This window comes from Paenibacillus cellulosilyticus, assembly GCF_003182255.1.
GTDB lineage: Bacteria > Bacillota > Bacilli > Paenibacillales > Paenibacillaceae > Paenibacillus_T > Paenibacillus_T cellulosilyticus.
The window spans coordinates 1-44,706 of the sequence record NZ_QGTQ01000041.1 but is presented as its reverse complement, the minus strand read 5'-3'; the positions used below and the strand labels follow the sequence as shown (position 1 = coordinate 44,706).

The following is a 44,706-nucleotide window of genomic DNA, read 5'->3' as shown; positions in this document are numbered from 1 at the left end:
GTATTCTTGTCCATGCGACTAATCCTTTCATTGGATTATGGACAGGGCTACCTACCATATCTATTGTAAAGGATTTTTTTATGCGCTGATTTAGATAAGACTGAAAGTTATGAAGATTCAGAGAACATTAATGCAACGCTAGTGGAAGAAAATACAATTGCTCATGTTGAGAATCATATTAGAAACAGACTTAAAAGGGAAGTTAAAAGAGCTGATGTAAAAGATAGACTAATGTCTATGTTGAATATGAACCTAATTTCCATCCATGACAAACCTATAGATAATTCAATTGATTTTTTCACAGCTAATGAAGAGTTTGTTGAAGATTTTTAGTTTGTTTTAACACTAACCGGCAAGAAATATCTAGAACAAGATGGGCAATAAGAAGGGGTTTAGGTAGCTGTTCGATGAAGTCCTGTAGCGTATAACACCATATTCACGCATCGGGCCATCCGTCCCTCGGTCCGGCAGAGGGATTTCGGGGAAGCAGGGGGAGCCGGACAACCCTTCACTGGCTGTGTCCATCGGACCCGCTGGCACCCTTAAGCGAGTGAGGGTTGGTGAATACCAAAACGTTATATGAAAGTACCGAAAACGAGAAGGGAGAAAACACTTTTCCGTCGCAAATCATTGATTGGATCAAAAATAATTCAAATTCATCGTTTAATTGGCTCATTACAATATTGGCAATATCGGCTATTGTAACTGTCATTACTAACTACAAAAAAATATATGACCTTGGAATGAAGGTTTTCTTTAAAAAAGAAAAGTTTAATAAATTATTTACTTCAACTGAACGTGAAAGTAATCCTCGCTTTGGATTTTCGTTCTTGTATCCTGATCTCTGGGATCGATTTGTTTCAGATAACGGTGATGGAAATACATTTGTTCATCCAAATGATGATAAAACAAGAATTTTTGCATGGGGTAGTTATTCATTAGAGTCTGATCTAAATAGTACGCTGAAGAAAACTTTAGAATATGTATCAAGGAATAAAAAGTATAAATTAATAAAGAATGTTGAGTCAGGTAAATACATTCGAGGAGAAAATAGCCGAAGCCAAATTGAAGGTGTAAGAATTGAATATAGCTATAAAGATGATAATCGTGTTCGTATATTTGTTATGCAATCAATAACTTATTATGAAGGTAAAGAGTTTTCAATTATGTGTCAGACAAAGTTTAAAGGTAAAAACGAATTAACTGAGGATTTTTTGAAGATTACAGGAAGCCTATTGGTTATTGAAGAGACATACATAAGTTAATCGAAGAAGCTGTACCTTCATATAACATTATATTCACGCACCGGGCCATTCGGCCCTCAGTGCGGCAGAGGGATTTCGGGGGAGCGTGAGCAGCCGGACAACCCTGCACTGGCTAAGCCCGTCGGACCCGGGGTATAGCACCTTAAGCCAGTGAGGGTTCGTGAATACAAAGACGTCATCTGAAAGACTACAAGGAGAGAGAAAATGGCGCATAAACTTTTAAGACTCTACAAAACGGATCTAAGCCTGTCACATATTATTATTAAGAAGTTAAAATGGAGAAACTTTAACAGATCCATGGTGGCATTAGTAATAAGTATTCTCCTGATTGTGATTTTGAAATATGCATTGCACTCGGTATGGGAGAATGTTGGGTTTTCATCACTTATTATTTGGTATCTTGTATTTCTGAGAGATTCAATCTTGGAAAGGGACCGAGTTATTGAGTTTGATAATGGAGGGAAAAGTTATTATCAAGTGCGAATTGATGGATTGAAAAAGTTCTTGAGAAATGAAGGCATTGATACAGAACCTAAAAAGATAGATCTATTAATAAAGATTGTCGAGAAGCAATCCGAAGATATAAAGATACCTTTCTTTGTAGGACGAGGGATATTTCTGTCTGTTCTTATTCCAATAATTTCTGCAACATATACAAATATATTAAATAAATATACGGATAATTTAGAAACAGTAGTTATGATTTTTCTAATTATTGCTCTAATAATTTTACTTATATTTATTTATATCTCAGCCATTAAACTTATATATGACGAATTTATTAATGGCGATTATCAAAGATACAAAACAATTGCTAATGACCTACGTGAATTGTATTTCAAGGAAGTGTAGCCCTTCAGATGACAACCTATTCACGCATCGGGCCATTCCGGCCCTCGGTCCGGGCAGGTAATTTTCGAGGACGGGCAACCCTGCACTTGCTAAGTCCGTCGTACCCGGCCAGTGAGGGTTCGTGAAAACAAAGACCTTAGGTGAAATAAACGAATATCTAAGATAAGACAACATGTTCTATCAACATGATTTTGTGGTAGAATTCTCATGTATATATTACCTTTATCAAAGGGGATGTCATATATTAATATTTTAGGTTTTTCAATTAGCTCAAATGAAATATACGTATCTACTTTCAATAAGAATGAACGGTCCTTGGTAATTGAAAAATTTGTTTTGTCTAACGACTCTGGAGAGGCTCTTAGAGAGCTTTACAATTATATTCAAATGATAATTAAGAGATTTACTGAGATTGATAGATTAATTTTGGAAATCGCTTCAAATGGACAAAGAAGTCCTTCAATTGAGAGAGTAAAGGCGGAAGGAATAATTGATTTGGCGATATCTGACTTTGGTTATGCAGTAAAATTAACTAAGATAAAAACACAAAAAACTAAAAAGAAATTTAAGGAGCTTCCTAAACACCCATTATGGGCGAGCTTTAACGAAGTAAGATATTCATCCAAAAGCCAGCAAGTGATTGCTTACTTGTTATTAGAGGAGATAATATGAGTAGTGATGCTTCAAATCTACCTATGTATCAAGAGTTCTTCCTAAAGGAAAGAAATATCAAGTTGGAGACAGAGATTTTTGAAGGCTCAAGTGTAGCTTTTCAAGGCTATCATGAAACTTTTAAAAAAAAGGTATTCGTTAAATTTATTCCGATTCCTTGGGATAATGACCAAAACATTGAACATGAAGTAGAAACATTAATTAAACTCAGAGATAAACAAAATATCGTGAATGTATTTGATTCATTTATTGACGCTCAGACTGGGTCTCAATTGGTCATTGTAACGGAATATCTTGAGGGGAATACTCTTGATAAATTTTGTGGACTATCACAAATATCTTTAAAACAGGCAATCGATATTGTTATGGAATTAATAGTAGGTGTTAGTGATGTACATAATCTTGGGTTAGTTCATCGTGATTTGAAACTCGAGAACATTATATATGATGGTAATAAGCCAATAATTGTTGATTTAGGCTCTGTAAAGTCAATTGGTGCAAAAGTATTGATGGAAGATCCAATACCTTATATGTATAGATCATCTGAAGTTTTTTTAAAAGGAATTTATTCAATTCAATCGGATATATATCAAATAGGATTAATTCTTTTTCAATTAGTTAATGGATCACTACCAACAGACATAGAATATTATGCTGAGTTAAGTAAGGTGAAATTGGATCTTGAAAATACCTACCAAGAGGGAATAAAACAACTAAAAAAGCTTGTTGCAAAAGATCAGTTAATAAATGTGATTCCTCCATTGCCGATATATTGTTCAAAAATAAACAGAGTAATAATTAATGCGATAAAACTACGATATAAAACTTTGGATTCTTTTTATAAAGACTTATCTAAAATAAAGAGTGAAGTTCCTGATTGGGTAATCCAATCTGAAAGTGAATATTTATGTAAAGAATGGCGAAGGAAAAAATATAGAGTAGTAAAGAATGAAGAAGGGTATAGGATTTTCAATCAGACATTAATTAGAACAAGAGAACTTATCCAAGTTAGTTCCTCCTCAGAGTTAAATAAATATTTTCAGAACATATAAATTACGAAAGCCCATTTTACATAACGTGAAATGGGCTTCAAGTTTTAATCATGTTTTAATGAAGCTGATTTCTAAACCTAACACCATATTCACGTTTTAGGTCTTTTCTCTTAAGATGTTGTGGGGTTGTAGACAAATCCAAAAAATTTCAATTTATTATTTTATTGAGAAATGATTGACCGATATTTCAAGGAAACGAGAGCGGTTGGTCAACACTGCTAAGTCTGACGAACCGGGCGGGTGCCTTTAAGCCAAGGAGGATTAATAAATATAAAGAGGTTATTCAAATTATTATCAAGTCGAAGATGATGGTATGTATAAAGCGTAGCGATTATTACTGATTTAGATAACACGTTTTTGAATTACTCTTTAACTAAGTTGTTCTCGATGAAGATGACATTTCAAAATCACCGTTTTCTATTAGCTGCAGATCTTAAATGGGATGAGTTTTGGAAATTTTATTCCGAAAATAATAGGCACTGGATGGGCTTTGTGAACAATAGAGATTCCATAAATCAATAGAATTGATGTTGTTTCGAGATTTCATAAACATGAATGAGTTGTACAATGAAATGCTATCGAATTCATATGGGGATTATTTTGTAATACTTGCATATTTGAAGAAGGAGCCGAAGAGATTCTCTCTCCATTTAGTGAAGCCAAAATACAAACTAGGCATTATCTCGAATGGAGTTGGCAAGGCTTAAATGAAGAGAATAGCTGTAAGGAATATACATAATATTGGTTTAACAATTCTAGATGGATATCAACTTAAGTACATCGTAAGACAAATACAAGAGCTATTGACTCGTCTAATGAATAAGCCCTTCCGACTTCCAATATGGAAACGAAAGGGCCATTTGTCTTTCTCTTTAATTCACATCATATTTAACTCTTCAGAACCACCATATGTGGATCCGCAAGTACATCTGTAAAAGGACAGTGCTAGTCACTCGCTCTTACTCGATTAACTCACGCGGTTTTGCTCCAGCTTTACCCCAGCCTTATTACCCTCAAAGTAATACCAGGTTCGATAGTTGTCGACGATGCTAGGATCGGTGCTTGAACCGTAATAACTAGAAGTGTATTTGTAGTCGGCCGTATCCTTGTCGTGCAGCATGAAGACAATCTCAACATCGGGATAGGGAAAATTTCGTGTGGCATGCTTATCGGCATAGCGCTCTTTCACGATCTTTGTCTGCACAGACTCGCTGAGAAAGAATTGGCGTGTTTCCTCGAATATGGCTTTCAACTCGTTATCGCTGCCATCCATGACAAAGTGGAATGACAAGCCTGTATCACCAGAGTCGATGGTTAGCTGCTTGATGGTAGCGTACTGCGACAGGATGTCGTTCTGGAACGCCTTTGTTTCATCCGTTTGGATGGCCGAAGGTCGGGAGCAACCTGCAATAAGAAGCAAGGAGCAGGCTATCAGGATGATTATAACTTTACGCATGGCAGTGCCTCCTTAATTGCTTAGTTGATGCAGGGACAAACAGTGGGTTATGAGAAGTAGATCAGACCCGGCGAACCGATAATGCCTTCCAATGCTTTCATAGCATCGAAGTGCGTCCGGTAATTGATGCTTTCTTTGCGGCCCCAAGTTGAAACAGCAATCCAACATATTGCATGAACCTTCCTATAACATTCATTGATTAGACGAAAAGTTAATAACAAATGAAATGGTTCTATTAACATTTAAAGAAAATAATTTTACTGGCGACAAATATCAGCATACTTTTACAAAACAATTCGTTTACAATATGACTACATAGAACTCATAATGAAACCCATTTCACAAATGGAAGAATGATGCTAGATTACATCCCAACCAATAGAAAGGATGCTGTTGATGAGTTTAAAACTGCCTATTACAATGCCAAAAGTTTATGGGTATAAGCATCATGCGCTGCCTCTCTCCGTTATTACGCAAGAAGAGCAAGGGGTAAACTGGATGCTGAACAACTATCTACAACTGTATACTCGCTATGGATGGATGCAGGATTCGCATTGGTTAGAGTTCTATCTTACGCATAACATACTGGATCTTCCTCATAACCCCTTTTTACATGTGCAAAAAATCAAACTGGATTTAATTAAAGATATGGATTTATCCGTATTGTTCCGTAACGCTTTAGAGAATGAAACTTATATTTATGCATGGTATGATCCGAAGTTTTTCGAAAGCAACAATCCTGGTCTTAGCATTAACAATTTTCTAGTTTATGGATTTGATGAAGACAGGAAGAAATTTAATATATTGGACTATGACTATAATAAAAGTCATCAGTTATCACAGATGGAAATAGGATTTGAGGAAATGAATCAATCCATTAATAATCTTGCATTCCCCGAGGATTGGTCGACGCATCTCTATTTTATTTCGTTAAAGAAACGAATAGCGTACACATTTGACTATGTGCTAGCTAGTCAGCTGTTACAGGATTACATAAATGCTGAGAAAACGGTCAATCGTTTGAGAATGAACGTGGATAGATCCATTGCGGATGATGCCGTATTTGGAATCAAAGTTTACGATAGTTTATTAGCGTGCTTGGAAATGCAGTTGGAGAATGATAAGCATCTATCTCTTTTGCCATTTCAAATCTTATATGAACATAAACAATGTATCCTGTTGCTTGTGAGATTCCTCAATCGGCATTATCAGATCAATGAAGAACTATCGCTAGAGATTATGAATACGACGCTAGCGTTTAGGAATATGATAATGAAATATTTTCTCACACAAGATAATAAAATTATAAGGAATATAATGTCTAAAATCCCAAGGCTGATTGAAATCGAGACAAACAATATTGAATCGATATTACATGCCATACAAAATGAAAGCACTATATCTTTATCGCGTCTGTAACATCAAATCTATTCCGAACCACAGCTATGAAACCTTTGAAACAAACAAGAGTCCCAAGACCTATCGGGGCTCTTTTTGCTTTAACTTTGTTTACTGCCGAATGTGTCCGTTTTATGAACGATATATCTGTTTTTCTATTTGATTTTTTCGTTTTTTGTGGTATTTTAATAGCGAAGTGGTAAATGAAACCACCGTCACAATATCTGCAAGCATAAAAGGAGTGGTACGAAGCCTATTCAAGAGAGGGGCCGGCATCAGAACCGCAGCCTCATCGTTCGAAATTGTTGTAAGCGGTTGCAATCTATTCGATTAGCTCCTACATCAAGGTTCGACTGACACATGATCATAAGAAAGCGGGGAAGCAATTATATGACAGATAGAAACAACTTAATAGGGAAATCGGCCAAAAGTTCTGCTGTTTCGATGAGACGACAAGGGTTCAAGTCATTCCTAGCTGCAGCGCTCGTATGCTCGACATTCGTATCGGGATTGCCGGTCGGTGTACAAGCAGCCTATGCGGCCGCAGTAGACCCAATCGTGAAGAAGTTCGACTTCGGCACGGCGACAAGCCCGGTAATGAGCGGTTACATAGGGGTTAGTGAATCGCTGCTCTATTCATCGGAGTTAGGCTATGGACTGGATCAAGTGGTGGCGTCGCGCAATCGCTCGGGCGGCGATGACATGACGAACGATTTTGTACTTGGTACATCCTATACGTTTAGTGTTGATCTGCCGAATGGTCAATATGACGTAACGGCATACTCCGGCGATCTCTTGGCCGGTACCTCTACGACGAAGACGACCATAACGCTCGAAGGTGCCACAGCTGGCAGCATTAGCTCTAAGCAAGTTGTCAATTCGGCAACGTATCGGACAACCGTAAGTGACGGGCAGTTAACGGTAGGGGTGACGGGCTCGGGTGTAGGCGGTTATTTGAACGGACTAGACATTCAGCAGGTCGTCGAGCAGCCGCCGGCAGCACCAGCGGGGCTTACGGTAACAGGCCTTACATCCTCCAGCGTGTCGCTCGGATGGAGCGCTGTTGCCGAAGCGATAAGCTACTCGGTATACCGCAGCGATAGCGCAGGCAGCGAGCCGACGTTAATTGGACAAGCTGCGAATACGTCTTACATCGATAACGCGGTAACAGTAGGCAGTGGCTACAGCTATTATGTAAGCTCTATAAGTGCGAGTGGCTTGGAGTCCGAGCGCAGCGCACCAGTGAGCGTCACTGAAATTCCAGCACCGCAGCCTCCGGCGACACCTGCTGGCGTGGTGGTGACGGACGTTGATGCAGGCTCCGTTCAATTGAGCTGGAGTCTGACAGATGGAGCATCGAGCTACAGGGTGCTGCGTTCGGATGCAGTTGATGGTACGTTCACCGAAGTTGGGCAAACGTCGGTTCCGGCCTATAACGATACGAGTGCAGATACGACGAAGCGCAATTATTATCAAATTATTGCTGTGAATGAAGTAGGCGAGTCGGCTGCTTCGACAATCGTATCGAGCTCCGTATACATACCGCCAACAGAGCTGCCGGAAGGCGGCGTTCAACGGTTCGATTTTGGTAATGGCGAACTGGCCGATGGTTATACGCGGGTTACAGCAGCGAACAAATATACGTCAGCGTTAAAATACGGATTTGCCGATTCTTCCAAAGTAACGACGACAGACCGCGGTACGTCTGATCCGATTCGTTCGGACTTCGCGTTGGTACAGGATACGTCGTTTAACGTAGATTTGCCGAATGGCGACTATACGGTGTCGATTATCGCTGGTGATGCGACCGATGCGACGGACGTTGCGATCAACGTAGAAAGCACTCAGAAGGTGCAGGAAACCGCGAAGACGGCTGGACAATATCTAGAGATGGAGTTTGCGATCGCGCTGGTCGATGGTCAACTGAACTTCAACTTCAGCGGAACAGCAGCGAAGATTAACTCGATCGTCATTACGAGGCAGGCAGATCGTCAGCCAGGTGAAATTCCAACGGTCTACATCGCAGGTGACTCAACGGTACAGACCTACGATCCGTACTGGGAGCCGCAAGCAGGCTGGGGACAAATGCTGTCTAAGTTCTTCAACAATGATGTATCGTTTAACAACCAAGCGATTGGCGGCCGCAGTACGAAAAATTTCATTGCCGAAGGACGTCTGGATGATATCCTGCGGGCGCTGAAGCCAGGTGACTATTTCCTCGTTCAATTCGGCCATAACGATGCGACGGTCAGCATCCCAGAGCGTTATGCATCGCCAGCTGATTATAAGAACTTCCTAGAGAACTACTACGTCGAAGGCGCACTGCAGCGTGGAGCGATCCCAATCCTCGTTACGCCGATGGGCCGCCGCGATTACAATGCAGACACCGGCAAGTTCAACGTCAGCTTCCCTGAATACGTGCAAGCGATGAAGGAAGCTGCTGCTGACAAAGGCGTCTCGTTAGTTGATCTTAGCGCACTCAGTATCGACTATTACAATTCGATTGGATATGCAGCGACGGCATCCGTGTTCCTGTATACCGATCCAGGTATTTACCAAGCGTTCCCTGCCGGTTCTGCAGACAATACTCACTTCCAAGAGTATGGTGCGATTCAATTAGCGCGTCTGCTTGCTGGAGGAATTCAAGAGTTGAATCTGCCGCTTGCGCAGTCCGTGAAGGAAGTCGAGCTGCCAGCTAACGCACCAGCGAAGATCACGGGACTGATTGCAGGAAGTGTCAGCAACGCAGGCGCCGTATTGAAATGGAATGCGGACGACACAGCGGATATTTACAAAATTTATCGTAAACTAGCATCCGATCCAGAGTCGTCCTACTCCATGGTCGGCACGGCAACGGTAGCTGGCTTTACGATGGGCGGAATGGCTGAAGGCCAATCGTATACAGTCCGTGTCACGGGCGTTAACGGCGCCGGCGAATCGGTCCCATCCGATGAAGTCACGATTGATACGAAATCGGCGAAGTACAAATATGATTTTGGTCCAGTTGGCGCTCCTGTTGCAGATGGTTATACCGAAGTGACGCGCAGCGTGCTGTACACGCCTGAACGCGGTTATGGTCTAACGGACAGCACGGGAATGATCGATCGTGACCGTGGTTCAGCAACGGATGCTCTGCGTCGCGATTTTGTAGCTTATTTTGGAGCCTCGTATGAGTTCAAAGTCGATTTGCCGAATGGCTATTATTCCGTCAAATCGTACACAGGTGACTGGATTGGTTCCATTCGTACGAATGTGGTCATCGAAGGCAAAGATTACGGTACGATCTCTTCAGGCAAAGAGAGTATTGCGGAGAAGGTTTACAACAACGTAGCCGTTAAAGATGGACAGATGAATTTCATCATTAGCGGTCAGACTGCACACTTGAACGGCCTTGAGATTACGCCGATCCTGCTTGCGCCAACCAATCTGAAGCTCGATGAACTTCAAGTGGATAAAGATCCAGTTGAGACGCAGTTGTCTTGGACAGGCGTTGACGGCGCAGCGATGTACCGGGTATATCGCAAGGCTTCAGATGCTTCCACGCCAGAGCTGCTTAGTGAAGTAACGGGAACAACGTTCCGTGATACGACGGGCGATGTTGGCCAGCAGTACGTGTACACCGTGACAGCGGTAGATAATACGGGCTTTGAATCGGTATCCTCGAATGAGCTGCAAATCTCGACGATCGATCCATCTATCGCGCTTGCGCCAGTACCTAGCAACCTGAAGGTACAAGCGATTGGCAAGAATAGTGTGACGATCGAATGGACGGGCTCGGATGATGCCAGAGCTTACAATGTATACCGCGCATCCAAGGCTAACGGCACATTCAAGCTGATTGGCAAAACAAAAGAATGGAATTATACCGATACGACAATTCTTACAACGGTCCCTTACTATTACAAAGTAGCAGCGATTAATGCAGGCGGCATCTCGGCTCAATCGAGCACGCTTGCTACAGAAGCTGTAACGACGCTGTATCGCAACATGGAATATTTGGATCGCTCACCTGTTGCAGTGAAACAGCAGGACGGCGTGTATGTCGGATGGCGCATGCTTGGTCTTGATCCAGACACGATTGCATTCAACGTGTACCGTGATGGTGTGAAGCTCAATGCGAAGCCGATTACGAGCAGCACGAACTACTTCGATGCAAGCGGTACAGATCAATCGCAATATCGCATTACGCAAGTGCTGAACAATATTGAAAGTCCAGCAACGAAGTCGTTCGGCGTATGGTCCCAGCAGTACTTGTCAATTCCGCTGCAGAAACCAGCTGACGCCTATACAAAGGATGGACAGCCTTACACGTACAGCGCTGGCGATTCGAGTGTTGGCGACCTCGATGGCGATGGTCAATACGAGATTGTGATGTTGTGGTCGCCTTCCAACGCAAAGGACAACTCGCAGGCAGGCTACACGGGCATTGTCTACATGGATGCGTATCGAATGGATGGCACGCGGCTATGGCGAATTAATCTTGGTCCGAACATTCGTGCAGGCGCTCACTATTCGCCGTTTATGGTATACGACCTGGATGGCGATGGCAAAGCAGAGGTTGTGCTGAAGACAGCTGATGGCACGATCGACGGCCAAGGCAAAGTCATTGGCGACTCCTCGAAGGATAATAGGAACAGCTCGGGTTATGTGCTGCTCGGCGATGAATTCCTGACGGTATTCAACGGATTGACAGGTGGAGCGGTATCGACAGTTAGCTACGATCCGCCGCGCGGCGATGTAAGTGCATGGGGTGATGCTTACGGTAACCGTGTAGACCGTTTCCTCGCATCGGTTGCATACTTGGACGGCGAGCATCCGAGCGTTATTTTCAGCCGTGGCTACTACACAAGAACAGTAATCGTAGCTTACGACTTTGTGAATGGCAAACTGACGAAACGCTGGAAGTTCGATACGAACGAGATCGACAACGGAAGCATTTATACGGCACAGGGCAATCACAATATGTCGGTTGGCGACGTGGATCAGGACGGCAAGGATGAAATCATGTTCGGATCGCTAACGCTGGATGATAACGGCGAGGTGCTCTATTCCACTGGTTTGGGGCATGGCGACGCGATGCATTTCGGCGACCTTGATCCAACGCGTCCAGGGCTGGAAGTATTCGACGTGCATGAGCATACGGATTCTGCGTATGGCTTAGAGCTGCACGATGCGGCTACCGGCGACATTATTTGGGGCGTTCACACCGGCATCGATACGGGCCGCGGTTTATCTGCGGATCTGGATCCGAATTATCCGGGTGAGGAAATGTGGGCAACAACCGTTACAGACGAGCAGCAGGTTCAACTGACGGGCTTGTACAGCGCACAAGGTCAGCTCATCAGCACGAATATTCCGTCCTCGACGAACTTCGGCATTTGGTGGGATGGCGATCTGCTCCGCGAGCTGCTTGATCATCAATGGAACACAACGCTCAAGTCCGGTGTAGGCAAAATCGATAAGTGGAACTATGAAACGCAGACGACGGACAATATTCTGACGGCGACGGGCACGTTGTCCAATAACTCTACGAAGGGCAATCCGATGCTGCAAGCCGACCTGTTCGGCGACTGGCGTGAAGAGGTCATCTGGCGTTCGGCAGACAGCTCCGAGATGCGTATTTATACGACGACAGATATGACCGATTATCGCATTCGCACGCTGATGCATGATCCGGTTTATCGTCTGGGCGTTGCATGGCAGAACAGCGGTTACAACCAACCGCCGCATACGAGCTTCTTCCTGGGAGCAGGCATGACGATGCCATCTGCACCACGCATTCAATATGTCGCTCCTCAATCGGAGGAGAAGGCGATGGGTGCTCCTGGCAAGCCGGTACTGTCGAGTGACAACGGATATGATACGGGTCTGTTGGATGGCAGCTACAACATCACGATGAATATGTGGTACGGCTACAATGGCTCGACCTATAAGCTGTACGAGAATGGCGTACTCATCGATACGAAAAAGCTGACCGACAACTCGCCAACGGCTCAAACAGCGGTAACGTCGGTTAGCGGCAAGACGAACGGCAAATATACGTATACGTGCGAGCTTATTAACTCATGGGGTACGACGGAGTGCTCGACATTGACGGTTACGGTTAAAGATGCATCGCCAGGCAAGCCGGTTCTCTCCAACGATAACTGGGATAATAATGGCGACTATACGGTATCGATGAACATGTGGTGGGGAACGAATGCCACCACCTACAAGCTGTATGAGAACGGTGTTCTTATCGACACACAATCTTTAAAGGCGAAGACGCCAGAGGCTCAATCCGCGGCAACGGTCATAACAGGTCGTGCGAAGGGCACTTACGAATACCGCGTTGAGCTTGTTAACGACGCTGGTGTGACAGAAAGTGCAGTTATGGTTGTAACGGTAACGAAGTAAGATAAGGAGGGTCGAGCGGCGGTGTATCGCTGTTCGACCTTTCTTTTGTTTCAAGTGTCACGTTCTATCTAACAGGACCTGGCGTTGTGCACCCACAGACAGCGGATAGAACTTCAATCAAGAATCGTTCATCGCAGGTGAAAAAACGTCTCGCATTCGAAGTATATCGGATAGTCAAATTTCATAAGCAGTAAGTCCTCAATTAACGTACATTGTTCATGATTGTTGAAAATCTCTCTATCAACTAGATGAATGATTATGATCAGATTGACGAGTTGCTATTAGATCAAGACGAGAGGAGATGTCACGCTGGAGTATCGGATCAGCATACGGCCATCGAATCGGAATGTCCAACGATTGATTAATCGGGACATCTCGTATATCCTACGAAACCGTTTTAGATGTATTTTTATTATATAAGCCATGACGGAATGTTATATTTTACAGCGATGCCGGAAGTATATAATAGATTTGCTTATTAGTTTTGCTGCAATTGAACCGTTTCTTGCATGTTATACATTCAGCATTGTTGAGGAGGACTTCATTTGTCAAATCATGAAAGCGCATATAATGGATATCTGTTAGTTCATTTTATCGGTGAACAACCGGATGGGGAGCAGGTCTACTTCTCCTATAGTGAGGATGGCTTGTTCTGGAAAGATCTGAACGGAGGACTGCCGGTTCTGCGTTCGGAATTGGGCGAAAAAGGCGTTCGTGATCCGTTCGTCGTACGCTCGCCGAAGGAAGGCAAGTTTTATCTCATTGCTACCGATCTTCGCATCGCTAACGGCAAGGGCTGGGGCAATGCCGTCAACGAAGGCAGCCGAGATATGATCATCTGGGAGTCGACCGACCTTGTGAATTGGTCTGCTCCATGGTCCGTTACACTCGCAATTCCGGGCGCTGGCTGCCTGTGGGCACCTGAGACTGTCTATGACGAAGCAGCAGATGAGTTCCTCGTATTCTGGGCTTCGGCAACGACTGATCTTGGCGAGAGCGATCGCAAGCACAAAATCTACAGCTCCAGAACGAAAGATTTCCGCAGCTTCACGCCGGCTGAACGGTATATCGTGCGCGACAATCATATTATCGATACGACGATCATTGAGCACAACGGTGCTTACTATCGTTATTCCAAGGATGAAACGACGAAGAACATTCGCGTGGAGCGCGGCACTTCCCTCGATAAGGATGCTTTCACGAACGTTAGTGCACCAGTGCTGGAAGCATTGCACGGCGTGGAAGGCCCGCAAATCTACAAATTCAATGATCGCGACGAATGGTGCCTGATCGTGGACCGCTTCGCGGAAGGCAAAGGTTATTTGCCGCTCATCACTTCGGACCTTGCAAGCGGCGATTTCCGTGTGCTTGAAGATGGTCAATTCGATCTTGGCCGAACGAAGAAACGTCACGGCGGCGTCATGCCGATTACGGCGGAGGAGAGCGCTCGTCTGATCGCAGCATTTGGCGATGGGCATCAGATTCTCCCAGGCCAGTTCGCAGATCCGGACATCGCGAAGTTCGGTGACAAATATTACATCTATCCGACGAAGGATGGCTTCGATGGCTGGTCGGGCACGCAGTTTCATGTGTTCTCCTCGGATGATCGCCGTCTCTGGAAGGATGAAGGCCTCATTCTCGATCTCGCAACGGATGACGTTCCATGGGCGACGGGCAATGCCTGGGCGCCAGCGATTGCGACGCGCAACGACCGCTACTACTATTATTTCTGCGGCAAAGAGAAAAACGGTCACAGCGCGATTGGTGTCGCAGTAGCGGATACGCCGATTGGACCTTTCCGTGCGGAGCCGGAACCGCTTGTTACGATGGCGATGATGAAACGTCTTGGCATCAAGATGGGCCAAACGATCGATCCGTCCATCTATATCGAAGAGGATGGCACGCCATACCTGCTGTTCGGCAACTGCGATGGCGCCATCGTTCAACTGGGCGAAGACATGGTAACCGTCATTGAGGACACGATGGCGAACATTGATGGTCTGCATGATTTCCGCGAAGCGGTAACGGTTCTGAAGCGCGGCGGCCTCTACCACTTCACATGGTCGTGCGACGATACCGGCAGCGAGAATTACCATGTTAACTACGGTACGTCGGAGAGCCTGTACGGTCCGGTTAATTTCCACTACACGGTTCTTGAGAAAAATAAGGACAAAGACATGCTCGGCACCGCCCATCACTCCATTATGCGCGAGCCTGGACGCGACCAGTATTGGATTGCTTATCACCGTTTCGTTACTCCGCTCACGCGGTTCACGGAAGGCAAAGGCTTCCACCGCGAAACCTGCTTAGGCGAGCTGTTCTTCGGCGAAGACGGCTTGATGAAGAAGATAGAGCTGTAGGACTTGCTGATTTATTCCATATGAATGCTAGAAAGCCCGATTCCATACGGATCGGGCTTTTTTGCATGGTCCAAACCGTCATCATCTTAAAAAACCGGACTATTTGCTAAAAAAGCTTCATCTGAATCAAGGCTGCATCTTGGTAATCTGAAGATGGATCAAATCAGATGGGATGGAGGACAAGCTATGCGAGATCTATTCGACGTGAAACAATATGGCGCCAAAGGCGATGGAACATCCGTTGATACGATCGCCATTCAGCGTGCAATTGATGATTGTTATGCGGCAGGAGGCGGTTATGTCGTGTTAACTGGCGGGACATTCGTCTCGGGAACGATCTTCTTGAAATCGAATGTTTATTTGCAAGTCAACGCATCAGCGACGCTGCTGGCCAACCCGGATATTCGCGATTATCCGGACGGAACGCACTACAATCGCTATGTGAATGAGAAGGACATGGACAAATGCTTCATCTATGCCGAAGATGCCACGAACATTGGCGTTATCGGTGATGGAGAAATTAACGGCAATGCCGAGAGCTTTCCGAACGAGGGCAGCATCTATCGTCCGATGATGATGCGGTTCTTGCGCTGCAGCCATATTCACGTTCGAGGCTTGAAGCTGTACAATTCGACGGCTTGGACGACTGCATTTCTAGATAGCGAGAATATTTGGTGCGACAGCTTAGATATTCGCAATGATCGCAGATACAATGGCGACGGATTGGATTATGACGGATGCCGCAACGTGTTTATTTCGAACTGCAAGATTTTGGGGACGGACGATAACCTTTGCTTGCAGGCAAGCAGCAAAGCGTACCCGATGAAGAACGTTCATATATCCAACTGCCATTTTACATCGATCTGTGCGGGCATTCGCATTGGGCTCAAGTCGATCGGCGATATCTCCAATGTAACGATCCATAATTGTACGTTCGAGAATGTATGGCGTGAAGGGATCAAGATCGAGTGTACGGAGGGCGGCAGCATTGCCGACATTATCGCCCAAGGCCTTGTTATGCGGAATGTTACGCGTCCAATCTTTATTGTGCTGAACAATCGTCTCGATCGCATCGGTTCGTCGATTGGCCTTGAAGCGATGCCGGAGATCGGCTCGCTGGAGAGAATTATGCTGTCGGATATCATCGCGACGGATGATGAAGAGATGTTCCATACGCATTATCGATTCACTGACGATGTGATGGGCTGTCCTTCCTTCAACGGCATACGAGTAGATGCGTGCGAAAGCTATCCCATTCGTGATCTAACGCTGCGAAATATTAGCTATACGACCGCCGGCGGGGTGAAGAAGGAAGACATTCCGCTCGAATACCCGCAGGTGTGGGATATGCGCTTCGACCATCCAGACGAAGTATCCGAGAACTATTACCCGACATGGAGCCGAACGACCTTCATGGATATCCGTAACGTTGAACGGCTTACGCTTGATAGCATGAGGTTTCATGCACTGCGTGAGGATACGAGAGAGTCTTATCAGATCGAGAACTGTCAGACGCTTAAAGAGGACATTCTGGCGTATTAACGGAGGCACGATGATGCACAAAACATTGATAGCGGTAGATATCCCTTCTTTGAGGCAGTTGTTGTTCAGCGACGAGGTGTTGAATGATCTTCACAGCTTCACGGAAGTCCACTGGCTGGACCATCAGCCGTTGGAGGATGTAATCGGGGATTATGATGCTTGTATTACTTCTTGGGGATCGGAGCGGTTCACGCCTGCTGTACTGTCAAACGCCAAAAAGCTGCGGTTTATTGGACATGCAGCTGGAACGATTGTACCGTTCGTCGATCCATCTATCTATGACTGCCCGATTACGATCGTGAATGCGAATCGGCCCTTATCGCTGGCGACGGCTGAAGGTGCGGTAGCAATGATGATGCATGGCGCTTGGGATTTGCACACGTATCATGCTGGACTAAAAAATGGCATTTGGTCTGAAAATAATGAACAATTCACGATGGGACTCTATAAGCAATCGATCGGACTCATTGGGTATGGCGATATCTCCCGCGAAGTCATTCGGCTGCTCGCGCCTTATGAAGCGAACATTCTGCTCTGTTCCAGCTACTGTTCACCGGATGAAGCAGATGCCCTTGGCGTTACGCTGTGCAGCTTAGAGGAGCTGCTGCAGCGGAGCCGTATTGTGTCTCTTCATAACACCTTAACGGCATCTACTCGTGGCTTAATTGGACAAGCTGAGCTGGCAATGATGCAAGACGGCTCCTTATTAATCAATACGGCACGTGGACCGATAGTGGATGAAGAGGCATTAATTGCGGGGCTTGCGAATGGACGCTTGAAGGCTGTTCTTGACGTATTCAATACGGAGCCGCTTCCTGCCGATCATCCGCTGCAGCAGCTGCCGAATGCATGCTGCTTGCCGCATATTGCAGGATTCCAGGGCTATTGGAAGCGGAATCTCGCTTCTTATGTTGCTCGGCAATTGCACCGTTTCGTGCAAGGATTACCGTTCGAGGGTCAGGTGTGCCGTGATAAATTTAATCGGCTTTCGCCGAAATAATCACGATTCTATAACCTTGGAAACACCTTAAAATCCTGCATATCAAGCTTAAAAAACCGCATACTACACTTTTTATGTCTATGATAACTTTAAGACACAGAAGTGAAAGCGCTAATAAATGAATGGCTCTACGACTTCTAAGTTTAGGATTGAAGATACAAAGGGAGGTTTATTCATCAATGAAAAAGACAGTGGCATTATCGATTTCAAGTGTCTTGGCTCTCTCTCTCATCTTGTCGGCTTGCGGCAGCAGCAAAGACAGCACGACGGACACGAACGCTTCCACAGCTTCTAACGAACCGGCGAAGAAGGAAGTATCGTTCTCCATCGGTTATGCGACAGGCGATCCAGCAACGAAGCAAGCAATGGCAGATGCGGTAGCCGCATTCACGAAGGCCAATCCGAACATTAAGATCAACGATTTGTCCGAGGGTGGTTCGATGGCCTACCTCGATTGGTTGAAGACGAAGGAAGCGGTCGGCGAATTCCCGGATCTGGTCGAGATGCGCGACACGCAATTGTTCGCGGAAGCGGGCAAAATCGCGGAAGCGCCTCAAGCATGGCTTGATCTGTTAGCGGATGCACCAACGTTTAATGACAAGCATTACACAGCACCGATTGTGGGTACGTTCCCGCAAGGCATTATTTATAGCAAGAAAGCTTATGAGAACGCAGGCGTAACGGCTGAGCCGAAGACGTACGACGAATTCCTTGCCATTCAAGAGAAACTGAAGGCGAGCGGCATCACGCCACTGACCTTCGGCGGCAAAGATATTTTCCACTGGGGCTTCTGGATTAATAAATTTTTCATGGATGACATGTTTGCTGACGATCCGAACTGGAACTCGAAACGGACGAAAGGCGAAGTAAGCTTTACGGATGCAGCGCCTCTGCAGGCGATGACTGACTTCACGGATCTGTTCACGAAAGGCTATATCGAGAAAGGATGGGCAAGCACGGCGGATAACCAAACGGCTTCCATGCTTGTAACGGGCAAAGCGGCTCAGTTGTTCTCCGGTCCTTGGATGTTCGCTCAGATCACGCAAGCCGATCCAAGCTTTGATTATGGCTGGTACCCCGTTCCAGACCGCAAGGGCAGAATTGTCGTCAACGGCGCAAACAGCCTGCAAGGCTGGGCAATCTCGACGGCGGCTAACCAAGATGCAGACAAGCAAGCTGCCATTACGGAATTCGTGAAATTCTTCTTCTCGAAGGAGCAATACACGAAGTTCCTGCAAGCGGTTAACGGTATTCCGACGACAAAAGAAACGATTACGTATGAGGCTTCGCCACAAATGGCACGCGTACTGGAAGTCATGAATGATCCGAATACGATCAAAACGTTGATGATCAACTCGTTCTGGGGCGAAGATCAAATGCCTACGCAGTGGAGAAACTGGTTCTACAAGCTGGCGCAGGAATGGCTGACCAAAGGCAGCTTCAGCAGCGACTACATGAAGAAAGCCGATGCAGAGTGGGATGCCAACGTGAAAGCAAACGCAGCAGCGAAATAATAGCATGATGCATGGACGGTAGAGGCAGTCGCTCTATGGCTGCCTCCCTCCACTAGCAGAGCTTTAGGAGTGAGAGTATGGCTAACGCAGAAACTATACATGCTGCATCATCCAAAGGTTTATCGAGAAAGAAGAAATGGTTTTCTTATTCGGTTCTGTTTATTTTGCCTTCCTTTATCCTGTACACCTTATTTGTCATCTATCCGACCTTGAACAGCATCAATCTCAGCTTCACGAGCTGGGATGGCGTAAGCGATAAGATCCATTACATCGGCCTCGACAACTTTGTGGAAATGTTCCATAGCGAACGTGTTTATAACGCATTGAAGAATACGTTGATTTTATCTGTGTCGTTAGTTGTTCTGGAGAATGTCGTTGCTCTTCTATTAGCGGTCCTCGTCGATCAGGTACGATGGTTCAAAAGCTTGTTTCGAAGCGTTTTTTATTTCCCCGTATTGCTTAGCGGCATCGTAATGGGTTTTGTATGGACGATTATTTTCAACTTTAACTTTGGAGTCATCTCCCAGCTGCTGGACCGAATGGGTCTTGGTGATTGGAAAATAGATTGGCTGGGCGATCCGAATTATGCGCTGCTGGCTATCATCATCACGACCGTCTGGAAAGGCTCGGGGTACTATATGATTATTTATTTGGCTGGCCTTCAAGGCATTCCGCCAGAGCTGAACGAAGCCGCATCGATCGATGGTGCGAACAGCTGGCAGAAGTTCCGTCACATTACGTTCCCGCTCCTGGCAGGCGCAATGACGGTCAGCGTCATGCTGTCGATGATCGGCGCACTGAAAATATTCGACCAAATCGCGGTTATGACAGACGGCGGACCTGGTTTTGCAACGGAAACACTCACTTACATTGTGTATAAAGTAGGCTTTGGCGAGCTAAGACAAGGTTATGGTACGGCTATGTCAATGGTGCTGTTCGTATTGATTCTGATCGTGTCCTTGATACAGATCAAGCTCCTGAAGAAACGGGAGGTGCAGATGTAGTCATGGACAAAGCGAAATTTCGTATCGAGATTATCATGTTTATAGCTGCGGTCATATTGGCCGTCTTGTTCTTCTTCCCGGTCTTCTTCAGCATCATCTCGGCTTTCAAGACGAACGGGGAAATTTTGAAAAATGCGATTGCGTTCCCTTCCAAGCTGTACCTGGATAGCTTCAAATATCTGCTCACAGAGACAGATTTCCCGAGAGCGATGCTGAACAGCTTGATTCTGACTGTCGTATCCATTGCTTGCATGATTGCGATCATTCCGATGGCGGCTTACGCGATCGAACGGACGGGCAAGAAGTGGACCAGTTATGTGTACGTCTATTTCCTTGCCGGCATGATGATTCCGTTCCAAGTGTATATGATCCCTCTGTTCAAAGAAATGAAGACGATCGGTCTGTATGGAACGCTGACAGCTCCGATTCTGATCTACATTTCCGGTTCGGTAGGGATGGGGGTTCTGCTCTATACAAGCTTCATTAAAGGGATTCCTGTTGAGATTGAAGAAGCGGCAGCGATTGATGGCTGTTCAAGAGTCAGAACATTCTGGCAAATTGTATTCCCGCTGCTTGGACCATGTACCGCAAGTATGGTCGTTCTTCAAGGGCTCGGAATTTGGAACGACTTCTTGATGCCAAGTCTCATCCTCCATTCCGATCAGAAGACGTTGATCGTAGAGGTGTTCAAGTTCGTAGGCGAACTTGCTTCGCGGTGGGATTTGGTGTTCGCAGGCACGACGATGTCCATTGTCCCAGTACTGGTTGCCTTTATTGCGCTGCAAAAGTATTTCGTCAAAGGTATCGCTGCAGGTGCCACCAAAGGGTAATGCCCCAGCCGCTCCTGATGTTCAGGCGCGGCTTTTTCTGTAGGAGCGTCATTCACTTACATTAACAATCAGAAGGAGATCAATGCCATGATTCATAATCCTATATTACGAGGTTTCAATCCAGATGCATCGGCCATTCGAGTGGGGGATGATTACTATATCGCCACTTCTACGTTCGAATGGTTCCCAGGCGTTACGATCCATCATTCGAAGGATCTCGCGAATTGGAGACCGCTGACGCGTGTGCTGACCCGCACAAGCCAGCTTGACCTAGTTGGGGTTCCAAGCTCCGGCGGCATTTGGGCACCATCCCTAAGCTATGATAACGGAACTTATTATTTGTGCTTTACGAACGTTGTAGGACGTAAAGGCGTATATAAGGATCTTCATAACTATGTCGTAACGGCGCCATCCATTGAAGGTCCATGGTCTGAGCCGATTTATCTCAATGCAAGCGGCTTTGATCATTTCTTGTTCCATGATGCAGACGGGCGGAAGTATCTGTTTAATATGCAGTGGGATTTTCGCAAAGGCAAGAACCGATTTGCAGGTATTATCATGCAGGAGTATGACCCAAGCGAGCAGAAGCTGATCGGTCCGGTGAAGCTGGTTGCGCAAGGGACGGATATCGGGGTTACGGAAGGTCCGATGGTGTATAGGAAGGACGGTTATTATTATTTGCTCGTAGCAGAAGGCGGTACGGGGATCAATCATGCGGCAACGCTGCTCCGTTCAAGGTCGGTGGATGGACCGTATGAAGTAGATCCCGAATATCCCATCATGACGACAAAAGGGCATCCTGCCCATCCGCTGCAAAAGGCCGGTCATGGCTCTCTTATCGAAACGCAGAACGGCGAATGGTACATGGTGCATATTTGCAGCAGACAGCTGCCGGACGGAAGCGGACTTAGTCCTCTTGGTCGAGAGACGGCGATACAACGGATGGAATGGACCGAAGACGGCTGGCTTCGACTAGCGTCAGGCGGCAGGCTGCCAGAGCTTCAAGTTGCTGCGCCGTCACTTCCGATGCATCCATTCGCGCAAGAACCGGAGCGGGATGATTTCGACGGAACCGAGCTTAACGTTCATTGGCATACCCTGCGTACGCCTGCCGATCCATCGTGGCTGAGCTTGACGGAACGGTCGGGGTATTTGCGCCTTCGGGGGCGGGAATCACTGTATTCGCTCCATCGCCAGAGCATGGCCGCTCGGCGTGTTCAGAGCTTCCGCTGCGAGGTGGAAACTTGCGTGGAGTTCGAGCCTTCGAATTTCAATCAGATGGCCGGGCTCGTGCTGTATTACGATGATCAGGATCATTACTATTTGCGGATCAGTCATGATGAGGAGCTCGGCAAGCATCTGGCTCTTATGATTAGCGATCAAGGGCAGTCGGATCAACTGACGTCAGTCGACGTGAATGGCTGCCAGCGTATATATATGAAAGCAACTTTCGATATGGATAAGGTGCGCTTCAGCTACTCGTTGGACGGCTCGGATTGGAAGGGCATCGGCCCTGACTTGTATACGGGACTGCTCGCGGACGAATACAAGAACAAGCTGTCTTTCACAGGTGCATTTGCAGGCGTTTGTGTGCAGGACTTGAACGGAACGAAGCTTCATGCGGACTTTGATTATTTCACATATCGGGAATTCAATTAAGCGCTTAAGCATGGCAAATCCAGACATGTTATGATAGAAAATACGAGCCTGGGCTTACGCCAGCAGCAAGAGCGATGAAGGAGGGGTACGACCATTGAGTGCATTCAAACTGAACAGACTTCGCAAAAGCATTTTCGCCAAGTTTGCATTCTCCTTCATCATCGTCGGGTTAATCCCGCTGCTCGTCGTAAGCTTCTTCTCGCTCAACACGTTCGGCAATTATATGGAGCGATACTCCATTAATAACTTCGAGCAAATGGTCATGAATGCAAGCAATAACGTGGATGATTTGTATAAGAAATATAATAATATTTCGAAACTGATGTACTCTTATGGTCAACAAGGCGGCTTCGGGCAGTTAGCCAAACGAATTGGCGAGGGAGCCTCTAATGACTACGATGAGGTAACGTCGGCAGTGGACGATTTGCTCGAGACCGTTATTGCTACCGATGTTCATATTCGCAGCGCTGCTTTCGTATATCCAAATGGCAGCTACCGTGATATGAACCGGATTGGCGGCAGCATAGATATCCGCTCCAACTTCCCGCTTCCAGCGTGGCGCCAAGCGCTCATGGAACAGCCCAATCAATTGATCATGATTCCGACGCATCATCAAGACTACTATCTGAGCTCAGGAACATCGGTTCTGACTTTTGCACGCAATCTGATCGATGTCGTCAGCAGTGACAGCTTGGAAGGGAAAATTGTAGGCAGCTTGTACATGGATATTACGTTGGATGCGTTTGAAGATATCTTCAATCGATTGACGATTGACCCGCACGATGGCATGTACGTCGTCGATCAGAACGGCTGGATCTTATACAGCAACCAAGATGACCGAATCGGGCAAAGCTTCCATGCTTCGAATTCGGAAGAGTATCAATATGTGACACAGGATTTGCCGAATGCGCACTGGCGAGTGATCGGCGAAGTGAACAAGGATGAATTGTTCAGCAAACTCAACGGGATTAAAGGCACGATTGCTTTCGTCATTTTATTATCTACGCTGTCGCTTATCCTTGTAGCCGTATGGTTCTCCAACAACCTGTCTAATCCCATTCGAATCATTATCCGCCACATGACGAAAGTAGAGTCCGGCGATTTCGATGCGCAAGTGCAGGTTCGAACGCCTGACGAGATCGGGATGCTGGCGCGGGGCTTCAATAAGATGACCGACCGGTTAAAGAACTATATCGACGAGGTATATGTGGCTCAGATCAAACAAAAGCAAGCGGAGCTCACTGCGCTGAAGAGTCAGATTCGTCCTCATTATCTATACAACACGTTGGAAGTCATTCGAATGAGTGCGGTAGCCAACGATGATGATGAAGTGGCGGATATGATCCTCTCGCTCTCGCGTCAATTGAAATATGTGCTGGATTACGGGGAAGAGACCGTCTCCCTGTTGGATGAAAAAGAAAATATCGAGCAGTACTTCAAATTGATGGAGCTCCGTTACGGAGAGCATCGACTAGCGATGGATATGCGAATGAATGGCGAGCTGCTGGGCTGCTCGATACCGAAGCTGTCGATTCAACCGTTAGTCGAGAATGCGATCTATCATGGGATTATGCCAAAGACAAGCAAAGGGACCATTCGACTTGCTGCTGATCTTGAGAAAGATATGCTAGTCATTACTGTCGACGATGACGGGATCGGGATGGATAAGGACAAGCTGGAGCAGCTAAGGGCGAAGCTGCAGGGAACGATTCCGCAGGAAAGCGGAAACGGCGGCATCGGGATCAAAAATGTGCATGATCGAATAACCGCGCTATACGGCTTGGATTATGGTGTTCACATTAACAGCACCCCGAATATCGGAACCTCCATACGGTTGCATCTTCCATACAGAGAGCGGGGGAACGGGCAATGATTAACGTCATCATCGCAGACGATGAGCCGATCATTATTAAAGGATTAAGGAAGCTGCTTCCTTGGGAGGAGCTTGGCATCCGCATTGTCGGAGAGGCTTGGACAGGGCGAGGTCTTCTAGAATTGGTACAGCAGGAGCGCCCTTCGCTCGTGGTTACGGATATCAGCATGCCGGATGGTACGGGAATTGACGTGCTTAAGGAGATCGGACGATCAGGCTTCCATACGAAGGTCATATTCATTAGCGCGTATCAGGATTTCTCGTATGCGAAGGAAGCTTTGGCGTTAGGCGCGGTTGACTATTTGGTAAAGCCAATCGAGAAAGAGCTGCTGCTGTCGGCTGTTCAGCGTGCTTTGTCACTCTTGCAAGAAGAGTCCGATGAGCTGCACAATAAAAATAAATTAGCCATTTATGAGCACAAGGATCGCAAGACACAGCTAGAAGAGCTGTTTGACCGTCTGATCGATGGCGACATCCGAATGGAAGAAGCCGAAGAGAAGCTGCGCATGCTGGATGCAGGATGCGCCTTTGATTTCTTTACGGTCATGATACTGGAGCCTGAACTGAATCAAGCCGATAACCGTTGGGGCGAGCATGAGAAGCGTCTTCTCCTCTTTGCGATCAGCAACATGGCCGAGGAGCTGATGACGCGGCATTCTGCCGGCATTCTTCTCCGCAAAGGAGATCGGATCTGTGTCATTATCAATCATAATCAGGAGACTTCCATTTCAGAGCTGGCCTCTGAGATTATCCGGCATGCGAAGAGCTTCCTGAAGATCACCTTGTCGATCGGCATCGGGAAGGAGCAGTTAGGCATCAGAGGGATACGAAGCTCATATCAGACTGCTGTTGAAGCATTGAATCGGAGCTTTTATGTCGACAATGGTACCTTCATCCGTTGGACGGAAGTGACGGGAGAAAGCCAAGTATCCGCCAGAGAGCTTGGTGAAGCGAGAAGCCAGGTTCTTCAAACGTTTCTGAAGAAGGATCGATCACTCATGCAAGCGGCATGCGAGACGTTATTCGAGAGGATTGAAGGGCATTCCAGCGGCAGCAGAGAGAAGACGCTGATTGCTGCATATGGGACCATTACGGAGTGGGCTGAAGGTTTAGCGGAGATTGGCATTGTGCTGGATGAGATTGAACTTCAGCAGCATTTCGATGCGATGCAGAGCTTCACGAAGTTCGCGCAAGTAAAGGCGTATTTGCTAATGGTTGCAGAAGGCATCTTAGCACGACTGGGGACGGGAGGCAAGGATGCTCAGCAGCTCACAACGATTAAGGCATATATCGATAATCATTATAGGGAGAACATTACGCTCGAAGGCGTAGCCTCCCGAATCTTTATGAATCCGTACTACTTCAGCAGCTTCTTCAAGAAGCATACCCGGATGAACTTCAAGCAATATTTGACCGAGGTTCGAATGAAGCAGGCAGTTAAGCTGCTCCTTCAGACGGAATTGATGGTGTATCAAATAGCGGAAGAAGTAGGCTATAACAATGCTCGGCAGTTCAGCGATATGTTCAAGAAGCATTATGGAAAGCTGCCGCAGGAGTTTCGTACACAAGGGAGCGAGAAATCGTAGCGGCCAAACAGTTGACGGAGTTGGGGGAGCGACAGATGAAATCGTTGGCAGAACGGATGGACCTAGTGGTCCTTCAGATGGCAGAAGAAGCATGGGCAAGACCGCTTAAGAGCAGTGGGCTGTGGCATCATCATGATATTCGCAACAACTTCTATGACGCAGCCTATCTGTTCGCAGCAGCAATAGACAAGAAGCTGACGTTATCATTCGACAGAGAAGCAGCGCTGAATTTGGCAAGCTCCGTATTCATGAACGTACTATCGCTGCAGGACCAACAGCCGGATAGCCCGACGTTGGGACATTGGCCGCTCCATCTTGGAGAGGATCCTAAGTCGGCAGAGAAGAACACGCTGCCGGCGGAGCTCATGGGTTGTTTGATGGTGTATTGGCATGACCGCTACGAACTTCAGATGACTGAAGAGCTGGCGACGATGTTCGAGCGAGCAATGGAGGCGATGTACAAGAGCGGGTTCTATCGTCAGCCGCAGAAAACGTTCTCCCATCATGAGGCGAAGTACACATCCTTGAAGCTCTTATTCGGAACTCGCTATCAGGATTCGGAGCTGCTAGCAGCAGGCAGAGATGATCTAAGGCTAACCATCCAGCGTGTGCAAAAGGAAGGTATGGCCGAATACGGCGCACTTCCTTGGTTCTGGCACTGGATGCAATCGTTGACCTGTGCTTTTCTTTATATGGAAGACAGCGAAGTTAAGAACGAGCTTGCTAGTTTGCTAGAGCTGCTGTGGAACTATCGGGCAGACCATTACTTGAATGGCGCGTGGATCGGCGGACGAATGCGGAGCTTGCCGGTAGATCTCCCGAGAGAGCAGAACGTTGCATTCGATTATGTGCAATTCGGCGATTTCGAGCTGCCGAAGCCGCTGCTGCGGGTGGAGTTCGCTGGAATTCTCCACTATGAAGCATCGGAAGCCGTTCGTCAGAAGGCGTTGAATCGCGAGCCAAGATCGTTGCGATATACGATCACTCCAGCTGTAAGTGAAGTGCCGCTGCGACAGTCGATTTATCGAACGCAGCACGCAGCGACGGGCGGCTTGCTGGAGAGAGTATCGGAATTCGATAACGAGCAGCACCGTTGGGAGGTTACACTGCCCTTATCCGATACGGAAGGTGCAAACCGGCTATACTTGTTCACGCCAGGTGATGGATACAATGAGGGTGATCCGCGGCATGAAGGCAGCGCCGGCGAGATGTTCTATCATAAGCATACGGTTATGGGTCTGTATGGCCAGGATGACTCGCTCCGTCCTATTGTTGGCGTCCTGCCGAAAGGGAGTTGGGTGCTGAAGGATAATAATCGTGCTTATGTAGAGCTTCAGCATCTATACATAGCGGTCTTCATGCCAGGGCAGCTATCGCTTACTGCGCTTAGGCATTATGTTGAACTTCGTAGTCAAGGTCATGCGCTAGGAAACGGATATGTCGTTGAGGTGATAGAGAAGTCTACGGCTTCCGACTACGCTATCCATACATTTGAGGATTTCACAGCAGTGATGGAACAAAGGCAGCCCCAATGGGAGCTAGCTGAGGATCGTCTGTCAGCCAGTTACGTTACGATTGGCGGCGACGAAGTCTCCTTATCGATCGACGAGCAAGGTCACGTCGTTCGCAGAGCATGAAGCAGCGCTTCATGCTCTTTTTTTGACGTCAATAGAGTGCAATAAAGGAACATTTCTAGCTTGGAAACGGCAACTTTGGTTCGATGCGACGAGCTATAATCGAATTATTGAAAGCGCAGCAATTGCGAATAGTAGACCGACAAGAGAGAGGGTAATAAAACATGTTGCAAGCGAATGATCAAGCGTGGCTGCAGGAAGTGATCGACAAGCTGAAGACGAAGATGGAATGGGTCAGCGACAAATCGAAACATAAAATTCCTTATACAACGGTCAACGGAACGTTCGACGACCGTGCCGTTGATAATCCTAGCGGTACAGAAGCCGATGGCATCAACTGGTGGACTAATGGCTTCTGGGGCGGCATGATGTGGCTCATGCATCATGAGACCGGCAATGCGAAGTACAAGGAAATCGCGGCAATTTCGGAGGAAAAGCTGGATCGATGCTTCGAGCAGTTTTACGGACTTCACCACGATGTCGGCTTTATGTGGCTGCCAACGAGCGTAGCGAATTATCGCGTGACAGGCAATCCACAATCGCGTAAGCGTGCCTTGCATGCAGCGAGTTTGCTGGCTGGACGGTTTAATCTCGCTGGCGGATTCATTCGGGCATGGAATGACCTGGATGAAGGCGATACGAGGGGCTGGGCGATTATCGACTGCATGCTCAATATTCCGCTGCTCTACTGGGCGTCGCAAGAGACGGGAGATCCTCGTTATAAGCAAATCGCAATAAAGCATGCGGACACGGCGATGGACGCATTCGTTCGACCGGACGGTTCGGTTCATCATATCGTAGAGTTCGACCCCGAGCATGGCGGCGTGGTTCGCACATACGGCGGACAAGGCTATGAGGAAGGTTCGTCTTGGACGCGGGGACAAACATGGGGATTGTATGGCTTCATGATGAGCTACATTCGGACGCAGAAGGATGAGTACTTGCAGACGGCTAAACGTATCGCGCATTATTTCATTGCCAACATGCCGGAGGATGGCGTTATTCCCGTCGATTTCAGGCAACCAGCGGAGCCGAGGCTGGAGGACGATACAGCAGGCGCGATCGCAGCATGCGGTCTGATCGAGATTGCGAAGGTTGTGGGCGAGCATGAACGACGCCTCTATATCGATGCAGCGGTCAAACTGTTGAAGGCGATCGACAAACGCAGTGACTGGACGGAAGCGTCGGACGCTATCGTTCAGTATGGAACCGGCGCCTATCATGCATCAACGCATCATCATGCTATTATTTATGGCGACTATTACTTCATGGAAGCAATCTTCAAGCTTAAGGGCAATGATTTGTATCTGTGGTAATTTGGACGGATTGATATAGGAAGAGAGGGCGCCTTGATAGCGATTGTTCATCGAGGACGCTCTCTACTTATTCTTGTTGTCTGGCGGCGCTGCGGTACTTTAGCGGCGTCGTTCCGACTACTTTCTTGAACAGTCGGATGAAATAAGAGACGTTCGGATACCCGACTTCTTCGGAGATTCGTTCGACGGCATGAGAAGAATTCTGCAGTAGACGGCATGCCTGCTTTATGCGCCTAGCCGTGATGTATTCCGAAAGGTTGCCGCCCGTCTCTTGTTGAAACAGACGAGATACGTAAGATTTTGAAAGATGAAGCCGCTGTGCAATATCCTCCAAATGAATGTCCTCCGCATAATGCTCCTCCACCCAGCTCATGATCTGTTCGGCATATGAGAAAGGTCGAACTTCGATCCCAGCTCCTTTATTTTGCTGTCGACCCAGTTCAGTGTCTGATGCAGCCTCGAGAATGTGCAGCAGCAGCATGATCATGTCTTCCTCGGCGTTTATCCCTTTACCGACAGCACATCTGTCATCGTACATCGTAAACACTTGTTCCATCCATGCTAGCCGAAACTGAAGATCAATTGGTTCGATTGGCTGTGCGCTCCTCCATAGACGTTCGAATATCGCATGCCGAGCTCGGAAAGGATGCAGCGCTTGATTGAAGTAATGCGGGTCAAAAAACATCATCGTCCGCACATAAGGCGTATTTTCGCTTACGCTGGCGTAGATTTTATGCAGCTGAAAGGGCTGGAAGAAGAACATCATCCCCGGTCGCATTTCATACGTTTTCTGATTGACGATGACAAAACCGCTGCCTTGGTGAATGAATAGAATCTCACAGCACTGGTGCCAATGATAAAACCCCGGATAAGAAGCCGTGGAGCGGGTAGTAGGACCGTATACGAGTGGTTTATTGTGCATCTGGACAGGCTCGAATAGGTAGTTCATCATGACCTCCGTAAGGGAATCTCTTCTACCCTTAGTATAGCAATGAACCATGCAGCGGTAATCGATGATGAAGGAACTTCTTAAATAACCTGCATATGAAGCTTAAAAAACTTCATTCATCCCATAGGAAAGTGTTGTTAATCTTATAGCGAGAGGAAGTTCTTCTTCGTCATAATCGCTATTGTTCAGGGGCGCGCCCGATTTTGATAGCGGTTACAATGCAGATCGAAATCTGAAAGGGGAGCAGGCATGAACAGGATTTTTAGAAGAGCTTTAATGGTGCTATTATGTCTGACGCTTGTTTGTATATCCGACTTAGCCTTCCTCAAAGGCTCGGGCAATGCAGCAGCCGCGGCTGAAACGGGTAACTTCCCGGCGACGCAGGACGCGTTTGTTTCTAATTTTAATGGGCAGGGAGACAGCGTTGGGATTACTTTGAATGCAAATAAGCTGATCTACGGGAAATTCCGGCACGCGTATCTTAAGTTTGATCTGTCCTCCATCGATACAGATCGCTATAAGATTGACGAGATGCAGATGGTATTGAACTTCAGAAAATCGCACTCGCCAAATGAGCTCGTATTTACAGAGAGCGAATCGACGCTTCAAGATACGAATACCGAATGGACAGTAAACAACCTCACCTACAACGCTCGTCCGAATGATATGGTGGATTCTCCTATCGTAACTCAGCAAGTGACCTCTAACGGGGAAGAAAACGTATCGATCGATTTGTCGACCATCTTTCAATCCGCTCTTAGCAGTGGCAGGAAAGTTATCAGCATTCATCTGACGACGTCGCAGGTGAACGATAGCACCATATCGGCCAGCGAGCTGTATGCCTCCAGGAATACATCGGGATACACGGGTCCATCCCTGGCAGTTACTCTTGGTAATCCAATTGTGAGCGATGGAACAGACAAGACGGCACTGAACACACTCATTGCTCAAACGGAACAGCTGAAACAAGGTGATTATACAGCAGACAGCTGGTCGGTGCTGGCTGGAGCGCTGAATCAAGCGAAGCAGGTTAGCATGAGCAGCGTGACCCAGGAGGAAGTGAACCTTGCTTTGCTATCGCTGCAATCGGCAATGGACAACCTGGACGGGATCGAGCTTCCTTCCAAGATTGCAGGACCAGACATGGGGAACTATTTCAACAATAGCCAGACGGCATCTAAGATCTTCAAGATGAAGAACAGTGAAGGCAGGTATGTAAAGGTTGACCCTGTCACTGAGAAATTGTCGCTCACAACGGATGCAGCGCAAGCTTCAGCATTCGCGCTGTACGTCCTGGACTATTTCGCTACGGTAGACCACTCGGAACCGGAGGTCGGTGCGACGAGGACGACTTATTCGATCAAGAGCTTGGTGAATAACAAGTACTTATCGATCCAGAACTATTTTACGGCGGAACAGTTTCTAAGCAATACCCATCATTACTACAACATCCTTAGCGGTGATCAAAATGGAACGAGCACAGACCGTACGTTCGAGATCAAAGCTTCAGCCACGATTCCGAACTGGAACGAACGCTTCTACGTCGACCATTACGTGAACTCGGATTATTATCGGATATGGTCACATCTGTCTACAATGCGTGACGATCAGAACTTCAATACATTTAATGTGACGATGACAGATGATGCGATGCAGAGCAGCGGGTTGGCTGCTCTGAATAACGAATACCGGTTCTACTGGGAAGAAGTAACGGACCAAGATCAGTTAGAAGTCAGCCAGCAAGTATCGGGAGACGATGTGGAACTGTTCTGGAAGCCAGTGAATGGCGATACGAATGCTGCACATTATAGCATCGATGGGAACAGCGTAGGTATCGTTTATGCGGATGGATTGATGCGCGTAACACGTTCAGACTTGAGCGTCGGGGTTCATAAGTACAACGTTGCCTATATCGGCAGCGGATATGAAGTGAACAGCGATGTGAACGTTCGTATCTTCAGCCATCCGGGCATCCTTCATACGACAGAGGATTTGAATCGGATGAAGCAGCATGTTCAAGCGAAGGAGGAACCTTGGTATTCGGATTACGAGCGGCTGCTGAACACGGTTCCTTACGATGTCGCCAGCCCAGACTATGAGACAACCGTCTTCTCGAATGTGGGACGAGGAGGCGCTCCGTCGGATTCCGCTTATATCGGTTATTTCGAGAAAGGCGGCAATGCTGCATATTTCAACGCACTGCAATGGGTAATCACAGGAGACGATACATTCGCTGCGCGCGCAGTAGACATTCTTAATAAATGGGCGAAGAGTCTGAAAGTGATTGATGGTCGAGACCGAATTCTGGGTGCGGGCATCAATGCTTACAAATATGCGAACGCAGCGGAAATCATCAAGTATTATAATGGCGGCTACAGCGAGTACAGCGCTGAGGACTTCAAAGCACTTCAAGATATGATGATCAACGTCGTATACCCTGTCATTCAAGACGCAGCCGTTCCGATGATTGCGAACGGCAACTGGGACGTGGCCGCTATTGTTTCGATGATATCGATTGGCGTGCTTGGCGACAATGCTGATCTATTCGATCGGGCGATGGCTCTGTATCAAGACATTCATGTGAACGGTTCTATCTTCGCTTATGTCAATGATTCGGGACAAACGATGGAGACCGGTCGAGATCAGGCGCATGCTATGTTGGCCATCGGATATATGGCGGAAATTTGCTTAATCGCAAACAACCAGGACGAGGATTTGTACTCCCTGTACAATAACCGACTTGCTAAGGCTTTCGAGTATTTGGCTAAATACAACCTTTATTCCAAGGAGCTTTACGGGGAGGATTTGCCTTTCGTAGCAATGCCGAACGTATTCGCCGACACAACAAGAGGCTATTATGGAGCGGGCTTCGACCGAGATAGCAACGGCCTTAACCGAGGCGAGCTGCGGCCTGTATTCGAGCAGGGACTCGCGCTTTACTCGAAGGTTAGCGGCGTAGATATGACATGGACGGCGAGGGCTGCTGCCGCCGCTCGACCGCAGGCGATGGTTCATTTTGACAATCTGAACTTCGGTACATTGACGTTCTATAACGGTGAGCCATTGACAGCAAACGGACCTTATTTCCAGCTGCGAACGAGATGGGAGCCTCTCTATCAGCGGAATTGGAGCACCGTTGACGGTCAGCGCGTCGCAGAGACGTTGAATTCTTACTTTGATATCGATGCTAACGGTGAACTCGTGACCAGCGTAATGAAGCAGGATGCTCCGTTCTATCAATTAGTAACGAATGACGATGGCACCTATTCGATCCGTGTGGTAAGCACCAATACTTATCTTTCGGTCAAAGAGGATCAGGTTGGCGACTACAACATCATGAAAGCGGATGCGGTTGAGATTGGAGACAACGAGAAATTCGTCCTGCAATCCACGGGCGTTGGTCCCTATTTCTTAGTGTCGCCGAAGTATGACAACCGAATCGTCTATCAGTACGTAAGCGGATCTGGAAACGATAGTGTGCTGACTCTTCGACTTGGCATCAAGAAACAGTCGGACGTAAAAGACACGCCGGATGTAACGACGAACGAAAGACTGATCTTCATGTACAACACAGAGGAGGTAGCGCTTCGTGGAATCCCGGTTCCTACTGTTCCAGGAGCACCAACTGAGCTGACAGCAGTACCAGGCGATAAGAAAGTAACCCTCGCGTGGAAAGCTCCTGGCAGCGACGGTGGGGCATCGATTACGAAGTACGAGGTATCCCGAGATAATGGCTCGACATGGATGGATGCGGCAACCGACATCGGTCATACCTTCAATGGACTAACGAATGGTGTAACGTACACCTTCAAAGTTAGAGCCGTGAACAGCACAGGCAATAGTGAGGCAGCTGTAGTGAAGGCCATGCCTGTATCCTCGGCTGGCGTAATTATTCCATCTTCTTCGACATCAGGGGAAACCGAGAACGGCAATAACAACGGGAATAACGGAGAAACAGGTGGCAACGAGAACACGGGTAACAACGAAAACAACGGGAATACTGGCAGCAACGGCAGTACGAACTATTACGAACTAGCTTTCAACGATGTACCATCTTCTCATTGGGCAGCCAACAATATTGCCTTCGTTTCGTCTCTAGGCCTGTTCAAGGGGACAAGTGTTAACACTTTCAGTCCGAACGTATCGATGACACGGGCGATGTTCGCTCAAGTACTGGCTAACTTAGAAGGTACAGATCTTAGCGATTATACCGAGTCGGTGTTTATTGACGTACCGGAGCAGCATTGGTATACAGGCGCTGTGACCTGGGCGGCTAAGAGCGGCATCATCAATGGAACAGGACAAGGCAAGTTTGATCCGAATGGGAACATCACGCGAGAACAAATGGCGGTCATGTTGTATAACTACGCTGTAAGTAAAGGATATAAGCTGCCAGCATCAACGAACGCCACGTTTGTCGATAGTGGTAATGTAAGTGCTTGGGCAAGCGAGGCGGTAGCGGCTATCGCAGCGGCAGGAATCATTAACGGCAAAGGTGACGATCGATTCGAACCACAAGTGAATGCTTCGCGCGCCGAGGTAGCCGCCGTCTTCGCAAGAATGATTCGAGTACTGGGCATGGACCATGAATAGGTAAGTGAATAGAAGTAGAAAACGGACCTTTGAGGGTCCGTTTTTTATCGTTTGGACCATGATAGATTTGGATTAGCAAGGAATATGGGAGTGTTTGTCGAAATAGGAAAATATGGATTCTCAATGACTCAATATCGGATTTGTATGAATGGAGGTTCGCAATGAAACGGTTGCCATATGAACGCCCCACAAAGCATTATGATGAACGAGTTATTTCGATTGATGAACAAATATGCAGCTTGCTGAAGCAGCGCAAAGTGCTCGCTGACCAAGATCCGGGCTACCCGCCTTTTGCGTACATCGAGAAGTGGGCTGCTGAATATGAATTTGAAGCAGAGTTTTTGAAATCAATTTTTGGCACCATTTATGGCGAACGCTGGTACAAGCCAGTTATTGAGCCAATCGAGTTTCGAAAGCATATTCCGGTTCTCACATCAGTGGAGCATGATGGCAAGTTCTATACAGTAAATGGAGTACGACAATATAGCAACGCGAGTGTAATAACGTTTTATATGGAATGGGATGTAACGGACGAATTGAACCATTCGAAGAGGAGAAATCACTTCGAGCTGGACCTGGGTGAGGGGTATGAATGTCGTATGGATACAGGGGGAGGCGGCGCTGGTTATTTATCCTTCACCTACGTCGTTTCTCCGCCATTGCCTGATAATCTTACGGGGACTGTGCTCACCTTCAGAGAGTTTGCTAGACCGCATAAGAATGAACCAACTAGTAAGGAAATAATCATCCGTGTGGATTAAATATTGTTATACAAACACATTAATTCGAGAAATGGTGGGGATTTTCATTGGAATTAGTCGTTCATCTTGATGAGCCATGGCAGAAAGAAGCAGTAGAAGCGATAGCGCGCCGATTCGAGGAAATGAATCCAGGTGTTACAGTAACCGTAGCAATTGTTCCCAATGCTGAGATCCGAGCAAATCTATACACGGGTGAATCCAGTGCTGATCTTGTACAATTGTTCAATCGGGATATTTTCGACTGCATGAGGGATGGCCGATTGCTTGATCTGCGTCCATTAATAGAATGCAATCCACAATTAATAAGTCTGTTTCACCCGTCGATATTCCGTCTAATCGAGCATGGAGAGCAGATCGCCGTATTGCCGATCAGTGCTGCGATGAAAGGTATCTTCTACAATAAAAGTTGGTTCGACAAGGCGGGCATTCCGTATCCGGCAGAAGATTGGACATGGGGTGATTTTGAAGAGATTGCGATTCGTCTTCAAGAATCAAATGTTAGCGAAGGTGAGAATCGTTATGCGGCGAGAATATCGTTCCAGCGCGAGTATATGGGCCTGCTCTTACTAACTGCCGGTACGGATTGGTTGTCCCCTGATGGGAGCAGAGCATCCGGTTATACGAATAGCCCGCAAGCCGTACAAGCGGTACAATGGGCCGTTGACCTTGTTCGCAAACACCAAGTTGCGAGGGAGACTCAAGAATACTTCGCGAATGGCGATTTTCTGCGGAATGATGTCGGGATCATATTAGATTATTACAACATGCTGCACGAACTTCAGCCTCATCTCCAAGACGATCTTGGTATTGCGGCATTACCGCAATTTCACAAAGGTCAAGCGGTCAACGAGCCGTGGGTATGCGGATTCAGTATCACTGCGACAACCGCTAACGCTGAATTGGCATGGTCTTTCCTTCAAGAATTGACGTGTACAAGCAATGAGTTGACACGACTAGTAACAGAAGGATCCATTGCGGCTCTTCGTTCCGTGTACTCGGAAGTTGGCCATGATCGTGATCCTATGCGTAATGCGATTCTGTCCGAGCTCTCAAAAGCTGTACAACTTCCTTTAGCGGTCTGAGAAAAGTTTCAATTACTAGATGATGCCGTGAACAAGGCTCTAGCGCAAATCTTGTTTGAGGGTACCGATGTTAAGAAGACGCTTGATGATCTGGCGCTTGAACTGGATCATAAACTTCATGCGTTGTGTAGCCAATAAGAAGAACAGTCTAGCTCAATGGTTCGGTATTTCAACTTCCTCGTGCTTTGCAATTGTGGTCACAACTATGATACGATTTGGTTAATGGTTAAGGGGTAATTAATGGTTAACTGTTAATATACATTTCAAAGTTGGAAGGAAGTAGATGTAGTTGTGTTAACCGATTGGCATAAGGACGTCCGTACACGTAATCGGGAAGAGTTTATTGCTGCGGGGCAAGAGGTTCTGCTTGAGAATAACTTCTCGAAGGTTGGACATAAAGAAGTGTGCGAACGAGCAAACTTAAGTAAAGTGACATTTTATAAATGTTTCAACTCGATGGATGACTTGATCTTCGCGATCCAGATCAAAATTCTCGGCCAAGTAACGGAGTTTATGGTTCAGAACTCGAAAGAGGAAGAGACTGGACTCGGGAGCATTCGTAATTACTTGGATACCTGGAACAATCTACTGTTCACCCATCCCGACTATTTGAAATTCATTGGGTTTTTCGACCATATTTACAGCAATCAATATCCGACAGAAACGCTCAAAGCAGCCTATCATGATGTTGTCGTGGAGGCGGGCTTCGGTAATTTGCTGAAAGATTACATCAGGAAAGGTGTTCAGGATGGTTCCATTCGCTCCGATTTACCGGTCGAATTAGCCGTCATCACAATTCTGGAAATGGTAATCAGTTTAATGCAGCGCGTTGCCTCTAGAGGTAAGATACTGGAGGAGGAACACGGCTCCATTATTCAAGATATTACGGCGTTCTCAAGTCAGATGATCATGGATTACCTAAGAGCAAGATAATAAACAAGCTTACGAAGGGGCTAGGTTCGTGAATAACGAACTTAGTCTCTTTTTTGTTTTGCCTGAAAAAACGCTTGCATTGAATCAAGGGATTTGGTATTTTAAATGCAAGAGGTTAACTGATAGTTAACGGTTATATAAAAGTTAATAGCTATCTATTGGTTATGGACTCAATCATTTATCATCGGGAGGCATATTACATGGCGAACAAATTGAGATTTGGATTTATCGGCTGCGGCGGCATCGCAAACCAAAAGCATTTTCCAGCATTAGCTGCACTTGCACAGCAGGTAGAACTCGTTGCTTTCTGCGATATTATCGAGGAGCGGGCACAGAAAGCGGCAAGCCAATACGGCATTGAAGGTGCAGGTGTCTATACCGATTACAAAGAGCTGCTGAAGGATCAATCGATTGACGTTGTTCATGTTCTTACACCAAACATTTCGCACTCCTTTATTACCATCGATGCACTTGAAGCAGGTAAGCATGTGATGTGCGAGAAGCCTATGGCGATTAACAGCGAAGAGGCATTGGCCATGATCGAAGCGGCCAAACGAACGGGCAAGAAGCTGACGATCGGCTACCAGAACCGTTTCCGTGTTGATTCGCTTGCGCTTCATGAGGCATGTGAGAACGATGAGTTGGGCGAGATTTATTTTGCCAAAGCCCATGCCGTCCGCCGGAAGGCTGTTCCGACATGGGGCGTGTTCCCGGATAAGTCGAAGCAAGGTGGAGGCCCATTGATTGATATCGGTACCCACGCATTGGACCTAACCTTGTGGAACATGAACAATTACAAGCCGAAGATGGTTGTCGGTTCGACGTATCAGAAGCTGAAGGACAACCCAATGGGCAACTTGTTTGGTCCTTGGGACCCGGAAACGTTCGAGGTAGAAGACTCTGCATTCGGCTACATCAAGATGGAGAACGGTGCAACGATCTATCTGGAAGCCGCATGGGCGCTTAATGTGCTGGACGCCAAGGAAGCGCAGGTTACCTTGTGCGGAACGAAGGCAGGCGCGGAGATGCGAGGCAAAGCATTCATGGACCAAGGCTATGTAGTCTACAACACAGCACAACACGGTCAACTGGTGGAGACGGCACCTTCGAATGGGGGCGGCGTGGCATATTTTGCTGGAGCAAGCCAGCGTGCGAATGATGTTGAGGCTCGCATGTGGGTAGATGCGCTGCTGAATGACAAGGAGCCGCTTGTGAAACCGGAAGAAGCGTATGTCGTCACTCAAATTCTCGAAGCGATATACAAATCCGCTGAGACAGGCGAACCTGTATTCTTCTAGAACTGGCGATCTAACTAGGGAAGAGGCTTGTATATGAAACTAGGTGTTTTCTCTGTATTGTTTCAACAACTCCCGCTGGCGCAAGCCTTGGATTATATAGCGGACAAAGGGCTCGATGCAGTCGAGCTAGGAACAGGCGGATATCCCGGCAATCATCATTGCAATCCAGCAGAACTGTTGGCTGATGCGGGGAAATTACGGGAGTTCAAAAAAATGTTTGATTCGCGAGGGCTTGCGATTAGCGCGTTAAGCTGCCACGGTAACCCTTTGCACCCTCAGTCCCATATTGCGCAAAGTTTTCATGACGATTTTGTACGTACGCTCGATCTTGCCAATATGCTGGAGGCTCCCGTTGTCGTTGGTTTCTCAGGTTGTCCTGGCGATTCGGATGATGCGAAGTATCCCAATTGGCCGGTTGCGCCTTGGCCGAATGAATATGGTGAGCTGCTAACCTGGCAGTGGGAGAACAAAGTAATTCCCTATTGGATTCGAACCGGTGAATATGCTAAGCGACAAGGAGCGAAGATAGCGCTAGAGATGCACGGTGGCTTCTCTGTTCATTCGCCAGCAACACTTCTGAAGCTGCGATCCCATGTCGGGGAAGTCATTGGTGCTAATCTTGATCCAAGTCATATGTGGTGGCAAGGAATAGATCCTGTTCAAGCGGTTCGACTATTAGGCAAGGAGCAGGCGCTGCATTATTTTCATGCGAAAGACACCTGCTTTGATACGAATAACGTCAATCAGCACGGCGTTACGGATATGCAAGCATACACGCAGCTGCTGGATCGAGCGTGGAACTTCCGATCGGTTGGCTTCGGCCATGATCTGAAGACTTGGTCGGATATTATCGCAGCGCTGCGCTTAGTTGGATACGACTATGTAATCAGTATCGAGCATGAAGATGGCTTAATGTCTGTAGACGAAGGCTTCACGAAAGCTGTCGAGAATCTGAAGCAAATCATGATCAAAGAGCCTGCTTCAGAGATGTGGTGGGCGTAGCGCAAGACGGGGGAGAATCCCATTCTCCTCCACTAATAACGAGTGAGAGGAGTGGGGGCGTATGAAGCTAGGCATTATTGCACCCGCCTTGGAAGAGAGCTTTCAAATGGCACAGCACAGAGGACTTCACTTCTTGGAATTGTGCATCAACGAAGGCGACGATGTGGGAGCCTTTTATCAGATGCGCAGTGAACTTATGGAATGGCGGGATAAGTACCAGATCAACATTGAATCAATTGGACGTTGGAAATCCCTCCGGATCGACGATAAGGGAGCGATTCTTCCAGATGAATTGGAGCGCTGCTTCCAATTGATTGATGTGGCAAGTGAATTGAATTGTCCGAGTTTTGTAGCAGGCTGCAACTATGTGGAGCAGCTGTCGTTGTACGACAATTGCACAGCCGCAATCCGGTTCTTCGAACAATTGCTTGCTTATGCGGCGCCTAAGAACGTCAAAGTGTCCACGTATAACTGCCGGAAAGTGAACTTCGTTAATACACCTGAAATCTGGAACATCGTGCATGGGCATCTTCCTGATCTCGGTATCAAATACGACCCTTCACATGCGCGCTTCAGCGGTGGGAACTACTTGGAGGAGACGTTCAATTGGGGACACCGGTTCTATCACGTGCATCTCAAAGGATCTCTTGTCCTTCACGGACAGAAGGTTGACGAACCGCCTGCAGGACTTGATCAGACGGATTGGCGATCGTTCTTGGGTCTTCTCCGAGCTGCAGGTTATAAAGGTGGACTTAGCATTGAACCGCGAAAGTCGGCACTGCCGGCTGAACTGGATTCGAAGGGAATTGATTACTCCGTCGCTTATTTCAAACAACTACTGCTAGAACAGTCATTCAGCATGGGGTGATGATATGAATAAAACGTTAAGATATGCGCTGATCGGCGCAGGGGGCAATGCAGAGAAGAAACATATTCAAGGCTATAAGAATGTCTTAAATGTAGAAGTCGTGGCTATCTGCGACGTTGTTCGCGAGAAGGCTGCCCAGATGGCAGAGAGACATGGCGTAGAGAAGGTGTATACCGACTATAAAGAAATGATTCAGACGGAACAGCTTGATCTGGTAAGCATAGTAACGCCAAATTATCTACATGCGGAGATTGCGATCTATGCGCTTCAATACGGTGTCCATGTCCATTGTGAGAAGCCGCTCAGTATGAACGCGGAGGAAGCACGCTCGATCTTGAGAGCAACCGAACAATCAGGAAGCCAATTAATGATAGGCTTGAACAACCGGTTTACGAATGAAGCTGTGCTGCTGAAGCGATGGATTGATGAAGATAATTTAGGCCATATCTATAGCGCCAAAGCTGGTTGGGTGAGAAGGAGCGGCATTCCGGGCAGGGGCACGTGGTTTACGAATCGGTCGCTGGCTGGCGGAGGCGTCATGATTGACTTAGGTGCGCATTATTTGGATCTTGCGCTCTATTTGATGGGTAAGCCAGAACCTTCATTTATTGTTGGCAGCACGCATCAGAATTTTGTACACACCACTTCACGAAACCGTAACGGGTACAAAGGTGTTGAAGGCGGGATCTTCAACGTAGAGGACTCTGCATCCGGCTATTTAAGCTTAGTGAATGGAGCGTCCGTTGCATTCGATTTCAGCTGGGCATCTAACATCGAGCAGGATCGTTACTATGTTGAATTGTTAGGCACCAAGGGCGGTGCAACCCTTGTGAATGGCGAATTAAAACTGTTTGGAGAGTATGGCGGTGTCTGTATGGATATAACGCCGAAGTTGAAGTTAAACCCGAATTTGAAGCTCGCTAATGAGTTTCAGCACTTTGTTGATTACATCACACATAACGGACAAAAGCTGATTGCACCGGCCGAGGATGGATTGTATTTGGCAGAGATTATAGATGCGTTCTATCAAAGCGCAAACGAACAATCGCCGGTAAGCTTTCGGCACAGCATGTGTGTCATTTAGGTGCAATCATTCATTGCAGCTTTTGTAAGCGATATCACTCTTAGGAGGAAGCAAGATGCAAACAAGTGTAACAGTCGATAAAGTGACGACGGCCGCAGGATACAACCAAGGGGTGGGAAAGCTGAAACTTTTGGAGAAAATGAGCTACGGGTTTGGCGATATGGCTTCTAACCTGATGTGGGGCATCATTGGCAGCTTTCTACTCTACTTCTATACGGATGTGGCTTTAATCCCGGCTGTCGCCACGGGTACGATCATGCTTGTTGCTCGAATATTAGACGCTGTCATCGACCCTGTCATTGGTAACATGGTGGACCGGACGAATACGCGCTTTGGACGTACCCGGCCCTATATTCTCTTTGGCATTGTTCCTCTCGCTGTTATGCTCGTACTCACGTTCAGCAGTCCTGACATCTCCACAACGGGCAAAATTGTATACGCTTGCATTACGTATGTTTTTTGCGGCATTCTCTATTCGCTCGTCAACGTTCCCTACGGCGCTTTGATGCCCTTGATGACGAGAAGCTCTGAAGAGAAAAACCAGCTGTCCAGCTATCGTATTCTCGGAATGGCGCTTGGCAGTATCATCGTTACTGCATGTACCTCTCCATTGGTTGAATTTCTAGGGGGAGGCGAAGAGAAACGTGGGTACCAACTGACCTCTGCCTTGTTTGCGGTCTGTGGAGTGATCTTGTTCTTCTTCGTCTATAAGAACTGCAAAGAGCGTTACATTGAATTTGCCAATCAAGATGTGAAGAAGCAGAAAGGCGGTTTGCTGGAGACTTATAAGAGAGCGTTTAACAACGGGCCGTGGGTGTCTACGATTGCATTTACTTTGTTTATGTTTATCAAAATTGGCGCTGTTGTCGCGATCACGATATTTTTCTGCATTCACGTGCTTCACAACCCGCATATGATATCCATCTTGCTTCCGGCACAATATGTATCGATTCTGATTGCATCGCCTTTGGCGCCTGTGTTCCTGCGCAAGTTCGGCCATCGGAACGGCAATATCATTGCTTGTGTGATTTATATTGTTTCAATCGCGTGCATGCCATTGTTTAAAGACAATATGCCTGCGTTTGTTTTCTGTTGGGTCTTTGGCAACATATTCGCAGGCATTAACGGTGGGTCCGTCTTCGGCATGACGGCTAACGCGGTCGACTATAACGAATGGAAGTTCGATAAGCGATGCGAAGGCACGCTTTATGCGGGATACAGCTTCGCGACCAAGGTAGGGATGGCTATCGGCGGTTCTGCCGTTGGGTACGTATTGGCCTTCACAGGTTACGATGCGGCTAATATTACATCGCAAGCTGTTTCGTCGATCAATGTGTTATATTATGCGGTGCCGATCTTCTGTAGCGTGCTGCAAATTATCGCGGTATCGTTCTACCGATTGGATGCGATTCACCCGCAGGTGGTCCGTGAGCTGGAGATGAAACGAGCAGCTTTGAAGTAGCTGCATGGGTGTATCCGGATGTCTTCTTTGATCGTGAGCATGAATGAATTTATGCTTGTTATTGAACTAGGCATGTGTTATTCTGGCCTAGAAGTTAACTAATTGTTAATGGTTAAATGATAGTTAATTTCTAAGTTGACATTGGAATCAAGCAAGGCAAAGGAGTTTCTTATGGGGAGAACGAGAAAGCAGAATTTGATCTTTACGATCATGATGTGCTGCAGCATGGTCCTGATCATGAGTTTGTACAACGCCGTATTAAACGATGGACTGACGGATACGATGCTGCATGCATATTGGACCGGCTTCATCCCGACCTTGTGCGTGGCGATCCTATGGGAGATGTTGATCGTGGTTCGAATCGCAAAGCCCTTGTTTTTCAAATATGCCCCTAGGATCACGAGTCCCAAACGCAAGCCGTGGCTGATGTCAGTGCTGATGGTAGTAGGGATGGTGTTGGGCATGACCGCTTACGGTCTAATGGTGAATGAGCACGCGGAGGGACAATTTGCAAGTCTGTATGCGTTAGGGATCGTTCGTAACTTGATCGTCGCCCTGCCTATTCAGATCTTTGTTGTTTCCCCGTTAATAAGAAAGCTATTCCACATGATGTTTCCTTTGCCCGTTAGGACGGAAACGAACCAAGAAACGGTTTAAATCTCTCTCCTCAATAGGAAGGGACTTTAAATAGGAGCTTTACAATTCATACCCAAGAAGGATGGATGCACGATGGGCCAAGAACACAATGTGAAGAGAAGTGTCAGCTTATATAGCTTTCAAGAAGAGTATCTCTATAAGAAGATGACACTCGAAGACTGCATTGCAGCAACTAGCAAGATGGGGGCTAAAGGCGTTGAAATCATTGGCGATCAAATGATTCACGGCAGCCCTTTTCCAGAGGAGAGCTTCTATGAGAAGTGGCATGGTTGGATGAATACTTATCATCTCGAACCTGCTTGTAATGATATCTTCATTAACACCTCCTTATACAAAAATCGCAAGCTTACGGACGCTGAATGTATTGAGATGATGATTAATGAGCTCAAGCACGCGAATAAGCTGGGGTGCAAGGTCGTGCGGCTCGTGTCCAAATCGCCTTATGAGATCATCTCCAGATGTCTGCCTTATGCGGAGAAGTATGATGTCGCCATGGCGCTGTCAATCGTCTGAGAAAATGTCACTCTCTAATGGAGGCCACCTTTACCAGGAGGCCTCTAAAAAACTGTTGTGCTGTGAATACATAGCATCTTGGAAGGTGCTGCGTT

At 47.0% G+C, this 44,706-nt stretch carries 30 protein-coding genes; 28 read left to right on the top strand and 2 right to left on the bottom strand.

Annotated elements, in window-relative coordinates; all coding sequences use genetic code 11:
• Positions 1-560 precede the first annotated feature (560 nt).
• From DFQ01_RS28720 to DFQ01_RS28705, 4 genes are all read left to right on the top strand, one after another.
• On the top strand, positions 561-1,265 hold the full coding sequence (locus DFQ01_RS28720; RefSeq protein ID WP_110047374.1) for a hypothetical protein: 705 nt from the start codon (positions 561-563) through the stop codon (positions 1,263-1,265).
• 204 nt (positions 1,266-1,469) lie between these two features.
• Positions 1,470-2,117: a hypothetical protein gene (locus DFQ01_RS28715; protein WP_110047373.1), complete on the top strand. Its 648-nt coding sequence runs from the start codon at positions 1,470-1,472 to the stop codon at positions 2,115-2,117.
• A gap of 207 nt (positions 2,118-2,324) precedes the next feature.
• Positions 2,325-2,789 (top strand): hypothetical protein, encoded by a 465-nt coding sequence (locus DFQ01_RS28710; protein WP_110047372.1) that lies wholly within the window; start codon positions 2,325-2,327, stop codon positions 2,787-2,789.
• A complete protein-coding gene (locus DFQ01_RS28705) occupies positions 2,786-3,841 on the top strand; it encodes a protein kinase domain-containing protein (RefSeq protein ID WP_110047371.1) in 1,056 nt (351 codons plus the stop codon). The genes DFQ01_RS28710 and DFQ01_RS28705 overlap by 4 nt, the downstream gene beginning before the upstream one ends.
• A gap of 967 nt (positions 3,842-4,808) precedes the next feature.
• On the opposite strand, the gene DFQ01_RS28700 is transcribed toward DFQ01_RS28705, so the two are convergent.
• Positions 4,809-5,297: a hypothetical protein gene (locus tag DFQ01_RS28700; RefSeq protein ID WP_110047370.1), complete on the bottom strand. Its 489-nt coding sequence runs from the start codon at positions 5,295-5,297 to the stop codon at positions 4,809-4,811.
• A gap of 396 nt (positions 5,298-5,693) precedes the next feature.
• Here DFQ01_RS28700 and DFQ01_RS28695 point away from each other — a divergent pair, with 396 nt between their 5' ends.
• From DFQ01_RS28695 to DFQ01_RS28635, 13 genes are all read left to right on the top strand, one after another.
• Positions 5,694-6,716: a hypothetical protein gene (locus tag DFQ01_RS28695; RefSeq protein ID WP_110047369.1), complete on the top strand. Its 1,023-nt coding sequence runs from the start codon at positions 5,694-5,696 to the stop codon at positions 6,714-6,716.
• Positions 6,717-7,085: 369 nt separating this feature from the next.
• Entirely contained in the window at positions 7,086-13,091 is a 6,006-nt protein-coding gene (locus tag DFQ01_RS31990) for a rhamnogalacturonan lyase family protein (RefSeq protein ID WP_110047368.1), read from the top strand.
• A 545-nt stretch (positions 13,092-13,636) separates the two neighbouring features.
• A complete protein-coding gene (locus tag DFQ01_RS28685) occupies positions 13,637-15,451 on the top strand; it encodes a glycoside hydrolase family 43 protein (protein ID WP_110047367.1) in 1,815 nt (604 codons plus the stop codon).
• 186 nt (positions 15,452-15,637) lie between these two features.
• Positions 15,638-16,993, top strand: a complete 1,356-nt coding sequence (locus DFQ01_RS28680) for a glycoside hydrolase family 28 protein (RefSeq protein WP_110047366.1) — start codon at positions 15,638-15,640, stop codon at positions 16,991-16,993.
• 10 nt (positions 16,994-17,003) lie between these two features.
• The gene (locus DFQ01_RS28675) at positions 17,004-17,993 is read left to right on the top strand and encodes a hydroxyacid dehydrogenase (protein WP_174812639.1); all 990 of its coding nucleotides are present in this window, start codon (positions 17,004-17,006) and stop codon (positions 17,991-17,993) included.
• A 179-nt stretch (positions 17,994-18,172) separates the two neighbouring features.
• Entirely contained in the window at positions 18,173-19,507 is a 1,335-nt protein-coding gene (locus DFQ01_RS28670; RefSeq protein WP_110047364.1) for an ABC transporter substrate-binding protein, read from the top strand.
• Between the two features lie 77 nt (positions 19,508-19,584).
• Positions 19,585-20,511, top strand: a complete 927-nt coding sequence (locus tag DFQ01_RS28665; protein ID WP_110047363.1) for a carbohydrate ABC transporter permease — start codon at positions 19,585-19,587, stop codon at positions 20,509-20,511.
• Positions 20,512-20,513: 2 nt separating this feature from the next.
• On the top strand, positions 20,514-21,341 hold the full coding sequence (locus DFQ01_RS28660) for a carbohydrate ABC transporter permease (RefSeq protein ID WP_110047362.1): 828 nt from the start codon (positions 20,514-20,516) through the stop codon (positions 21,339-21,341).
• A gap of 87 nt (positions 21,342-21,428) precedes the next feature.
• Entirely contained in the window at positions 21,429-23,000 is a 1,572-nt protein-coding gene (locus tag DFQ01_RS28655) for a glycoside hydrolase family 43 protein (protein WP_110047361.1), read from the top strand.
• A 94-nt stretch (positions 23,001-23,094) separates the two neighbouring features.
• Positions 23,095-24,873 carry a sensor histidine kinase gene (locus DFQ01_RS28650; RefSeq protein ID WP_110047360.1) on the top strand — a complete coding sequence of 593 codons (1,779 nt, stop codon included), beginning with the start codon at positions 23,095-23,097 and terminating at the stop codon, positions 24,871-24,873.
• Complete coding sequence (locus tag DFQ01_RS28645; protein ID WP_110047359.1) at positions 24,870-26,459, top strand: response regulator; 1,590 nt, start codon at positions 24,870-24,872, stop codon at positions 26,457-26,459. Before DFQ01_RS28650 ends, DFQ01_RS28645 begins: the two co-directional genes overlap by 4 nt.
• Positions 26,460-26,494: 35 nt before the next feature.
• Complete coding sequence (locus tag DFQ01_RS28640; protein WP_110047358.1) at positions 26,495-28,096, top strand: hypothetical protein; 1,602 nt, start codon at positions 26,495-26,497, stop codon at positions 28,094-28,096.
• Positions 28,097-28,257: 161 nt separating this feature from the next.
• Complete coding sequence (locus tag DFQ01_RS28635; RefSeq protein ID WP_110047357.1) at positions 28,258-29,409, top strand: glycoside hydrolase family 88 protein; 1,152 nt, start codon at positions 28,258-28,260, stop codon at positions 29,407-29,409.
• A gap of 67 nt (positions 29,410-29,476) precedes the next feature.
• Here DFQ01_RS28635 and DFQ01_RS28630 read toward each other — a convergent pair whose 3' ends face one another.
• Positions 29,477-30,361 (bottom strand): AraC family transcriptional regulator, encoded by an 885-nt coding sequence (locus DFQ01_RS28630; RefSeq protein ID WP_174812640.1) that lies wholly within the window; start codon positions 30,359-30,361, stop codon positions 29,477-29,479.
• A gap of 273 nt (positions 30,362-30,634) precedes the next feature.
• Between DFQ01_RS28630 and DFQ01_RS28625 the strand changes: the two genes are divergently transcribed.
• The 11 genes from DFQ01_RS28625 (at position 30,635) to DFQ01_RS28575 (ending at position 44,611) form a co-directional block, all read left to right on the top strand.
• On the top strand, positions 30,635-34,951 hold the full coding sequence (locus DFQ01_RS28625) for an S-layer homology domain-containing protein (RefSeq protein WP_174812641.1): 4,317 nt from the start codon (positions 30,635-30,637) through the stop codon (positions 34,949-34,951).
• Between the two features lie 161 nt (positions 34,952-35,112).
• Positions 35,113-35,712: a hypothetical protein gene (locus tag DFQ01_RS28620; RefSeq protein WP_110047354.1), complete on the top strand. Its 600-nt coding sequence runs from the start codon at positions 35,113-35,115 to the stop codon at positions 35,710-35,712.
• 47 nt (positions 35,713-35,759) lie between these two features.
• The gene (locus DFQ01_RS28615; protein WP_110047353.1) at positions 35,760-36,794 is read left to right on the top strand and encodes an ABC transporter substrate-binding protein; all 1,035 of its coding nucleotides are present in this window, start codon (positions 35,760-35,762) and stop codon (positions 36,792-36,794) included.
• 291 nt (positions 36,795-37,085) lie between these two features.
• On the top strand, positions 37,086-37,727 hold the full coding sequence (locus DFQ01_RS28610; protein ID WP_110047352.1) for a TetR/AcrR family transcriptional regulator: 642 nt from the start codon (positions 37,086-37,088) through the stop codon (positions 37,725-37,727).
• Positions 37,728-37,927: 200 nt separating this feature from the next.
• On the top strand, positions 37,928-39,025 hold the full coding sequence (locus tag DFQ01_RS28605) for a Gfo/Idh/MocA family protein (RefSeq protein ID WP_110047351.1): 1,098 nt from the start codon (positions 37,928-37,930) through the stop codon (positions 39,023-39,025).
• A gap of 33 nt (positions 39,026-39,058) precedes the next feature.
• Positions 39,059-40,027, top strand: coding sequence for a sugar phosphate isomerase/epimerase family protein (locus DFQ01_RS28600; protein ID WP_110047350.1), 969 nt, complete (start codon positions 39,059-39,061; stop codon positions 40,025-40,027).
• A gap of 61 nt (positions 40,028-40,088) precedes the next feature.
• Complete coding sequence (locus DFQ01_RS28595) at positions 40,089-40,895, top strand: sugar phosphate isomerase/epimerase family protein (RefSeq protein ID WP_110047349.1); 807 nt, start codon at positions 40,089-40,091, stop codon at positions 40,893-40,895.
• A 4-nt stretch (positions 40,896-40,899) separates the two neighbouring features.
• Positions 40,900-41,979 (top strand): Gfo/Idh/MocA family protein, encoded by a 1,080-nt coding sequence (locus DFQ01_RS28590; protein ID WP_110047348.1) that lies wholly within the window; start codon positions 40,900-40,902, stop codon positions 41,977-41,979.
• Between the two features lie 55 nt (positions 41,980-42,034).
• Positions 42,035-43,441, top strand: a complete 1,407-nt coding sequence (locus DFQ01_RS28585; protein WP_110047347.1) for a glycoside-pentoside-hexuronide (GPH):cation symporter — start codon at positions 42,035-42,037, stop codon at positions 43,439-43,441.
• A gap of 171 nt (positions 43,442-43,612) precedes the next feature.
• The gene (locus tag DFQ01_RS28580) at positions 43,613-44,098 is read left to right on the top strand and encodes a DUF2798 domain-containing protein (RefSeq protein WP_110047346.1); all 486 of its coding nucleotides are present in this window, start codon (positions 43,613-43,615) and stop codon (positions 44,096-44,098) included.
• 72 nt (positions 44,099-44,170) lie between these two features.
• Positions 44,171-44,611 (top strand): apurinic/apyrimidinic endonuclease family protein, encoded by a 441-nt coding sequence (locus DFQ01_RS28575; protein ID WP_110047345.1) that lies wholly within the window; start codon positions 44,171-44,173, stop codon positions 44,609-44,611.
• Positions 44,612-44,706 lie beyond the last annotated feature (95 nt).

What these genes read in the sequence shown, in the direction of transcription:
- DFQ01_RS28715 (WP_110047373.1), top strand. Translation starts at nt 1,470, where the DNA reads ATGGCGCATAAACTTTTAAGACTCTACAAAACGGATCTAAGCCTGTCA.
- DFQ01_RS28710 (WP_110047372.1), top strand. Translation starts at nt 2,325, where the DNA reads ATGTATATATTACCTTTATCAAAGGGGATGTCATATATTAATATTTTA.
- DFQ01_RS28705 (WP_110047371.1), top strand. Translation starts at nt 2,786, where the DNA reads ATGAGTAGTGATGCTTCAAATCTACCTATGTATCAAGAGTTCTTCCTA.
- DFQ01_RS28700 (WP_110047370.1), bottom strand. Translation starts at nt 5,297, where the DNA reads ATGCGTAAAGTTATAATCATCCTGATAGCCTGCTCCTTGCTTCTTATT.
- DFQ01_RS28695 (WP_110047369.1), top strand. Translation starts at nt 5,694, where the DNA reads ATGAGTTTAAAACTGCCTATTACAATGCCAAAAGTTTATGGGTATAAG.
- DFQ01_RS31990 (WP_110047368.1), top strand. Translation starts at nt 7,086, where the DNA reads ATGACAGATAGAAACAACTTAATAGGGAAATCGGCCAAAAGTTCTGCT.
- DFQ01_RS28680 (WP_110047366.1), top strand. Translation starts at nt 15,638, where the DNA reads ATGCGAGATCTATTCGACGTGAAACAATATGGCGCCAAAGGCGATGGA.
- DFQ01_RS28675 (WP_174812639.1), top strand. Translation starts at nt 17,004, where the DNA reads ATGATGCACAAAACATTGATAGCGGTAGATATCCCTTCTTTGAGGCAG.
- DFQ01_RS28670 (WP_110047364.1), top strand. Translation starts at nt 18,173, where the DNA reads ATGAAAAAGACAGTGGCATTATCGATTTCAAGTGTCTTGGCTCTCTCT.
- DFQ01_RS28665 (WP_110047363.1), top strand. Translation starts at nt 19,585, where the DNA reads ATGGCTAACGCAGAAACTATACATGCTGCATCATCCAAAGGTTTATCG.
- DFQ01_RS28660 (WP_110047362.1), top strand. Translation starts at nt 20,514, where the DNA reads ATGGACAAAGCGAAATTTCGTATCGAGATTATCATGTTTATAGCTGCG.
- DFQ01_RS28655 (WP_110047361.1), top strand. Translation starts at nt 21,429, where the DNA reads ATGATTCATAATCCTATATTACGAGGTTTCAATCCAGATGCATCGGCC.
- DFQ01_RS28645 (WP_110047359.1), top strand. Translation starts at nt 24,870, where the DNA reads ATGATTAACGTCATCATCGCAGACGATGAGCCGATCATTATTAAAGGA.
- DFQ01_RS28640 (WP_110047358.1), top strand. Translation starts at nt 26,495, where the DNA reads ATGAAATCGTTGGCAGAACGGATGGACCTAGTGGTCCTTCAGATGGCA.
- DFQ01_RS28635 (WP_110047357.1), top strand. Translation starts at nt 28,258, where the DNA reads ATGTTGCAAGCGAATGATCAAGCGTGGCTGCAGGAAGTGATCGACAAG.
- DFQ01_RS28630 (WP_174812640.1), bottom strand. Translation starts at nt 30,361, where the DNA reads ATGATGAACTACCTATTCGAGCCTGTCCAGATGCACAATAAACCACTC.
- DFQ01_RS28625 (WP_174812641.1), top strand. Translation starts at nt 30,635, where the DNA reads ATGGTGCTATTATGTCTGACGCTTGTTTGTATATCCGACTTAGCCTTC.
- DFQ01_RS28620 (WP_110047354.1), top strand. Translation starts at nt 35,113, where the DNA reads ATGAAACGGTTGCCATATGAACGCCCCACAAAGCATTATGATGAACGA.
- DFQ01_RS28605 (WP_110047351.1), top strand. Translation starts at nt 37,928, where the DNA reads ATGGCGAACAAATTGAGATTTGGATTTATCGGCTGCGGCGGCATCGCA.
- DFQ01_RS28600 (WP_110047350.1), top strand. Translation starts at nt 39,059, where the DNA reads ATGAAACTAGGTGTTTTCTCTGTATTGTTTCAACAACTCCCGCTGGCG.
- DFQ01_RS28595 (WP_110047349.1), top strand. Translation starts at nt 40,089, where the DNA reads ATGAAGCTAGGCATTATTGCACCCGCCTTGGAAGAGAGCTTTCAAATG.
- DFQ01_RS28590 (WP_110047348.1), top strand. Translation starts at nt 40,900, where the DNA reads ATGAATAAAACGTTAAGATATGCGCTGATCGGCGCAGGGGGCAATGCA.
- DFQ01_RS28585 (WP_110047347.1), top strand. Translation starts at nt 42,035, where the DNA reads ATGCAAACAAGTGTAACAGTCGATAAAGTGACGACGGCCGCAGGATAC.
- DFQ01_RS28580 (WP_110047346.1), top strand. Translation starts at nt 43,613, where the DNA reads ATGGGGAGAACGAGAAAGCAGAATTTGATCTTTACGATCATGATGTGC.
- DFQ01_RS28575 (WP_110047345.1), top strand. Translation starts at nt 44,171, where the DNA reads ATGGGCCAAGAACACAATGTGAAGAGAAGTGTCAGCTTATATAGCTTT.